Genomic DNA, 57,273 nt, shown 5'->3' with positions numbered 1-57,273 from the left:
AGGCCAAAGGCTCGTTGGCATCGAGGAACAGGCCCTCGGCGTTGGACACGAGCGTGAAGCCAGCCAGGCCCGTGGTCTTCTGGTAGGCGCTCGAGAAGCCGCCGTCGATGCACAGCACGCGTCCGCCGGCCTTCACCGGGTCCTCGCCGTCTTTCACCTTCACGGGCACATGGCCGCAGATGATGCGTGAGGTGGCCGGGTCCATGCCGAAGTCGCGGAAGATGCCGTCGACGACCGTGTCGTCATCGAGCAGCGAGTAGAAGGCGTTCTTCACTTCCTTGCGCGCCGCCTTGTCGGCGATGAGGTACAGCTCGAAGGTGGCCATCTTGCTTTTGGCGAACAGTGGCGAGCCGGGGCCCAGCCAGAGGTACCACAGCATATCGAGGCCGCGCTTCTTGGCCGCCTCGTCGGTTTCCAAAAACGCGTCGCGCACGCAGCGGTCCACCATGTCGTAAAGGCTCTTGCCGCAGTAGGTTTCGCCGAACAGCTCTACTTTGAGCAGGCTGCCGTCGGGGGCCAGAGGCACGCAGGCGTGCAGCATGAGGTTGCCGTTCTGAATTTTGTAAAGGCTGCCGCAATCGAGGAAGAAGCGCACATGGCGCTGTAGCCGCTCGCTGCCGAGGAAGGAATCGCACAGCGCGCCGATGACGCTCTCCTCAGCCGGCGTGAGCGCGTAGGGGTCGTCCCAGTTCACCGTGGGGAAGTAGGTGTCGAGCACCTCGTATTCCACGCCGTTTACGACCACAGTGCCGCGCTCGCGATCGATGAGATGCAGCAAATTGCGGTCTTCCAGGCCAAACGTGGGATTTTCGGCGATAAGGCGCGCCTCCACTTTGAACTGGATGACGGCCATGGCCTTCTGAATTTTCTCGGTGAGAGCCGTTTCCTCCGCAGAGAGGCCGGGGTTGCCCTTCAGGGCGAAAGCGGTGCAGGGATCATCGGCGTAGGCCTCGGCGGCGAAGGCGGCGAGGGGGCGCAGGTTGATGCCATAGGCGTCTTCTAGAATAGAGAGGTTGCCGTAGCGGGCGCAGATGCGCACCACGTTGGCCACGCTGCCCGGCTGGCCGAGAGCGGCGCCCATCCAGAGAATGTCGTGGTTGCCCCACTGCACGTCGACGTTGGGATATGCGAGCAGCTCGTCCATGATGCGCTGGGGCGCAGGGCCGCGGTCGTACACATCGCCCACGAGGTGCAACTGGCCTGCGGAGAGGCGCTGGATGAGCGTGGCGAGGGCTGCGATGAGCGCTACGCCCTGGCCCGTTTCGACCAGGCTCGCGACGATGGCCTCGCGATAGGCGCGCTTGGCCGGGGTGGTGCGGGCGCCTACGAGCTCTTCGGCGATGGCCAGCCCGTCGGGCAGCAGGGCGCGGATATCGTCAAGGGTGGCGCCGGCTGCGGCACGGCGCGCCACCTTGGCGACGCGGCCCGCGGCCTCGGCAAGCCACGACGCGGCGTCCTCGACGCCTTCCAAAGCGAAGGCGCAGTGCTCTTCCGGGTAACTAATCAAGGCGAGCAGGCGGGCCTTCTCGCCGTCGTTCAAATCGCCGCCGAAAGCCTCTTCGATGAGCGCGCGCACGGCGCCGGAGCCCCCGCGCAGCACATGGGAGAAGGCGTTGTACTCGCCGTGGATGTCCGAGGCGAACAGCTCTGTGGGCCGCGGCAGGGACAGGCGTCCCACAAGCTCCGCGATTTCCGCCGCCATATCCTCTGGTGTCGGGTAAAGCTCCGCAAGCATGTCCCGCATCGCCGTCTCCGTCATGAATCCTCCTACTGCCGAATGACTTCACGGCTCCCATTGTAAAGGCTTGCGCGGGCGCTGGCCTAGTACTTTTCCCAAAGGGCCAATTCCAAGTAGGAGGCGAGGCAGCACAGGCCGAAGCCGACGATGATGAGGGCGAACACCGCATTGGCCGCTTTCGGGCGCAGGCGCATGAAGCCCTCGCAGATGAGTGGGAAGACGATCCATACGTAGAGCATGGAAGCAAGGCCGATGAAGAAGTCGTTCACGAGCCATGCCTGGCCAAACACATTGCCGGGCAGTTGGGAGTTGTCCCAGAACGGGTACTCGCCGGTAACGGGGTCGGGCTGGTTCACGAGCCAGCCCATGACCAGCTCGAGCACCATGGCGATGAGGATAGCGGCCACGAAGCATTCCAGGAAGGCGCCCCAGAGCGTTTTGCGGCGCATGATGAAGCGCTCCTTCAGCGGTTCGATGAGCAGCGTCATGAACACCGCCCCGAACCCGTAGACCCAGTAGGGGTGGTACCACGGATCGCTCCACACGGCGTAGTCGTCCTCCACGATGCCGAACAAGTTGTCCATCAGCCAGCAATAGGGCATCTCCAGCCAGTGCCCGATGATGCAGCACAGGCAAAACGCCACGATGAGAGCCCGCCAAAATTCCCAGGTCTTCGGAGCGAAATAGCCGATTTGGTCGTGCTCGCTTACTTTGCGTATCCTCAAGAATGCCATGGCATGCTCTTTTCTCCGACGTCTTACGATGACAGGCTACTCCTGCGCGCGGCAGACGCGGGCGCGCGGCGCGGCTTATTCCTCAGTCTTTAACTCACCGTTGCTGCAATGTTGCCCAAGCGCGCACCGCCCCACGTCGCAGCGGTTTTTTGCTACACTGCGGAAAACGGCGAGAGAGGGGAGAGCCATGCGCGTCGTCTATCGCGAAGACCAGCTGCAGCGGGAGCACGAGGGGCTGTCGGAGGAGGCCGCCTTCGCCGACGGCACCGAAGGGCGCCGCTATTCTGCCGAGCCGGACGTGCTGCGCACCGATTTCCAGCGCGATCGCGACAAGATTCTGCACTCGAAGTCGTTTCGCCGGCTGTCCCATAAGACCCAGGTGTTTCTGGCCTCGGAGGGGGACCATTTCCGCACGCGGCTCACGCATACGCTGGAAGTGTCGCAGATCGCCCGCACCATTACGCGGGCCTTGGGGCTGAACGAGGACCTCACCGAAGCCATCTCCCTCGGCCACGATCTGGGACATACGCCCTTTGGGCACACGGGTGAGGCGGCGCTGGCCTCGTGCTTAGCGCGGCATAAGGGCATCGCGTCTGGCAGCGAAGAGGCGGCGGCGCTGTACCGTCACAACGAGCAGTCGGTGCGCGTGGTGGAGCGCATCGAAAACGGCGGCGCGGGACTGAACCTCACGGTGGAGGTGCGCGACGGCATTCTGAACCACACGGGGGATTTGCGGGCCGACACCTGCGAGGGCCGCATCGTGGCCACGGCCGACCGCATCGCTTATGTGAACCACGACATCGACGATGCCATCCGCGCAGGGCTTCTGCGCGAGGCCGACCTGCCGGAGGCGACGCGAAGGGTGCTTGGCAAGAACCACTCCGCCCGTATCGAGACCTTGGTAACCGACATGGTACGCACCTCGGCAAAGACGGGCGACATTGCCATGAGTCCCGAGGTGTGGGACGCCATGATGGAGTTGAGGGCGTTTCTGTTCGCGAACGTGTATACCTCGGAGCCAGTTATGGCCGAAGTGGAGAAGGCGACGCACCTTATCGGCGACTTGTTCGACTACTATGCCGACCACATTGAAGAAGTGCCTGAGGACTACCGCGCCATCTCAGAGGGCGATGATCTGCGCGCGGTAACTGACTACATCGCCGGCATGACCGACCGCTACGCCACCGCCACTTACCAGCGCCTCTTCATTCCCCATGCGCTTTCTTATTGAGTGGGTTCTGAAGTTCGCCCCTATCGCGTGCGACTCCTGCGTCTTCCATCTTTGAGACGGTAAAGCTCGTAGGGTCGGGTGATGGCGCCGAGGCGGCAGGCGCGGAAACACATGCCGCAGTGGCGGCAGCGCTCTTGGTCGATGGCGGGCATGGCTCGCGTGGTGACAAGGGCCCCGTGGGGGCAGATGCGCTGACAGGCACCGCAGCGGCAGCACAGCTTCTCATTGATGGCGTAATAGGTCTGTCGCACGGACACCCCCTCTTATTGACCTGCTGTCCAGTGTAGCAGGTTGCAGATAGCGCGGAAAGAAGGTCCGCTGACTCTTGTCAATAGTACCCGCTCGGCAACGGGGCGATGACGCATGGCACAGTATCGGCACAGCTTGGCGACTGTGACCTTTTTCATCATAGGATAGAAACGCATCGAAGGGGGCGCGTCTTGCGAGGGGTTCGGCTGGCCCGCTCGTTCGCCCAAGCCGCTCGGATGTGCGCCGAGGGGCTTAAAGCGGCGCGCCACGTGCGACCTAGGGAGGCCGAAAATGAAACGCTATTCACGTCGTCAGTTCATCACCGGTGGCGCGCTTGCCGCGCTCGGTGGCACCTTGGCCCTTACGGGCTGTGCCCCTATGACGCCTGAGGAGGCGGCCGAGAAGGAGCGCGCCGAAGCGGCCAAGCGCGACGCCAATTCCCAAGGCGAGGTCACGGCCATCGGCGAGGGCATGGGCAAGCACGGCAAGTTCAACGTGGAAGTATCCATGAAAGACGGTGCCATCGACCGCATCACCGTGCTCGATTCCCGTGAGACGCCGGGCATGGGAGATGTGGCCATGGACAAGATGACCAAGACCATCATCGACAATCAGACGCTGGATGTGGACACCATCTCCGGCGCGACGCTGTCCTCCATGGCGTTCCTCACCGCCGTGGGCAGCGCCCTTGACACGCTGGGCGAGGATTCCAACGAGTGGAAGCACCGCGAGCCGGCCGCCTGGGTAAGCGACGTGAAGCTGCCCGATGAGTGCGATGTGGTGGTCATCGGTGCTGGCGGCGCCGGCTTCGCTGCGGCCATCACGGCGGCCAACGAGGGCAAATCCGTGGTACTCATGGACAAGATGGGCGTGCTCGGCGGCGACACCTGCCTGTCCGGCGGCGAGATGGCCGTGCCGGGCAACTGGATCCAGGTGACCCAAGGTGTGGAGGACAGTCCCGAGAACCTCATCTCCGACATGCTCGTCGGTGGCGACAACAAGGGCGACCCGGAGTTGGTGGCCATCATCGCCAACGGCGCGCTCGATTCCGCCAACTGGCTGACCTACGAGGGCGGCATCTCCTGGAAGCACGACCTCATGCAGTTCGGCGGCCACAACATCAAGCGTTCCATCATCCCCATCACCCACTCCGGCTCGGAAATGACCACCAAGCTCACCAACCGCGTGAACGAGATCGACAACATCGTGCTCGTCGACAACACTAAGGCTGTGGAGCTCATCCAGGGTGCCGACGGCGCTATCACCGGCGTGAAGGCGCAGAATGCAGTTACGGGCGAGGAGGCCACGGTGAACTGCAAGGCCGTGGTGCTTGCCACCGGCGGCTTCGGGTCGAACATCGACATGCGCGTGAAGTACAACCCGGATATGGACGACAAGATCTTGTCCACCGACTCGGTGGCGGCCACCGGCGACGGCATCGTCATGGCCGAGGCCATCGGCGCCGACACCATCGATATGGAGTACATCCAGACTTACCCGGTGTGTGACCCCGAGACTGGCGCTTTGCTCTACGTGGGCGACGTGCGTCTGGAGAACTACGGCATCCTCGTGAACAAGGAAGGCGACCGCTTCGTCCAGGAGCTCGACCGCCGCGATGTGATTTCCAACGGCATCAAGGCTCAGACTGACGGTGTGGGCTTCTTGCTGTTCAACCAGAAGGCCGCCGATGCCACCGGCCTGGTCAAACAACATGCTGATGAGTACGAGAACAGCGAGTCCCGCGGGGTTATCGTGAAGGCCGACACGCTGGAAGAGGTGGCGAAGGCCCAGGGCGTTGACCCGACTGAGCTGCAGGCAACGGTGGATAAGTGGAACCAGTACTGCGCCGAGGGCAAGGATCCCGACTTCGGTTACAGCGCCGAGATGAACACCATCGAGGATGGCCCCTACTACCTCATGGCCTGCAAGCCCGCCGTGCACTACACCATGGGCGGTCTGCACATCACGCCCGAGGCCGAGGTGCTCACCGTTGATGAGACAGTTATCCCGGGTCTGTACGCTGCCGGCGAGGTGGCGGGCCACAAGATGGGCACGAACCGTCTGGGCTCCTGCTCCATGACCGACATCTACACCTTCGGCCGCATAGCCGGCAAGAACGCCGCCGATTACGCTGCATAGCAGGTGGTTTCAAAGCATGCGGAATAAGCGAGCCGCCCTCCCTTTGCGGGGGAGGGCGGCTTTTCGCGGTTTGGCATAGAAAAACGGAGCCAGAATCTGGCTCCGTTTCCAGGGAGGGCGGTTGTTTGTCGTAAGGCCTACTCGGTGGCACCGGCCAGGAGCTTGGCTACGTGGCGGCCCTCAACTGAGCTGCGACCGCAGGCCACGCCCACGATGTACTCGGGGTAGTTGCCCGAGAAGAAACTGCCCGACACGTCGCCGGCGGCGTACAGGCCCTCGATGACGTTCAGCTCGGGGTCGAGCACCTGGCAGTTCTCGTTGATACGCAGGCCGTCGATGGTGGTCAGCAGCGATCCGCCGAACCAGCAGCCATAGAAGGGCGCCTGACGGATGGCGGACAGACGATAGGCTTCCTTGCCGAAATCCTCGTCAACCTGATTGTCGAAGAATCCGTTGTAGCGCTCAACTTCGGCCAGGAAGTTCTCCTTATCGGCACCTTCGAAACCCAGCATGTCGGCGAGCTCCTCGATGGTGTCGGCCTTCATGAGGATGCCAGCGTCCTGAGACATAGCCGTGTACTCATCAAACGTCATGCCCATTTCAATATAGGGCACGGTGCGCGAGCAGCCGACGGTTTCGAAGCGCAGCATGTCGTCCATCATGTTGCTGTCGTATACCTGGCACCATACGCCGCCGGGCTGATAGTTGGCAGCAAAGCAGATGAAGTCATAGGGAGAGGACTCGTTGGCGAAGCGCTGGCCGCGGCGGTTCACCTTCATGAACGGCTGGCTGCCGATGTTCTCCTGGAAGATGTTGCCGGGTAGCACCGCGTCGTCGGCGTCGCTCACATAGCCAGCGTCAACGCCGGGGGCTACCGCGCCGCGGTCGAAAATCATGGGGGCGGCGTCGATGTCCTTGGAGGCACCGGCCCACAGGCCCGCGCGAATGCCGTCGCCGGTGCAGGTGGGGTTGAAGCTGGAAGCGGTGCAGCAAGCCACAGTTGAGGGCTGCAGGGCGCGCATCATGACGGGATTGGCTGCATATCCACCGGTGGCAAGCAGCGTGTTCTTCGCGTTAATCTGTTTGTAGCCGTCCTTGGTTTTGAAGATGGCGCCCGTGACGGTGCCGTCGCCGTGGAGAAGCTTCACCATCTCATGTTCGAACAGGATGTCATGGCCCTGACCAGAGAGACGCTCGGCGATAACGTCGTTGCGCATGGGCGGCACGTAGGATTCTTCCCACAGATGCTGCACGTAGGGCACATAGTAGTCGGTGCCGCCGGTGGCGTGCTGGGGCGGCATGTCCAGCATGACTTCTTTGCCCTGGTCTTTCATGACCTCGGTGACCCAGTCGACATATTCAGCACTCTGGTCGATCCACAGCTTGATGAGCTTCTGATTGCACTTACCCGAGGCGTAGCGCGTCAGCTCGTTCAGCAGCTTGGAGCCGTCGACGGTCACGTTGTTCTCCTTGGCGTAAGAAGTGTTCACGCCGCCGAGATACTCGCGGGTCTCGGGCACCTGGTTCGCCTTGTCGCAGACGATGAAGTCCATGCCCAAATCGCCCGCTGCACCGGCAGCGGCCAGACCAGCGGTGCCAGCTCCGATGATGAGAAAGTCGGTGTCGATGGTTTCGACGATGTCGCCTTCGGCAATTTCGGGCTCTTCTCCCAGCCAGGCCGGATTGCCGCTTTCAGCCGCGGGGCTGGTCTCGGAAAGGGAAGACTCGGACGGGGCCTTCGGAGCGCAGCCGGCAAGTCCCATGGCGCCTACGGCGGCCACGGCGCCGAGTCCGAGAAAGCCGCGGCGGTCGAGTTTAAGAGAAGTTTCGTTCATAGCGATGTCCCTCCTTGTGAGCTATCGTTCGCGCTTTGTGCGCAAGAGGGAGCATAGCGGGGCAAAAGAGCGCTTCACCATCCCCTGGGAGCGGCGATTCGCAATATCACCTCTCGTGGGTGATGCCCTAAACAGGGCTTTCTGGGCGTTTGAAAGCGGCAAGTTGCTATACTTCTTCTTGTGAATGGGGAGGAAAATCGTCGGATGGGAGCGAACGTGGGAGATGGTGTGGGGGTTCTGCTAAGCAGAATCGAGAGCGCCTTCAAGCTGCGGCATATCGGCATCGGCTTTGTATGGGCGTGGCTTTACTGCATCTACGACACGCCGACCCTTTTCGACACCTCGGGCATTTCAATCAACGCTGACGGCTCTTGGCTTGTGTCCGCCGTGACCGTCGCCGTGGCCTTTTTCGTCGGGGGCCTCGCTTCTCGACGCAGTTCGGTGAGGCCCCGTTCCTCTCTGCCGCTTCTTGCCTCGCTTGCTCTTTCCTTAGGCACGCTGCTCTCCCTGTTCGGTTCCGCTCTGGGGGATGCGGCCGTTGTGGGTGGAGGCGTGCTGACCGGCGTCGGCTACGCCCTTTTGAGCATCCTGTGGGCCATGGCGCTTGCGCCGGTCGATATAGAGGAGTTGGAGGCGGCCATACCGCTCTCCACGCTTGTGACGGTTCTCTGCGCCCTGGTCGTTCCCGCTCTGCAAACGGAGGTTGCGGCTGTGGTTGTCGCAGCGCTTCCGCTGATTTCGGGCCTGATGCTCATCGCTTGTTTCAGGCAGGACGGCGCGGCATCTGCCCCTGACGGCGATGCGACCGCGCAGCCTGCTTTCGGCTCAGAAGCGAGGAGCGCGGGCGTATCGGAGCGTCGGGCGAATCGAGCCTGGATGCCGTATCTGCTGAGGGTTTCGGCGCTCCTGTTCGTCATTTATCTGGTGATCGGGTGGGAGGCGGCAAACTTTTCTTCAAGCGAGGCCTTCAAGGTGCTGAATTACGACCTGACGTCGCTCGTCGCGAATTCCGCTGCTGTGCTTTTCGCCGTCCTTTTGGTGCTCTTCTCGAAGCGCGTGAGTTTCTCGGGGCTCTTTCGATGGGTCATGCCGTTTTTGATCGTGTCCCTCGTTCTGTTCCTTCTTCCGGGCTCCCTTGCACGCTTTGGAACCAACGTCATCAATTCGACCTGCGACACGCTGATTGAGGTGCTGCTGTTCCTGTTCGTTTTGTCCCTTGCGAAAACTCGCGGCGCCTCAGCGCCCCTTTGCCTGGGCTTGGCAAATGGGTTCGTGCAGGTCGGCGTGCTTGTCGGCAATCTTTTGGGAAGCGCCGGGGCGGGCATGGCGGATTCGGGCGATACGTCTTTTGCGGGGCTGCTGCTCATTGCCCTGGTGGCGTTGGCGATGATTGCCGTTCCGCAGAAGGATTCGGTGACAGAGGGCTCTTCACCGGTTGGCTCCTCGTTGACGATTGATTCCGTGGACGAGGCCATTGGACGTGCGTGCTTGCAGCTCCAAAGCCGTTTCGGCTTGTCCGATAGGGAGACTGAGATTGCGGCTTTGTTGGCCAAAGGGCGAACGCGTCCCTATATTCGCGAGCAGCTGTTTATTTCCACCAACACGGTGGCTACCCACATCAAGCACATCTATCAAAAGCTCGGCATCCATTCGAAAGAGGAGCTCATCGATATGGTAAACAAGGAAGTGTCCGCAAAATAGCGCCCTTGGCTGCTTCCATCCCAATCTGCACCGCTATCGTCTGTTTTGATGCATTTTTACTCGATTTACCCCACAAGCATGGGCGCGATGTAGAGCAGGGCGACGACGGCGACAGCGATGCCGACGACAATCTTCCAGATGCGGTACTCGCGATCCATGGAAGCGGCTTCGGCGGCATCGGGCAGCTCGTCGGCGCCGGGGAGCGCCTCGGCCACCGAGACGGGCGCCGGTTTGCCGTAGCGCGCCTGGCAGAGGTAGAACACCACCAGCCCGAGTACGCACCAGATGGCGCCCACCACCAAAGGCTCGGTGCCCAGCTGGCTCATCATGATGGCGTAGATGATGATGGAGACGGGCACGCCCACGGCCACACCGGGCACGCGGAATGGGCGCTTCAGATCGGGCATGCGGCGGCGCAGACCCAGGGCGGCCGCGATGCCGATGATGTAGTAGAACAAGTCGGCGAACAGCGACAGCGAGGCGATGAAGTCTAGGGTGGAGGTGGCCACGAGCAGAATGGAAAGGGCACCCAGGGCGATGATGGCCACATAGGGCGTGCGGAAGCGCGGGTGCACCTTCGCGAAAATCTTGGGCATGGCACCGTCGCGGGCCATGGTGAACAGGTAGCGCGGCGGCACGGCGATGGAGGCGTTCAGCGTGGAGAAGTCGCCGCCGAAGGCCACGCCCAGGGCCAGCAGTGCCAGCGGGAAGCCGAGGATGCCCGCCGAGATCATGGCATCAGCGTAGGGTGCAGCGGCATCGGCCAGGGCGGGGATGGCATCCACCGGCGTGATGCCCACAAGGAACCACTGGAAGGCGCCGTTGACGGCGAAGATGATGAAGGGCGCCAGCTTCAGCGCGCGGGGGATGTTGATGGAAGGGTAGCGAATTTCCTCGCCCATGCCGCAGCAGGTCTCGAAGCCGGCGAAGCACCACCAGATCATGGCCACGGCGGCGATGAAGCCGAAGGCGTCCATGGATCCCAGGAAGTCGGGCGCGGTCACGAAGGTGGGCAGGCTCACGTTGGGAATCATGGTGATAAACCAGATGGCCGCCACGCCCCAGAAGAAGAACATAAAGCCGTTCTGCAAGCGCCCGGTGGTTTTCACGCCGGCCACGTTGGTGACGATGAACAGCAGAAGGGCCAGGCAGGCGAGGGCCACATCGGGTAGAGGCAACTCGATGCCGAAGGCGAGGAAGATGGTCTTGAAGTAGTAGGCGAAGGCCAAGGCCTCGCCGCCGGTGACGGCCACAAGCGAGATGATGAAGTTCCATCCTGCAAGCATGCCTAAGGGGCGACCCAGGCCGAGGCCCGCATACTGGTAGGTGCCGCCGGCGTAGGGGAGCGCGGCGCCCATCTCGGCGTAGAGCAGGGCAGGGTAGATAGAGACGAGCATGGCCACGAGCGTGGCCACGATGACCGAGGGCCCCATGAGTCCCACGATGTTGCCACCGGTGGTGAACAATCCCACACCGATGACCGTTCCCACGGTGATGGTGACGGCCTCGCGCAGGCCGAACTGGCGCTTCAGGGTCGGTTGGGCAGTGGCGGGATCAAGCCCTTCGGGGCTCTCGTAGGGCGTGCTCATGGCGGCTCCTTCTTCATGGTGCTCGTGCGGCGCTTTGCCCGGATGCGCTGGGATGCGCGGCCAGGCAAAGCGGCACCGCCGGGTCGTCGGCAATGCGTCGACCACTATAGTACTCTACTGTAATAAAGTAAAGAAAAAAGGTGAGGATTTCAATTGTTAGCCGAAGAGCACCCGGAGAAAGTCGATGCGCTGCTGCAGTCCCTCGAATACGAAATCGGTGCGCCCGTACAGGGAGGGATTCTCGTCGAGGAAGTCAGCGGCCCATTCTGGGAATCCGGAAAGCTTGTCCAAATCGAGCCACGACGTATCGTTTACGAGGCGGAGCTGCTGTCTCGCATCTTCGTAAAACGGCCGCATATCGACAACGAAGGGCGTGTAGGCAAGCTCGCGGGTGAGCACGCGGCACCACAGGCTCGACCCCGTGTCGAACAGGGGTGCGGGACGGTACTCCAGCGTCTCCACATCGCGGATTAAGCCGAAGTTGCGCCAGTGGCGATCGGTGTTGGCCATAATGTCATCGCAGATAATCATCTTGCCAAGGGCCGTCTCGATGTCCTCAACACCAAGCGCGGCGCAGCATTCGACGTAATGGCGGTAGCTGTCCCGGTGGGAGGCGCGGGGCAGGACATCGTTCACGTAATAGGCGGGAATAAGCTCCTCGGTGGGGCCGACGAAATTCGGGCAGGAGCTGACATAGCCATTGCCCCATTCTTCAAGACGGTAGGGGACGTAGTCGCCTTCGCTTAAGATGCGTGAAAAAAGCTCAGTGGCTATGACCTCGTTGAAGGGCTCTTGCTCAAGCAAGGTGCCGCCTTTGAGCAGCGTGCGCACGCCATCGCGGCACACCCAGCGCTTGGAGAGCACGCCGTCGGAGGTGTTGTCAGGCGAGTCGAGGCCCACGTCGGCCATCCAATCCTCCACCTTCGCCTCTGCGAAGTCGTTCTCGAAGAAGTTGATGTCGTGCCAGTTGATGTCGCTGTCGTAGGGTTTGATCCAGTATTGGTCCGATAGCGAAAGGCCCATGCTTTTGAAGGGAAGGTCGTAGGTGTCGGCGATACCGAGCTCCGCGAGCTTCGCCTCAATGCCCTGGCGAGCTTTGGGAATGGTGCGATGGGCCCACCAATAGGACAAAGCGGCGCTGGAGGCCTTGGTGCCTCGGGGGGACATGACCGATAAGGGCGCGCGCTTCGCATCGATGATCTCATCAGCATCGAAGAACTCGCCGGTAGCGGCGTCGAACGCAAAAGCAAGCACCTCGTGGTTGCGACTCATGAGCATGAATCTTGCCGCACGAGCGCGTTTTGCCTTGGAGCTTGGGCGTCCGGGACCGGGATTGTTCTTTAAGCGCGCGGCGATGCTTCCCTCGTCGATCAGCCATATGCCGGCCAGCTGCTCCGCCGCCAGGGAGCCGTTTCCGATGAGCTGGCGAACTCGTTCCGTGCTGACTCCGAGCTTCTTGCTTGCCTCGGCAATAGTGATGCTGAACATGGGGCCTCCAAACCTTGGTTTCAGGCAAGGTTATCATGAAAAAACGAAATATGAAAAAACCTTTTCTGAAAACAATGTTTTAATTCTTGCAAATTACTGCGTACGCCGAAATCGAGCGATATAGGACCGGAATTCGTGCGTACGCAGTAATTACGCAGTTGGGAGGTTACGCAGTTGAGAGGTCGGCTTCAAGGCGTTTGCGGGCCTGGCTAACGTATCAACGGACGCCCTAAGGCTGCTCGATAACAGAAATGACGTCGCCGGGGGCGATAGAGCCGCCTTCGATGACTCTGCAGAAGACGCCCTCGCGGGGCATGATGCAATCGCCCATCTGATGATAGATGGCGCAATGGGCGTGACACTGCTTTCCAATCTGGGTCAGTTCCAGAACCGCATCGTTGCAAGCGAAGCGGGTGCCGATGGGAAGGCTCTTCAGGTCGAAGCCCTCCACGATGATGTTCTCGCCGAAGGCGCCGTTACTCACATCGGCACCGCGCTCTTTGAAGGCTTCTATTTGCTCGAAGGACAGCAGACTTACCTGACGGTGCCAGGGTGCGGCATGGGCGTCGCCCTCGATGCCCCATTCGGGCCTGAGCTCGATAACGTCCTGCTCGGTTTTCTGTATTCCCTTGATGTTGCTTGTGCATACGGCTTTGATCACGCCCATGATACACCTTTCTCGCGGTCGGCGGGCCGTGCGCCACTCTCGACCTGCCCGGTGCATGAGACACATTCCCCGACCGCTGCACGACGGAAGCGGGGAAGATTCAGCGCACATTGAAGTCTAGTAAATTGCTAGACTATTTACAAGATGCATGATTGCCCGATGATGATGTCTGAGGGTGATGGTGAGCTGGACGTTTGAATGTGAATTCCTTCTTTTCACTCACAATGAACGATTGGGCGGAAGCGCGGGTAAACCTATACTCGGACTATCAATGAGGCGCAAAGGACATAGAGGGTGGGCTATGAATCTGGATACAAGCTTTCGAGGGGGTCGTGTGCCGTCGCTCGGCATCGTGGGTGCAGGGCTGTGGATTGCTTGGATTACGCTCATCTACAGCACTGATCTGTCGCTAGGGGAGAGCGGGGCGTCGCAGCAGTCGACGGCAAGCGCCTTCGTTTACTCGACGCTCGCCTTAGGGGTGACGCTCATGGTCTTGAGCTTTGTTCCAGATTGGACGCGGCGTCATCTGCTCGCGCCAAGGCCCCTGGCCATCTCCTCTTGTATTGCCGCGGCCATGACGCTTGTTGTGCTCAACGGGTCTTCGGTACCTGCCTTGCCGATCGCGGCTTGCGCGGCCGCTACGGGTTGCATGACGGCGCTCGTGGCTCTTCGCCTCGCCATCGTTTTCTCCGAGGTGGAAAGCAGGAGCATGCTGATGGGCATGGGCGCGGCCTTGCTTCTTGGCGTGCTCGTCTACTCGTTTGCGACCATGCTCGTGCTGTGCGGTTTGGTAATTCCCGCTGCCGTGATTCTTGTGCTGCTCATTCCCTTGGCGGTGTTTACCCTGAACTTGGAAGATCCTGCTGCTGCGTTAGCGGAAGAATCTGCCTCCTTCGACCAGGCCACGCCGTCTTTGTCCGCGACGCTTGTGCGGCTCGCCGTATTTGCCGCCATGTCGCTTTTCCTGCTGAGTCTCACGCGGGGCTATTACCCCTCCCTCATTGAGCCGAGCGCCTTTGCGGTTTCGCGTTGCATCGTGGCTTTGGGGCTCGTGCTCGTCGGGCTGTTGGTAATCGTGGCGGCATGGGCCTCGCCGCGCGACGCGGCCTTCGGCACGCTCTGTTACTGGCTGCTCATCACCGCCGTGCTCGTCGTGCTCGTACTTGCTTTGGTGAATGTGGACGCGACGGTGATGGGCGATGTCTCCTCGGTGCTGTTCGGCGTTACCTGCATCTGCTTGTGGGCGCTTTTGTGTCGCATGTCGTTTCGTTCGGGGGTCGATGCCGTACGCGTTGTGGGGCTGGGCTTTGGCGCTGCGTGTCTGGGCACGACGGCTGGTGTGGGCGTTGGCGCGCTTATCTACGATATGGGCATGCCCGAGGGCCTGCTGTCCTTCGTCATGGCCGCGGCCATCATTCTCTGCGTCGCCGGCAGTCTTTTCCTCTTGCGTCGCGACGACATCGTCCGGCTCATGGAGCCCGCCGACAGTCGGTCGTCTTCTGCTGAGGAAGGACTTGACGCCGGAATCGGTATCGCGGAGGGGGAATCTCGGAATGGCGGGGCGCCGATCGAGGCTGCCACGGGGGCCGATGCCCTCGATGGTTACCAAGCCTCACTGCAACGGCTCTGCGCCATTATGGGCATCGATTACGGCCTGTCCTCTCGCGAGGTGGATGTGCTTGAGCTTCTGGTGCTCGGCAAGGACGCAAAGGCTATTGCCGATGCGCTGTTCATCTCTTTCAACACGGTTCGTTCGCACATTCGACGCATCTACGGCAAGCTTGACGTTCACTCGCGCCAAGAGCTTCTCGACTTGGTGCGAGAGCAAGCAGAATAGCGTTTTCCCAGGTAAAGCGCTGCACTCATTTTGAGTGAATTGCACGTGCGCTGTCTTTTCGCTCACGATGGACGATTTTTCCGACAGGGGAAATCCCTAAGATTCGCTTTGTCGACATGAGGTGGTCGAAAAGACGAGGAGGGGATGCGCAATGGCGATGGCGAAAACCGACGAGCAGCGCGTGCGCGATGTGATCGAGGGCAATCCCGCTTACCGCGAGCTGTACTGCTCGCTCGTCGCATTTTGCGCCAAGGAGCGCACGGTCGAAGAAGCGCAGAGCTTTTGCGAGGAGCGACGTATCTCCAAAGCGCAGATTCTCAGCGGCGCCGCCATGGTGGACGCCATGGTTCGCGCAGGAGCCCTTGCTCGCCGCACATTCGTCGACGGGGATCTCTACGAGGGCGCCCTTGAGGAACTTCAAGCCGATGAGGCGATTCCCGAAGACGCTCAGATCGCCGTGTTCGTCCAGGCGACAGAGGCAGGTGCCGAAGCCGCCTCGGCCGTGTCTGACGAGCGGTCCTTCGAGCGACTCGCCCAGGCCCACCCTTCGCGCGAGGACGCATTCCGCGCCGTGCTCGGGTGGTGCGCGGAGGAGCAGGGAAAGACCACGCGACAGCTGCAGGAGCTTCTCAAAGGGAACGACCTGCTGGAAACCGAGGCTGCCCGAGGTATCGATGGCCTCCATGCAAGCTATTTCACGGGCTCGCTCGAATCGGTCGGCGCGCTCGCGTGGAATGGAAAGGCGTGGATCGCGACGGAAAAGGGCCGGGCGCTCGTTGGGCGCTAGCGATCTGCGGAAGAATCGAGAGAGAGGAAAGAGGAGGAAAAGCCTATGAGCAATGCAACGCTGACGCGGCGCAATTTCCTCGCCGTGGCCGGTGCGGCTGCTGCAGCCTGTGCGGTTGCCGGCTGCTCCAACATGGAGCAGACCGACATGGCCGACACGGGGGCCGAGGAGGCGCCAGAGGAAGAGGCGGCAGAGATCGTCCATTCTTCCTGCCGTGCCTGCATCTCCAATTGCGGCGTGCTGGTGCATGTGAAGAACGGCCGCGTGGTAAAGATCGAGGGCGATCCTATTGATCCCATGTCCAAGGGCCGTGTGTGCCCGAAGGGCCTTGCGGGCATTCAGGCGCTGTACAACCCGAACCGCATGAAGTATCCCATGAAGCGTGTGGGCGAGCGTGGTGCCAACCAGTGGGAGCGCATCTCCTGGAAAGAAGCCATCGACACGATCGCCGATAACCTCATGGAGATTTACGAGAAAGACCCGATGAAGCTCGTCATCTCTACAGGCGGTGGCGGAAACCCGCAGTTCTTCGGCCTCCATCGCTTCCTGCAGGCCTTTGGCGGCGGCAACTTCTTCGAGCCGGGCTGCGCCCAGTGCTACCTGCCCCGCATGTGCACTCAGCCCATGCTGAACGGCTGCAACGACACATCTATCGCCGACTCTACCGTGGGCGAGATCTACTACGACGAGACGGTACCGACCTGCCTGGTCATGTGGGGTACCGATCCGTCTCAGAGCCACGTGCCCTCTGGCGGCCGCGCCGTGAACAACCTCCGCATGAAGGGCATGAAGACCGTGGTCGTCGACCCGCGCTTCACGCCCGATGCCGCCAAGGCCGATGTGTGGCTGCCGGTTCGCCCCGGCACCGATGTGGCCCTGACCAATGGCTGGGCGCGCTATATCATCGAGAACAAGCTCTACGACGAGGCTTGGTGCGTGAAGTGGACGAACCTGCCCTTCCTCATCAACGAGGAGACCATGCTGCTCTATCACGCCGACGAGCTCGGGCTGGGCGAGGCGACCGACTATGTGGTGTGGGATGCCAAGTCCAACTCCGCTAAGGCCATGCCCTGGCCTCAGGACGACGCGCTCGAGCCGGTGCTCGACGGCGAGTTCGAGGTGAACGGCAAGAAGAGCCGCACGGCCTTCCGCGCGGTATGGGAGAACTGCCAGGAGTGGACGCTGGAGAAAACCGCCGAGGTCACATGGTGCGAGGCGTCTGCCATTGAAGAGGCTGTGAAGATCTACGCCGAGGGTGCTCCGCACTCCGGCATCTCTATCGGTGTTGCCACCGACCAGTACGCGCAGTCGGCTCAGGTGCCCGAGGCCGTCACCATCATTGAGTCCCTCATGGGCAATGCGTGCCACCAGGGCAATACCATCCAGAGCCGCAAGAACCAGTCGTTGGGCACCTACTTCCTGTTCCCGTTCAACCTGTTCGGCCCCACGCCGCTCTCTCCTTCCGAGGAAGTGGTGAGCCGCCGTCTGGGCATCATCGAGCACAAGGGTCTGAACTATTGGATGGCCTCGCACATCCCCACCATCATGGAGGCCATGAACACCGGCGAGCCCTACCAGCCCGAGATGTGGATCGACCGCTCCGGCAACAAGCTGGCCATGGTGGGCGATGCGGCCACATTCAAAGAGGCCATGAACAAGATGAAGTTCATCGTCCACATGTACATGTATCCTACGACGACCTCTGTGGAATTGGCCGACCTCATTCTCCCCACGGCCGAATGGCTGGAGACCGCCTACGGTGCCGACCGCTGCAACGTGTGGCTCATCCGCCGCGACGTGGTGCACACCTTCGAGCACGTGGACGAGACGCTCATCTGGTCGTGGATCGTGTCCGCCCTGGCCGATCGCGGCCACAAGGAGGCCGCCATGGCCTTCGAGGCGGAGAACTGCGGCGCTGCGGGCCCGTATTGGAAGACCTACGACGAGTACAAGGGCTACCTGGCCGCTTTCATGAGCCAGTCCTTTGGCGAGCAGTGGAGCTGGGATGAGTGCTGCGAGAAGCTCCCCGCCGAGTTCATGCCCATGGCGGAGTGGATTACCTCCACATATGAGAGCTATGAGAAGGTCGACCCTGAGACAGGCCTGCCGGCGGGCTTCGCCACCAACTCCCATCGCATGGAGCCCTATGCCGAGGCCATGACCATCACCGGTCGCACGGGCGGTCCGCAGGGCGCGTCGTTCTGGGATATGTACCCGCTGCCCCCGGCGTCGGTCGACTACCTGCCGCTGCCCCAGTATGAGGAACCGGCGGAGTCTCCCATCACCGACACGGAGTTCCCCTACGTGCTCACCGAGGGCCGCGTGCCGATGTACCATCACGGTACGCTGCGCAACGTCCCCTGGATGCGCGAGCTGTATCCGGTGCCGCAGACCTGGGTGAACCCGGTCACGGCCGCAGAGATCGGCGTGGAAGAGGGCGACTGGTGCTTCGTGGAGAGCCGTCGCGGCAAGATTCAGGGTCGCATTCATGTGACCGAGGGCATTGCGCCCAAGGTCATCTATCAGGAGCGCTTCTGGAATCCGGAGCTTCTGGACTCCGATGATCCGAGCCGTGCTTGGAAGGCCATGAACGTCAACATGCTCACCAAGAACGACAAGCCCTACAACCCGGAGTTCGGCACGTACACTTTGCGCGGGTTCACTGTGAAGGTGACGAAGGCCGATAGCGCTCCGGAGGGCGTGTGGGTGAGCCCCACGGAGTTCACGCCGTGGCTGCCCGAGGTAACCGAGGAAACGGGAGGAGGTTATGCCGTCTATGACGCGTAACGCCATTGTCGTCGACCTGAACCGCTGCATCGGATGCTTCGGTTGCGAGGTCGCTTGCAAGCAAGAGAACGATGTCCCTCTGGGGCAGTACTGGGGCCGTGTGCAAGTGGTCGGGCCCATGGGAACCTTCCCGAACATCGAGCAGTACTGGCTGCCCACTCTGTGCCAGCAGTGCGAGAACGCCCCCTGCGTGGAGGTGTGCCCCACGGGTGCCTCCTATCGCGATGAGGAGACGGGCATCGTGCTGATCGAGCAGGAGAACTGCATCGGCTGCAAATCCTGCCTGTCGGCCTGCCCCTACGGAGTTCGCGCTTTCAACGAAGCCGAGTCTTTGGTGGGCAAGTGCACGCTGTGCAAGCCTCTTACGGATAAGGGCGATCTGCCCGCTTGCGTGAAGGCCTGCTGTGGCGAGGCCCGCTTCTACGGCGACTTGGACGATCCGGAAAGCGATGCGTCCAAGGCCATTGCCGCTTACGATGAGGCCGACCGCCATCAACTGGCCGATACGGGCAACGGTCCTTCAACCATCTACCTGCTATCGCCTAAGTACGCAACCTGGGTAAGCGATGACGCCGTCCAGGTGAGCAACGCCGAGTAACGTTCCGCTTTGGGCGGGCCGCGAGATTTCCTCCCCTCCATCTTGCGGCCCGTCCCTCTCTTTTCGGATGGGGGCTGTCCATGACGCAAAGGGAAACTATCGACTTCTTCGAAAACGCTCAGGCCTTCTACGGCCTTTTGAGCAGTGTGTTCTATCTTGAGCTTACCGAGGAGCAGATTGACGGACTCGCAGAAAGCGGGTTTTCCTATCCAGACGATGGGTCTGACATGGCTGATGCCTGTGCCGCCATGCGCCGTTACCTTGCTCGCCGAGGCGCTAGTGCCCGACAGGATCTTGCGGTCGAGTACGCCCGCATCTTCCTGGCAGCGGGTGTTTACGAGGGAGAGACGGCCGTGCCTTACGAAAGCGTATACACCTCGCCCGAGGGCATTCTCATGCAGGATTCCCGCGACGATGCCGTGCGCGTGTACCGTCGCCACGGTTTGGCAATTCCCCAAGACTTGAACGTTCCCGAAGATCATTTGGTCTTCGAACTCGAGTTCATGGCGCACTTGAGCGGCCGTATCGCCGAAGCGCTTAAGGCCGATGGGGACGCGCGGGGGCTCATGGAGGCTCAGGCGGCGTTCATCGACGGCCATCTGCTCAATTGGGTGCCGCGCCTTCTCGACCGTGTGCGAAAGTTCGCGAGGCTGCCCTTCTATCCGGCGATTACCCAGATTGCCTTGAGCTATATTCAAGAGAATCGCGCGCTGTTGGAAGAGGAGCTGTCATGACCTTCGCCTTGGTTTTGGCTCTGACGGTGCTTGCCTGCTTCTTGCTGAAGCGACCCATTCACGATCATCCCGCCGTGCTCTATGTATTCGCGATTGTCGTCGATGGGGTGTACCTGGCTGCCGAGCTTATCGGCGTGCCCTACGGGCTGTGGGTGCCGCTCTTCATGCTCGTGCAGAAGTGCATGTTGGCCCTAGCGCTGTTCACCGTGGTCATGTTCATCGGATGCTTTCCGCGCACATCGCGGGTGTCCTTTTGGCTGCGTCCGGTGCGCGCCGAGCTTTCCATTGCGGCCTGCTTGCTCTCCGCAGGGCATATGGCCTCGTATCTGGGAACCTATGTCGCAAGCTTGCTTGCGGGCAGCGCTCGGGGCAACGTGGCGATTGCCTTTGTCGTGGCCATGGCTCTGCTGGTGCTGATTCTCGTTCTGGGCGTGACTTCGCTGCATGCGGTCAAGCGTCGCATGAAGTCCGATACTTGGACCTGCGTCCAGAGATGGGCCTATCCGTTTTTCGCGCTTGCGTACGTGCACGTGGCGCTCATGCTCGCCCCTTCGGCCCTCGGCGGCGGCGCAAGCGCCCAGGAAAGCCTTGCCGTCTACACGGCCGTCTTCGGCGTCTACGCCGTCGCTCGCATTGCCCGCGCTTTGACAGACGCCCAGGTGAAGGGCATCGCAGAGTTGCATGAGGGCTCGCAAGATCCCGTGCCGTGCTTTGACGGCGAAGAAGCCCCGGCCGCTTTCTGAAGCTGGCGGGGCCTCTTCGCCGGTTGACGCGGCATGTGCCGCATTTCCTTCAGCCGTCTTACGGCAGGGCGATGTACTCCTCATCGGTGACGGGCTCGCACCATTCGTTGGAGCAACCGGTGCCCGGGGCCTCGAAGGCGACGTGGGCCATCCAGCTGTCCTTGGCGGCGCCGTGCCAGTGCTTCACGTTGGCGGGAATGTACACGACAGTGCCGGGAACAAGCTCACGAGCCTCTTCGCCCCACTCCTGGTACCAGCCGCGGCCGTCGGTGACGAGCAGAATCTGCCCGCCGCCGGTCTGAGCGTGGTGGATGTGCCAGTTGTTGCGGCAGCCGGGCTCGAAACTCACGTTGGCGATGAACTGGGTCTGGGCCGGGTCGGTGAGCGGGTTCAGGAAGGACTCGCCGACAAAGTACTGGGCGTAGGCCTCGTTGGCCTCGCCGATGCCGAACAGGGGATTGAAGTCAGCCATGGGAATTCCTTTCTTCGGGTGAGGACAGTTTACATCTGCTGGTCGAAGGGCGGCATCTCGTTGATGAAGGCCGGCGCCTCCTCGGGCACTGCGTAGTAGGGCGCCTGTGGGATAGCGTCGATGGCCGCCATTTCCTCGGCCGTCAGCTCGAAGTCGAGCACGGCGAGGTTCTCGCGCATGTGCTCGGGGTTCAACGTCTTGGGAAAGACCACGTTGCCCTCCTGGATGGCCCAGCGCAGGCACACCTGGGCCGGCGTGACGCCATGGGCCTTCGCAGCTTGGACGATGGCGGGAATCTCTAAAAGCTCGGTATCGCCGTGGCCGAGCGGATACCAACCCTCTAAAACGACACCCAAAGGCTCGAGCCACTCCTTCAGAGCATGTTGGTTGCAGCGCGGGTTCAACTCCACCTGCGCCACCTGGGGCGTGACGGTGGCAACGTCCATGACTTCTTGGAACTTATGCCGCGGGAAGTTGGAAAGCCCGATGGCGCGCACCTTGCCGGCGGCAAGTGCCTCTTCCAAGGACCGCCACGCCTCGGTATAGGCGCCGTAGGGCTGATGCAGCAGCATAAGATCGACGTAGTCCATGCCGAGGCGCTCCAGGGACACGTCGATGGCGCGCCGGCAGTCCTCGTAGCCGTAATCGCGGGGCCACAGCTTCGTTGTGATAAAGAACTCCTCGCGGGGAATGCCGCACGCGCGCACCGCCTCGCCCACGGCCACCTCGTTGTAGTAGCCGTTGGCGGTGTCGATGTGGCGGAATCCGCAGGCGATGGCCTGGGGCAGGTGTTCGCGCACCTCGGCTGAGGACATCTGGAAGACGCCGTAGCCCAAAGCGGGAATCTCGACGCCGTTGGAAAGCTTGAAGTTGATCATGGGAACTCCTCTCGGTCGGTTGCAAGGGAAATGGCGGGTGCTGCCTAGAACGAATGCTCCTTAAGCCATGCGGCCGCCTTCTCTACTGCGGCCGTGCCATCTTCGCCGTTGGGTAGCGTTACGGGGCAGGCGGGAAGATCGTCTGCGATATCGAGGTGGGCGCATTCGGCCAGGGCGTTCTTGAAGTAGTTGTTGTCGTCGGCGAAACCGGGGTTGGGCTGGATGACGCACATGGCCCAGGCCTGCAGAATGGCCGTTGCGGGAACGCCGTTCCACAGAATGCCGCGATAGGCTTGCATCTCGTCTGGGGTCATCGGCGCGCTCGCGCGGTAGATGGCCATGGCTTTCCACAGCGCCGCGCGCTCCTCATTCGAGAGCGGTTCGGCTTCGGCGCATGTGGCAAGGTTGTCGCGCATCTGCTCAAGGTCGCTCATACCCGAGAGAACGGCGATGACGTCCTCCATCTCCAGGCAAAAGCGCAGCGACCAGCTCGCGATGGACTTCTCTGGACGGATTGCCTTCAGCAGTCGCTCGGCTTCTTCAGGCAGCTTTGCCAGGCCGCCGCCCTTGACAGCTTCCATGATGACGACCTTCTTGCCGTGGCGACGCGCGCACTCGTAGCATTCGGCGGCTTGAACGAACTCGCTGTCCCAGTCGATGGGGTTGACGGCCAGTTGCACGAAGTCGATTTCGGGATGCTCGGTCAGCACACGATCAAGCAGAGCGGCCGAAGAGTGCAGTGAAATGCCCAGGTGCTTGATGCGCCCGGCGGTTTTCCAGGCCTTGGCGTGGTCGAAAAGATGCGTGGCCGGGATAACGCCGCCCTTGCCATCGATGCCGTCGTAGAGCACCGTCTGCACGTTGTGGAGCAGGTAGTAGTCGATGTAATCGGTGCCCAGGTTCTCAAGCTGCTGGGCGAAGATGCCCTCGATCTGGTCTTCGGCGACGTTCATGAAGGTGGGGAACTTGGTGGCAAGAGTGAAGCTTTCTCGCGGGTGACGCTCGACGAGGGAAGTCCGCACGGCCTTTTCGCTCTTGCCGTTGTGGTAGACGTAGCTCGTGTCGAAGTAGGTGTGGCCAGCTTCCAGAAAGGCGTCGACCATCTGGTTGAGCTGCGGGTAGTCGAAATCGGTGGGATCGTCGCTTCTCAAAGGAAGGCGCATAGTGCCGAAGCCGAGATTGTTCATGGAAAATTGCTCCTTAGACGAGGGTGGGCGAGAGTTTCCTGCTTTCAAGGGATATTCTGCTCGCGAAGACATGTGATGTACAATGCGCTTCAAACGAGTGACCATGCACAATACGCATAGCTTATACAGACGAGATGATATTGGCGCGCGCGAGGACGGTGGCAATGGATATCGAGCAGATACGGCAGCTGGTGACGGTGGCCGAGTGCGGGACGATGTCGGAGGCGGCATCGCGCCTTGCTCTGTCGCAGCCGGCGCTCAGCCGGTCGATCCAACGGCTCGAGGCCGAGCTGGGCGCGCCGCTGTTTAACCGGGGGAAGAATCGCGTAGCGCTCAACACCGCGGGCCGGGCGGCGGTGGAGCAGGGCCACGTTGTGCTGCGTGAGGCTCAGCGGCTGTTCGACGTGGTAGACGAGGCTGCTCGTCGTTCGCGGGCTTTGCGCGTGGGTACCTGCGCGCCGGCGCCGTTGTGGAACCTCACGGCTCGGATCATCGAGCGCTTCCCTGGAGACGTTCTCGAGTCGGAAACCCTTGACGAGCGGGAGATCGAGCAGCGGGTGCTGAACGGCTCCATCGACTTCGGCATCTCGCGAAAGCCGTTTCTTCTGCCGGTCGTTACCAACACGCTGCTCATGACCGAGACGCTTTCCATCGCCGTGCCGCCCGATCACCCGCTCGCTAGGCGGTCGTCGGTGCACTTCAGTGATATCGACGGCGTGGACTTCCTGCTTCTCGAGGACATCGGTGTCTGGCACGATTTTCACCGCCGCTACATGCCGCATTCCCACTTCTTCCTTCAGAAGGACCGAGAAGTCTACCTGCAGACGGCCGCCGCAAGTCCGCTGCCCATCTTTGTGACGGACATTCCCGTGATGCGCTATGCCTTTCCCGAGCGCGTGAGAGTGCCCATCGACGAGCCCGAGGCTACTGCCTCGTTCTATCTGCTTGCTCGGGAAGACGCTTCGCCCCGCGTCCGCGAGATCGTCGACTGGGTGGCCCGATCTTAAGAGGCTAAGGCGCGCTTGAGGGCGTCGGCGAATAGCTCCATGGCGGGGGAGGGGTTGGCAGCATAGACCATACCGTAGGGAATGCGGTAGGGCCACTGGACCGGTCTGGTCGTGAGCATGGGGTGCACGTCTTTCCAGATGGGAAAGCTGAGCATGAGGCAGTTGTCGCGGGAGCACTGGTTGAAGGTGTCCATGGCTGTGTGGGCCGAGCTGTCGACGATGCTCACCGAGGGATGATTGTCCGCGATGTCCTGACGTAGAGCCGCGAGTACGGCGTAGCCTTCGGCTCGGGGGATCATGAGAGTCTCACCCTCAATGTCTTCCCAGGTGAGCTCCTCTTTTTGGGCGAGCGGATGGGTCTTGGGCAGCGAGATTGTCAAAGGGATGGTGCTTAAAAGCAGCACGCTGCACTCCTCGTGCCATTTGGCCGAGTCGCACGGTGCTACGAAGCAGTCGATGTCGCGCCCGAGGCTCGCGCTGAGGTCGTCGATGCCCGTGTTGCCGTCGTCGAAGGGTAGGATCTGCGCGTCGATGACAGCGTCGTGGGCTTGGGAGGCCCACAGATCGGTCACGATGGTGCAGGGGCGCAGAAGCGAGGTGCCGATGCGCACGGTGTAGCTCTCGGCGCGGGCGGCCTCCCGGGTGAGCGTGCGCGCTTGGGCGGCCTCGGCGATGAGCCTTTGGGCCGCGTCGTAGAAGATGCGGCCGGGCTCGGTGAGGCGCACTCCCTGCTTCGTGCGCGTGAAGAGCTTCACGCCGAGCTCCGATTCCAAGCCGTCTATCTGTCGCTTTACCGACACCGGTGCCAAATAGAGCGCGGCGGCGGCCTTCGAGAGGCTGCCCAAATCGGCCACGCTGACAAACGTCTCCACTCTTCGGCTGAGCATAGCGGACCCCCCTCCGTGTATTAGCTTCAGGCTTATACGATGTTACGGGTTTGGCGGATTCCGCGCAAGTACTATGCGGAGAATAATGGCCGCAGAGCCCGGAAGCGCGCAGAGAGGCGCTCCGGGGCATGAGAGGAAAGAACCAGAGGAGGAGACATGGCACTTTTGAATCAGGCCTCTACGCGCCGCAGCTTCTTGAAGGCAAGCGCGGCCGCGGCTGCTGCCACCGCCGCGGCGGGTCTTGCGGGCTGTGCGCCGAAAGCCCAGACGGAGACGGCCGAGACCGGCGGCTCAGCGGCCGGCGCGGCCCATGTGGTGGAGTCCGACGCGGCCATTTTAGAGGGCAAGGGCGAGTGGCTGCCCATGCGTTGCAGCTGCAACTGCAACGGCACCTGCGTGAATATGGGCTATGTGGTGGATGGTGTCGTCGTTCGCCAGAAGACCGACGACAACGGCGACGGCTCCGATGAGCTCGGCTTCTTCCAGCAGCGCGGCTGCCCCAAGGGCCGTTCCGCCCGTCAGGAGCTCTACGGCGTCGATCGCCTGAAGTACCCCATGAAGCGCAAGAACTGGCAACCCGGTGGCGGCGATGCCGCCCATGGCGAGCTACGCGGGCGTGACGAGTGGGAGCGCATCAGCTGGGATGAGGCCCTCGATTTGGTTGCCGGCGAGCTCGAGCGCGTCTACCGCGACTATGGCCCCACCGCCGTGGTGGCCAACGCCTGGCGCTATTCCCGCGACGGCGCCAACTTCCTATACTCCCTCGGCGGCTGTGTGACCCTGGCCGATACCGAGTCCTTCGGCACCTACGCCTTCCGCCCCGAACTTCTGGGCATGAACGTCGTGTGGGGCGACCACGTGGATATTCAGCGTGCCAACGACCGCTACGATATGAAGAACGCCGACTACATCGTGCTCTATGGCAGCAACCCTGCCTGGAGCCAGATGTCCGGCGCTCCGTGGCTGTTTAAGCTGGCCGAAGAGGAGGGCGTGAAGTTCGTCACGGTCTCTCCCGAGCGCAGCATGACCAACGTCATGTACGGCGCCGAGTGGCTTCCCATGCGCCCCGGCACCGACACGGCTTTCCTGCTCGCCGTCATGTACGAGATGCTCCGTCTTGACGAAGAAGAGGGCGACATCGTCGATTGGGACTTCCTGAAGAAGTACACCGTCGGCTTCACCCTTGACAATATGCCCGCCGACGCCAAGCTCAACGAGTGCATCAGCGAGTACGTGAAAGGCGCCTACGATAACATCCCCAAGACGCCGGAGTGGGCCAGCGAGATCTGCGGCACCCCGGTCGAGCAGATCACTGAGTTCGCCCGCATGTGCGGCAAGAAGAACAACGTCATGCTGCTGCACAGCTACGCGCCCTCCCGCTGCAACGGTGCGGAGAACTTCCCCCAGGCCTTCCTCACTGTGGGCGCCATGGGCGGACACATGGGCAAGAGCGGCAACGCCTGCGCGGTGGCTTACTCCTTTGACATCGCCGACTCGGGTGACTGGCTCTTCCAGAGCCCGGACGTGCGCAGTCGCGGGTATTTGGCCAACCCCATCGAGAATGCCAACATCGAGGGCGCCAGCTTCTATGACGCCATTCTGAAGGGCTCCTACCTCTCCACCTGCCCGATTAATCACAATGGTCTCACCGATATCGGAGTCACCTTCCATGAGAAGAAGGAGATGCCGGTCAACGCGAAGATCATGTTCGCCTACAACAACAACTTCGTGCAGTCTCGCATGGATGCCAACAGCGCCATCAAGGCCATGCGCTCGGTGGACATGTGCGTGGCCATGGACATGAAGACGTCCATCACCGTGCAGTTCAGCGACATCATCCTGCCCATCTCCACGCCGCTGGAGGGTAACGACGATCCGGACTTCGGCCCTCTGTGCTGGCCGCCGCTGCGCACAGCCTACCGCAAGGACACCATGGTGTCGGCTTGGCCGCTCGTGAAGCCGGCGTTTGAGTCCCGCACTGACGAATGGGTGTTCCGCGAGCTTTTGACTCGCCTGGGCAAGAACCCCGATGAGGCGTTCAACGAGTCGAACAAGACCTTCTATTTCGACCACTTCGCCAACTCCGAGTACGTCTCCGAGGACGGCCAGACGTGGAACAAGATTCTGAAGTGGACCGAGGAGGACAACGCGAAGTACGGCGTGGACAACGAGACCCACGACGGCGAGATGACATTCGACGAGTTCATCCACGCGGGCAAGTTCCAGGTGAAGCGCTCCGAAGGCGACGGCTACACCTACATCGGCTACAAGGATTTCATCGATGATCCCGAGGGCCACCCGTTGCCCTCCAAGAGCGGCAAATGGGAGCTGTACTGCCAGCTGAAGGCCGACAACTACAACGTGCAGGGCATCAACCCTGAGCCCATTAAGCCCTATGCGAACTACATCGTGCCGGTGAACGGCTACGAGGAGTCCTTCACGGACTGGGCCGGCAAGGTCAAGGGCAACTACCCGCTGCAGGCCTACACCGCTCACTACATCCGCCGCGCCCACACGCGCTTCGACAACCTTCCCTGGTTGCAGGAGGCCTTTACGAATCCGGTGTTTATGAATGCCGAGGACGCGGCCGAGCGCGGCATTGCCGATGGCGACACGGTGCTGGTGAAAAGCCCCTACGGCAAGACCCTGCGCCAGGCGGCGCTGTGGAACTCCATGATGCCGGGCGTCATCTGCGTGCCCCACGGCCCTCACAGCGTTTTCGACGAGACTGACCCCGACGACATCATCGACCGCGGCGGCGCCGAGCAGATTCTCTACGGCCCGGTGCACAGCAACTACTTCCAGCAGCTCGATGGCTACAACACTCTTCTGGTGGAAGTGGAGAAGTATGACGGCGAGCCGCTGGTTCCCGACTGCGAGCGCGAGCCGTTCCTGTCCGGTGCCGGCGAGGCAGAATAGGAGACAATCATGAGCTTGGGATTCTATTTCGACGGCACCCGCTGCATGTCTTGCAAGGTGTGCCAGGTGTCCTGCAAGGATCGCTTCGATCTGCAGAAGCCGGGCCCGAAGCCCCGCCGTGTAACGCTGTTCGAGAAGGGGACCTTCCCGAACACGGCCATGAGCTTCCTCTCGGTGTCCTGCAACCACTGCGAGAGCCCGGCCTGCGCGGCCAACTGCCCGACCGGCGCCATGTACAAGGACGAGGACGGCACCGTGCAGCACGACGACGAGGCCTGCATCGGCTGCCAGACCTGCGTGAAGGCCTGCCCCTACGAGGCGCCGCAATACGTCGAGGATTGGAACATCGTCACCAAGTGCGATACCTGCCGCCCTCTGCGCGAAGCTGGCGAGCTGCCGGTGTGCGTGGCCTCCTGCCCACTGCGTGCTCTGGACTTTGGCGAGATGGACGACCTTCGCGCGAAGTACGGTGATGGCCTGGTCAGCGCGGCTCCCTTCATGCCTGCTGCCGATACCACGACGCCGAATCTTCTTATGAAGCTGCGCGAGACGTCGCTTGACGGAGACTTCCACGAGATCACGCTGTAAGTTGCCCTCCCTCCCTTGGGGCCCGCTCGTTTGGGCGGGCCCTTTTCGTAGAAAGGCCGCGCTATGAACGATGAGATGCGCACCGTAAACGAGCTTTTGGCCGCCCGCGCTGAGGCGTACCTGCTGTTCCATAAGTTGTTCGGCGGCGCGCCGACGCCAGAGCTATTTGATGAGCTTATGAGCGACGAGGCGCGTGGGGCTTTCGAGATATTGGGTAGCGAAAGCGCCCCGCTCAGCCAGGTGGCGCCCCTGCTCGCCACGTTGTCGGCGGGAGACCGCGACGCGCTTGTCGAGGGGGCTCGCGGCGAGTATACGCGCCTGCTCATCGGCCCCGGCCAACCCGAAGCGCTTCCTTGGGAGTCGCCCTATGTATCCAACGAGGCATGGTTTTTCCAGGAAAACACCCTTGTGGTGCGCCGTGCCTATGAAGAGGCGGGCCTGCGTGCCCGTATGCAGGGCCATACGCCCGACGACCATGTGGCCATCATGGTCGATTTCATGGCGGCGCTGGGGCGCCGCAGCGTAGAGGTCCTGCGTGAGGGGCGCCTTAATGACGCTGCCGAGCTGCTGCGCCGGCAGGAGCGCTTCTTGACCGAGCATATGCTGAACTGGTTGCCGCTGTTCGCTGAGAGCGCGCGCCGCTCCAAGACGGCGGTGCTCTACCCGCAGATGGCTGAGGCGCTCTCCGAGTTCGCCAAGGTGGACGCCGTGCTGCTTTCCGAGGTGGCCTATTGGGCGGAACAGACCGAACCTGAAAGCTCTTCTGAAGATGGGACGGTGGGCGAGACGGTCTTCGACGCTGCCTACAACCGTCTGCGTCCCTTGCGTCTCGTCGGCCTTGAGGACAGCGAGATCACGGCCCTGTAGACGCATCGACAGACGAGAAAAGAGGGCCGACGCCATGGCACCGGCTCTCTTGATTGTTCGGGCTTGGGGCCCTATTCCGTCGTTGTGAAGTTCTTCTGGTCGACGACCTGGCCTTTTTCCACCACGATAAGGTCGTAGTCTTTGCTGCCGTAGCCCAGATGCGCCGCATCGTCGATGATTTTGGTGCCGTGCTTGGAGTTGATGCGTTCCAGCAGATGGTCGCGCCCGGGATCGTCGGAGGCCAGTACGGCGTCGATGCAGGCCTGGTCGATGGCCACGGGATCCAGGCTGGCGAAGATGCCGATATCGGCCATGCAGGGGTCTTCGGCCACGGCGCAGCAGTCGCAGTCAACCGACAGATTGCAGGCCACGGACACGAAGGCCAGGTTGCTGCCGAAGTGGTTCACCACGGTCTCGGCGGCCTCGGCCATGGCCTCCAGGAAGTCGTCCTGCTCGGCCAGCTTCTCCCAGAACTCGCCCTGGTTGAGCGTGGCGCCGGCCGTGTGGATGTTCACCTTGCCCTTGTTCGAGGCGCATCCGATGGACAGCTGCTTCAGCGCGCCGCCGAATCCGCCCATGGGGTGCCCCTTGAAATGCGAGAGCACGAGCATGCTCGCGTAGTTGGCCATGTGCCCGCCCACGCGGTTCTCGGAAAGCACGCGGCCGTTCTCGATGGGAAAGATGATATCCTCGCACTCGGCGTCCATGATGTCCACGTCGAATAGCTCCGACCAGCCGTGCTCGGCCATGAGCTTCTCGTGCTTCTCGGTGGTGTCGCGGGCGCCGTCGTAGGCGGTGTTGCACTCGACGATGGTGCCGTCAACTTCTTCGATCATCGGCTTCATGAAGGCGGGACGCAGGTAGTTCTGGTTGCCCTTCTCTCCGGAGTGGACCTTGACGGCCACCTTTCCGGGCAGCTTCACGCCCAGCATCTCGTAGAGCAATACGACGTTTTCCGGCGTGATCTCACGGGTGAAGAACACTTTGGGCTTGGCCATGGCACATCCTTTCAACGGTAACGGTCCTACCATAAACCTTGGAGCTAACTACAAGTCAAAAGGCGGCCGCATCTGTTCCCGTTCGGTAGGGAAAAGCGTCGGCAAGGCCCCTCTACGGTATCTCTCTCAATTGCTCCTGGAGATTTCTGTGCGATAGTAGCGTCTTGTTCTTGTGTTGCCGTCGGGAGCCGCAAGGCCTTCTTCGACGAGTCCTTTAAGGTACTTCGCTGCGGTTTTTGAGGTGACGTGCACTGCGGTGGCGGCCTCGACAGCTGACAGAGAGCCTCGTTTTTCCAACAGCGCGAGTATGCTCAACCGGGTTTGCTCTTTTGGAGCCTTGGCGGCGCTGACTGCTTCTATGGATTTCGCTTTTCGGGGCACAAGCGTCCGGAAAATGTCCCCCTCGTCCAATACCGGATCGCCTCCCAAAAAGGGCTTCGAGTACTTTTCTAGGTTGCGCAGGCCGCTTCCCAGCTCTTCGGCGTAGCCAATCTGAACGAAGAAGTTCGCAATGATAGGGTTTTTGGGCATGGGATTGAAATCGGAAAGTGTCAGCCGTCCCTCGAAGAGAGCGCGGCTGGCATTTTCGGTCCTCAATCCAACCTCATCGATGATGAGCTTAGCGGGAAAGGGGCTCGTGAACTCGCGATGAATGAGAACATTCGAGACCACTTCTCGCACGACGATATCTCGTACGCTCACTCGAAGGCTGCCTTCAAGGTAAAAGGGGTCAGGAAGATGCTTTGCGCAGAACGCATGGAGCTGGTCGTAGGAATCAATGAGGTTGGTTCTCACGGTTTCTCTGTCGTCGTAGCGGTCCGGCTGATCGTGCCGATAGATGGCGTCCGTCTTATAGGCGGGGCACGCGGCTAGAACGACTTCGTCTTTTCCCAGGAGCAGCGCTGCTGCGCGATTGAGTCCTTCAGCGCCGGTTTCTATATCTCTCGTGTAGAGCTGGGCGCTTCGCAAAAGCTCAATGTCATTCATGTTCGTCCAAGGGTGGCCTGGCCTGCGACCTGCTGCCATCTTGCGGCAGCGGTCGATAAGCGAGGAATCGAGGTCCTCCATGCGCAGATGAGGAAAGATGTGCTGTTCGGTAAAAATGGCGTACTTCCTCAAGTAGAGAGCGGCAATTTGGGTGTCGCTCTTAAGCTCCACATCAGCGTCTGCCAACCGGTCCAGCACGTGGCCTTTTAGTCGAAAGACGCCCTGGGTGGGAGGCACCCAGACGCGCAACACGATTTTGCCATCGAATTCGATTTGCTCGAATTCGAGACTGGGCGGCATGTTGAAAAGATTGGGGTTGTACGTGCAGTTGATGAGATTCCGCTCAATTTCGAGCGTGCTGCCTGATGGTATGCCCAGGACTTCGCCCATAGCTGACACACCCAGGAAGATGCTGCCTCCGCTTCGGTTCGCGAACGAGCAGATTGTCTCCAGCGTATCATGGCTTGGTGTGCCGCCGCAACGTTTGAACTCTACCGTTGAGGATTCGCCTTGCTGGAGAATTGATTCAAATGTTGGACGATCCATTGTGGCCCCTTTCCTGTTTCTTTTCACAATAACGAAAAATAAGGGAATAAGGGAAAAAATAAGGGAACAAGGGGAAGGAGATATTGGCCGAATGAGCATAGTGGCATTGAGCAGTTGATTAGATAGAGAAGGAATCTAGACGGCGGATTCTCGCTTCCGGTGTCTTCTCTGAACGATGGATTCAACGATCTTGGCGGCGGCAAGGCCTGCTAGAAGGCCGACGATAAGGCCGGCGAGCACGTCGGTGGGATAGTGCACATAACAGTACAGACGCGTGAAGGCCATGAGCGCTGCGGCGATGCCCACGGCGATGACGAGCGGGCGCGGGCCTTTCGAAAACAGAAGGGCTCCGAAGGCGGCGAAAGCCGCGGTGGTGTGCCCCGAGGGAAACGACGAGCCGTGGGGTCGGGGGACGATCATGTCCACAAAGGGATTCACATCGCAGGGGCGCGGACGCATGAGCAGCGGCTTTATGATGCCGCTGGTGATTACAGCGCCGATCACGAGTGCGACAAGAACCGCGATGCCGAGCCTTCGCGTCTTGGGAATGAGGGCGAGCACCAATCCGAGCAGAATCCAGATCTGCCCGGCGTTGCTCGTGCTCGTGTAAGCGGCCACCACAGAATTGAGCCACGGCGTGTGCATGAGCTGAATGGCGTCAAGTACGGCAAGTTCGTTCAAGGCGTTCCTCCTCGAGAAATGATGAAGAGAGTATAGCAAGGCGGCGAAGGAATACGCTCAGCACCAAAACGGCCGCCCGAAGGCGGCCGTGGGAGGGAGGGGCGGTTTTGCTGGAGGCAGGCTACATGCCAGCAGCGGCGTTCATTCCGGCAATGTAGCCATAGGTCATAGCCAAGCCATGGGAGGTTCCCATATAGGTTACGGGATAGTCGAAGGCAAACCGGGATCCCTGGCTGTTTCCGCAGACGAACAAACCGGGCACTGGGCTTCCCTCCGCATTGAGCACTTGTGCTTCGCAGTTCGACTTCAGGCCATTCAGGGAAGAGAACACCGTCTCTGCCGCCATGCCGGCACCGTTAGCGGTGAACTCCTTCACATAGAACGGGGGAGTGGTGAGGGGAAAGAGGCGACGAGGGTCTTTCCCGAAGTCGACATCGAGGCCTTGTTCGGCTAGCTGGTTGTAACGCTCGACGGTGGCTTTAAGGGTTTCGGCGGGCACCCCGGTCTTCTCGGCGACTTCTTCCAATGTATTGCAGACGAAGTCGGATCCCGCTTCGACGTCGGCGCGCGTCTTCATGCCAGCACCTTCGCAGAAATTACCCCACGGCTGGTTGTCCATGCTGTCGACGATCTTCCAGTATCCTGCATGGCCGCCCTGGAAGGCGTGTACCTGCTCGGCATAGTTGTCGTCGAAAATCTGCCAGCAGTGACCATCGGGGCAGTGGCCCACAGCAGTACTCACCAGATTGGGCAGGACTGCCTCATTCATGAAGCGCTCTCCACGGTTGTTGAACAGCAGATAAGGGTCTTGGCCGAGACCGCCGCCGAAGCCATGAAGAATGAAGGCGTGGGGTATGTCATCGATAGCACCGCCGGCCCAGGCGCCCATGCAGATGCCAGAGCCGTTGGTGCTCAGCTCTCCTTTGGCATCCGTTTGGAACCAGACATTGTTGGGGAACAGTGCCACTTCCTTTGCATAGGTGTCGGCCATTTCCTGGTTGCTCAGATAGCCGCCCGTGGCGATGACAACGCCCTTGTTTGCATTGATCTTGGTTATGTTGCCGTCGATGTCCTCGACAAATACGCCCACCACACGGCCGCTATCGTCGGTAATCAGCTGACGTCCCCAGGTGGAGAACAGCTGGGTCATATTGCCGTCGGCGGCGAAGGTTTCCATAACGGCGTCCATCCAAGGATCCTGCTTGGGAAGGAGCTCGCAGGGGCCCTCCCACACGGGATACTTCTCGGTGCTGTTATCAATTTCGGGATTGCCTGGCCAGTTGTTGATAGTGATGGCGTAATAAGGCTTGCCGTCGGCATCGGTGGTGTTGCCCTCCAGGTCGGTAACTGTTTCGGTTTCCAGATCGAACTTAAGGCCAACGTTGTCGTTGTTCTCGCGCGGGTCGATGACAAGGTAGTCGGGCATGGCTGAGATCATCCAATCGAAGATGGCGCCCGACTCTGCGGCCCATCGCTGCCAGATCTTTCGATCGGCGCGCTGTCCGAAATTCACCATAAGGGCATCGATGATGTGGGTCACTTCCTCATCGGAGAACTCATGGCCCACAGACTTCTGGAACTCGCTATTGATAACGCCGAATTGGGCAGAGCGGTAGAGCGGTGTCTCGGCCTGCTCCACAGCGATGACTTTCGCGCCATCCTCCAAGGCTTTTCGTGCCGCACAGACGCCGGCAAGACCCTGGCCGATGACTACAACGTCGGCGCCAAGCTCGTCGGCCCATTCCGTGTAGGGCTCGGGCTTGATTAAGAATGATGGCGTACCCTCTGTGGCAACGTTGCCTGTGTCGGCGGTTTGGATTTTTGCCTCCGATCCGGAAGCACAGCCGGCGAGCCCCATGGCTCCTGCGGAAAGACCCGCGAAAACGGCGCCGCCCAAAAAGCTTCTGCGCGAAATGCTGCTCATAGTACCCTCCTATTTTGGCTTTTGCAGGTAGGGGCATCATAGGAGGGGCGAGGGTGCTGAAGGCTCTTTTGCCCTGATTGGCCTTCAGTGTGGCCTAACTGGGCAGCATGATTGAGACGCGGAACACACCTTCCGTCGCGTCGATAGCCATCCCGCCGCCATTCTTTTCGACGACATGGGCCATGCTTGACAGGCCGAAACCGTGGGAGCACTCATCGTGCTTTGTCGTGCCCAGGCTTTTAGGATCAATGGAATGTCTATCGCATAGGAGGCATGGATTAGCGAAGACGATAACCAAATGGCCGCCTCTTTGAGAAATCTTGACGTCGACATAAGGCTTGATGTCCGGTGGGAGCGACTCGCAAGCTTCGATGGCGTTATCGAGGGCATTGCCAAACAAGGAGCACAGGTCGATGCTCGGTATGCTCAGAGCGGAAAGATTGAACGGTGTCACGTGATAGTCGATAGAGCGACTGAGGGATAGCCTCCTTTTCTGATTGAGCACGGCGTCGACGGTGGGGTTGCCGGTGTAGTTGACAAAACGTAATCGCGAGACTTGTTCCTCGAGATCGGTGAGGTGACTAACTTTGGAATTCGGATCAACGGTCTCGAGTATGCATGCGATTTGGTTTCGCATGTCGTGCACAAGGCGACGCACCTCATCGTCTTTGGCGCGCTGCTCCAGCATGGACTCGTAGTAGTGCCTAGCATCAGATTCAAGCTTTTCAAGCTCGAAACGACGTTGCGCCTCATGGATCATGTAGAGGGGAAAGATGATCGCCGAAACACCGGAGATGGTCATGACGGCCATAAGCAGAAGCGGCATCCAATCTATTTCCAGATACGTTTCTTCGAAATTGGGAATCTGCCAAAGCGTGACGCAGAGGTAGACGCACAGCGGGGGGATGAGCCAGGCGAGTTGAGCGGGACGCAGGGTCGTGCCCCCGTCTGCCAAAACGTAATGCCTGACAAGAGCTACCACAGGAAGGGATAGCAGGCAGCAAATCGGCTCTATGAGCATATTGGGCCAGGAAAATGAGGCGACAAAGGTCTCAACATCGCCCACCGTTGCGTGAATGGCGGCAATAACAAGCGCCTGCATCATCTGCAAGCACAGGGCGCTTGCTGCCCCGAGCATACAGCTTATACCTAGGGGGCGTCGAAAGAGAAGGCAAGTAGTCTCCATGGCGAGAAGACAAACGCCGATGGCGGTGTCAATGTAGACCACCGGCTTTAGCGCAAAGGCGAGACAGTAATAGCAAGCAGCAAAACCAATAATCAGGACGGCGTTGAGAATCTTGCTTGAAAAACGCCAGGGGCCCGAACCTCCCCACAGAAGAAGGAGCGTACCGGGCAGGGCCTTAGCGACTGCGATGGTGAACGTGGACAGCTGGATAAGATCCATCATAAAACAGTTCCCATGTACGCTGCGAAAAATTCGAGAAAAGCGCGTCGTCGATGTTTGCTCAGCGGAATTCTTTCGCTCGATATGAGCTCGAGCTCGTTCGTCTCAACTTGTCGCACAGCGCTCATGTTCACGAGAAAGCCGCTATGGCACCGAAAGAATCTATAGCTGGGAAGCTGGTTTTCCCATTCGGAGATAGCTCCTCGCAGCAAAAAGCTGTCAGTGCGGGTCTTGATCTCAACACGTTTTTTAGGGGCGGTGGCTATGTACAAGATGTCTCGTATTCGAAGAACGCGCATCCCGTGCGGCAGGCGCACTACGACGGAGTCGGCCTCGGCGGTCGCTATCTCTTGTAGGAGGGGGGCGATTTCTCGATAGAACCGATCTTGGCCGACGGGCTTCAGAAGGTATCTACGGGCCTGTACGGAATACCCCTCCACAGCATATTCTTCATAGGCGGTTACTAGTACGATGGCGACTTCGCCGAATTGGCTCCGGGCGAACGCTGCCGTTTCTAGGCCGCTGGCGTGGGGCATATCGATATCAGTCAGCAAAAGGTCGAGCGTAGGTGGCGGGTCGAGCATGAAGGCCATTCCAGATGGATATTCGCGAAGTGAGAGACCAAGGCCCATATCGACAGCTAAATTCTGAAGAAGTTGGCGAATGCGGAACCGCGCGTTTTCGTCGTCGTCAACAATGGCGACGTCGATAACGGCGTCTTCGGGGCGGCTCTCTTTGTCCATGGTAACTACGGCCTCCGCACTGGATGATAAGACGATTGACGCTCGTGGAGCTGTAGTATAGCAAAGCAGGCATCGAGGACATCTCATCTGAGAGTTTTGCTGGGATATCTAGAGTCGGAGAGCGGGCAGCAACGCAATGCAAGCCATTGTCGGATAGCCTCTGCGACTAGTCGGTCAGGCGGTTTTCGATAAGGCTTTTGCAGATGCTGATGAAATCTCCCGGAGCGTGATCACGGGCATCTGTGCGGTACACGGCATAGACATGGTAAAGAGGAGCAGGATCAACGAAGCGCTTGGCCACAAGGAAGGTTGCCGGAGGGGCGGCGGACAAGTGAGAGGCAGTTTTGAAGAGCATCTCGTCAGGCTGAATGGTCGACGGGATGCGATCGAATTCGTCAATTTCTCGTACGCGATATCGCGGTTCGATGCCATGCTCTCGCATGGTTTCCATGGCGCCCTCGAAGGTGGTTTGTAAATAGGGATTTGAGGGGCAGATGAGATGACAGCTACTCAGGTCCTCCACGGCAATTGATTCGCGTTCGGCAAGAGGGTTGCAGGCGTGCACATACACCATAAGTGGCAAGTCGAGCAAGTGGACGCTGGAAAAACCTTCGGGCAGATTTGTTGGCCTGGTGAATACGAGTCCGATGTCGACTTTGCCCTCAATTACCGATTGCTCGATGCCCATAGTGTGATCTTGGAAAAGTCGGGGCATGGGTGAGTAGGGGAAGCGCTCGTGAAAAAGGGTCATGGCCTCGAAAATAACATCGGCAAATTTATTATTTGATGACATGACTAAGTTGACGAGAATGCCAGACCCGTTTTCGGCGGCTATGCGCCGACCTTGATCGACGGCTCTGTCGAGCTGATCGATGATGCCGTTTATAGCGTGACAGAAGCTCTGTCCTGCAGCGGTAAGCGCCATAGGGTTGCGGTTGAACAGCTTAAAGCCCAGCTCCTGCTCTAGGTAGGCGATATGGCGGGTGAGTGTGGGCTGTGAAACATGAAGGGCCTCTGCGGCGCGTACGAAATTCAACTGCTTGGCGAGGACGAGAAACTCGCGTGCATAATCTAGCATAATCCCCCGGACTCCCTGTTGCCTGACGCATCTACCTTGGGACGTGTTAAGTGCAGTCCCCGCGCCATCCCCGTATTCTAGCAATTTAGGTTGAAGGGTTGTATTCGAATGCTACATAGAAGTTCTCGCTATGCATTTTTTAAATTGCCTGGTGAAACACATCGACTTTGCTATGGCCGTCTGACTCTTGTAGCGGTCGGCAATTTGCAATGCGAATAGCTGCTCTAGCTTATGCGGAAACAGCATTTGCTATTCAGAAGCTGAAGGGGCGAATGCGCCATGGGCTGAATACTATGCAGCTAGAGCGAAGGCGTATAGGGAGGAGACTCGGCATGCACGAGATGGCACTTATGCGGCGAGTTGTTGATACGGTGCTCGATTACGCGACCGACGTGCAAGCTACCGAGGTGAAGACTGTCTACATGACCATTGGCTTCAATCGTGATGTGGTCGAGGCCTATATGGACTCCATGTTCGAGTGGTTGGCTCGCGGGACGATCGCGGAGAAGGCGGAGCTGGTTATCCACCGAGTTCCCTATACCGTGAAATGCAATCAATGCGGCCGTATTTTTCATCTGAACGTCTATGACGAGACCACGTGGATATGTCCGCAATGTCACGCCGAGCGCGATTATAAGTTGAATTCAGGTATGGAGTTTACCATCAACAATATTGAGGTAACTCTTCCAGAGACGGCTGATTCTTCTCTTCGCCTGATGGCACGCTAGCTAAGTTGGATGAGAACGAGAGGAGAGATTGCCGATGGCAGTGGAGGGAGTGTTTGCTCCTGGTGTTTCTGGGATGGGACCAGCTCTGACGCCCCTGGGAGCGAGCATCATCGACGAGAAGATGGCGCGCCGCGGCGGCGTCTTGGATGACCTAAAGCGACGCGGACTCAATCTTCGTGCATTGACCCATTGCTGCGAAAGCGGTTGCGCCCACGATTCTGATTCCTCCTGCGCTTCCCAATGCGGAGAAGCGAGAGCATCGGAGGGTAGTTGGGCAGATTCCGTTGAGACTTTGGACGAGGCCATGGAGCGTATTCGTCGCCTTGAGGGGCGCATCGAGCATCTTGAGCATCAACTCGCCGTGAGGCAGAACATGGTCGTGCTCTTGCGTGAAGCTTTGGCGGTCGAGCGCCGAAGTGCGGCAGAGTCTAGTGGCTCTGCTCAAATACGGTAACGACAGGAATTCCTGTTGTAGATACGAAATGAGAGAAGGAGAGATGATGGACAAGAAGATACTGGACGAGGCTTCGAAGATCAGTCGTCGCGGTTTCGTGACCGCTGGCGCGCTTGGTGCCCTGGGTCTGGCCGGCTGCGCCCCGTCAGAGTCCGAGGGGAACCTCGCTTCGACAGGGGAAGATGCTGCCGCTGAGCCCGCTGCGGGTGAGAAAACGGCCTGGAACGGCGTTGCCGATGAAGTCACGCGTGACATTACCGTCAAGGTTCCGGGCAAGCCCACGCCCGACGGAAATTACTACGTTACGTTCAACGGCGGTCCTCTTACCGCTGCCGAGCAGCATGCTCAGATCTCATCCTACGATTGGCGCAAAAACGAGCTTTCTGCGAGCCAGATTGCCGTAGACGCTCAGACTGTGACCGACGAAGAGGCCGAGGCCATTCTCATGAACGAGCCAGAGATAACGCAGGACTATGTGACGAGCGACGGTCGCACCATTCCCGCCGTCTACATCGCCCTTCGCAACCGCCTTCTGCGCGTCGGCCAAGGTGTCGGTTGCGAGGTTCACGACAATACCTGGGACTTCCTTATGCAGGAGTTCACAGAGGACGAGGCTGCGTTCTATCTGAAACTCCCCAACTTCGCGTACTTTACCGACACCGAGGCCGCCGAGGCCGAAGGTATGACTGTCGAGGAGGCCGGTGGCATTTGCGAGGAGCTGAGCTATCGGGGTTTGCTCAACCGGGTCACGCGACAGGGGACGAAGTACTATCACGTGCTTGCCTTCGCCCATGGCATGCTGGAGTTTATGATGGACCGCTACGAGGAAGACGGCTTCGTGGAGTCCGTTTTTGGCTTGTGCGGCGCCGATTACGGCTACCAGTCTCGCAACCAGGGTTCTCCCATGTACTTCCCCATTCCGGCGAACCAGGAAATTGTCGGCGATACCGAGATTCTTCCGAATCACGATTGGAACGAAATCATCGACCGCTATGACACGCTGTGCGTGGCTCCCTGTCAATGCCGTACCTTCACGCCCATTCGTGCGGGGGAAGGGCAGAAGCCGGGTGAATGGTGTGATCATCCCATGGAGACGTGCGTCGCTACCGGCGAGCAAGCTCAATACTATATTGAGAACGGCATCGGCCGCCAGGTCTCCAAAGAGGAGTGTCGTGAGATTTTGCAGCGTGGTGTAGACGCCGGCATGGTTATCGAAGTCATGTGCACCGCCGAGTGCGATGTTATCTGCCAGTGCCATGGCGACTGCTGCGCTATTCTACGAGGGTTCATCGCCCTTGACGGAGACGTGGAGAACCTTCACTATATGTCTCAATATGAGCTTCAGGTTGATTACGATCAGTGTATCAAGTGCGGTTCTTGCGCGGCTCGTTGTCCGTTGTTTACCATTGAGATGGCCGATGATGGTCCGCAGATCGGCAATATGTGCGTTCGTTGCGGTCAGTGCGCCACAGTGTGCCCTGTGGGAGCACGCAAGTTGTTCGCCCTCCCCGAGGAGGAGCGCTTCACGATGCCGAAGGATATGGTGGATGACTACCATATGAAGGCTCTCGAGCGAGCTAAGCGCGGCTATATCAACGATTTCGATCCTGCAAAACTGTAGCTATTGAGAAAAAGTCCTATGTGGCATTTGTCGTAAAAGCCCGCAGGAGTCTAGCATCCCCTCCCCTCAATCCCTAGGCTGTTGTGCGGTTTGGGCGCCCCCGGCATCAGCGCGGGGGCGCTCTTTCTCTTGCAAGCAGCGTTCCTTATGGCTCTGCATTCAAGCAACTGGACTGAGGTTTGAGGTGTCGCTTTTAGGGACGGGAAAGAAGATGGTTCCGAGAATGCGAAAGGGCGGATTCGGAAATCGATACAGGTGAGCGGTTTTCTGCATTGCGAAAGAGGGGCTGCGCCCGTTACTATGATTGACGACAAAAGAACGCGCGGTGCCGGAGCGCCCGCTTGATGCGAAGGAGTCCCCATGGATCAGACTCGTGTTATCGAAGTAAAGAAGAACATCCTGGCCGCCAACGACGACGCGGCCGACGCCTTCCGCGCGGAGCGCGCCGAGGAGGGCACCTTCTTCGTGGACGTCATGGCGAGCCCGGGCGCTGGCAAGACGACGATTTTGCTGGCCATTATCAAGGAGCTGCGCAGCCGCGGCGTGCAGGACTTGGGCGTTATCGAGGCCGACCTTGAGTCCGATGTGGATGCGCTCAAGATCAAGGAAGCCGGTGTGGAGTCGGTGGAACTCAACACTCGCGGCGTGTGCCACGTGGAAATGGGCATGGTCACCATGGCCTTCGAGGCTTTCGACGGCGACCGCTTCGACTACCTGTTCCTGGAAAACATCGGCAATCTCGTGTGCCCGGCCGATTTCGACACCGGCGCCCACACCCGCGTGATGCTGCTCTCTGTGCCCGAGGGCTGGGACAAGGTCATGAAGTACCCGCCCATGTTCGCTGCCGTAGACGCGCTCATCGTCACCAAGTGCGATTACCTGCCCTTAAACGAGGATTTCGACATGGATCGCTTGAAGGAGCAGGCGCGCTTGCTGAATCCCACGCTCGACATCTTCGTGACGAGCGCCCGCACCCATGAGGGCATCCCCGAGCTGTGCGATTGGCTTCAGGCCCAGCGCGCCGAGAAAGTCGCCCAATAGCGCGCGGCGGCCGACGAGGCCGCAGCGTTTTGCTTTGGGCCTGAAAGCTACTGCCGTTAGAGCTGGTAGGTGCGGTGGCAGAAGGCGGCGGCCAGCGGGCGATTGTGGGTAATGAACAGGTAGGCCAGCCCGCGCTCGTCTTGTAGTTTCTGTAGGAGCTGCACCATTGAGGCCTGTACGGTGGCGTCCAGAGCCGAGGTAGCTTCATCGCAGATGATGAGCTTCGGGTTGCCGACCAGAGCCCGGGCGATGGCCGCGCGCTGGCATTGGCCCCCGGATAGCTCGAAGGCGTGGCGACGCAGGCAGCTGGGGGCAAGCCCCACGGCATCTAGAGCCTCGCGGGCCCGGGCGCGGGCCTCGGTGCGAGATACGCCGGGAATATAGCGGGCCCCTTCGGCCACGGCGGTTTCTATGGTCATGGCATCGGCAAACGACGCTGCCGGATTCTGGAACACCATCTGCACGGCGCGCCAGGCTTCACGGGTCGCTTTGAGCGTGCGGGCGTTTGGGGGAAATGAGCGCACGGCGCCGTTAAAGAACACCTGACCGCAATCGGCAGGTTCCAGCCCGGCGACGATGCGCGCGAGGGTCGTCTTGCCCCGGCCGCTGCCACCGACAAGGCCAACGGTCTCCCCGGCGTCAACGGAAAGGGAGACAGACTGAAGCACGGGCGCGCCGTTGTAGGACTTGCTCAGGCGATCAACGGTGAGAAGCATCGACGACCTCCCAGTTCTCGGGCTCGGGCAGCAGAGCGGCGATGAGCCCTTTCGTGTAATCTTCGCGCGGGTGGGCCAGCACCTGGTCGCTGGGCCCGCTTTCCACCAGGCGACCCTTTTCCATAACGCCCACCGCATCGGCTACCTTGCCGGCGGCGGCCAGGTCGTGGGTCACCATGACCACGGCCACGTCGTGCTCGTCGGCCAGGTGGCGCAGCATGGAAAGCACCTGGTCTTGCGATTGATCGTCAAGGGCGCTCGTAGGCTCGTCGGTCAGCAAGACGGCGGGGCGCGCCACCATGGCGAAGGCGAGGGCGACGCGCTGGGCCATGCCGCCCGAAAGCTCCCACGGGTACTTGCGCAGCACCGTATCGGGGTCGTTAAAGCCCATGTGACGGAGCAGATGATGTTCGAACTGATCGGCGTCGCCCTCGATGCGTCCGCGATGGGCGGCGATGACTTCATCGAACTGGCTCTTGATGCGTGCCAGCGGGTCGAGGGAGGAGATGGGGTCTTGGAACAGAAAGCCGATCTGGCCTCCGCGCAGCGTGGCCATGGCCCGCTCGGGTAGGTGGGTGATGTCGCGGCCTTCCAGGAAAACAGCGCCCTCGCTCACGGCCCCTCCTGGACCCAGCAGATGAGTCACGGCTCGCAGAACAGTGCTCTTGCCTGCGCCGCTCTCGCCCGCAAGTGCCAGGATATGGCCCCGGCGCACCGAGAACGTGATGTCGCGCACGGCGAGATGCCCGCGGTAGGTAACGGAGAGGTGCTCGAGGGCAAGGGCGGTATCGGCGGTCTGCGTCACGGTGCTCCTAGGCGATATCGGTATCAGCGGTGATGAAGTAGTATTCCGACGGCGCCACGGCCAGGCCGGTTACGCCCACCGTCGAGATGATGGTGGTCTGGGAATTCGAGAAGAACACATAGGGAAGGTCGTCGAGCACGATTTGTGCGATTTGGCGAGCGATCTCGTCGCGCTCGTCCTCGCCGTAGGTGTCGCTCAGCTGGGCAACGAGTGTGTCCACGTCGCGGTTGGAGTAATGCCCGAAATTGTTCGAGGCGCCGGTGGCGAAGCTCATGGCGGCGAAATAGCCCTGGTTGCCCGTGGGGGCCATGGCGTAGCTGTCCAGGGTCATATCCGGGTTATCCCGGGCGAAGGTCTCGGCGTCTTCCAAGAAGTAGTCGGTGGGTACCAAAGAGAGCTTGATGCCCACTTGGGAGAGCCTCGACTGCAGATCGTCGGCCAGGCTCACAAAGCGCCCGTAGCGGGTGCACACGTAGAGGGTGAGCTCAACGGGCTGCCCGTCGGCCTCGCGCACGCCGTCGCCGTCGCTGTCGGTGATGCCGGCCGCATCCAGAAGGCGAGAGGCGTTCTCGATGCTGCACTGGTCGATGGCCACCTTAAGCCCCTCGGTGCCGCCGAAGGGCAACGTGGCGCTGTAGACGCCCCAGCTGGGCACCTGGGAGCCCCCGCAGATGACGCTGGCATAGCCGTCGCGGTCGATGCAAGAGGCGATGGCGGCGCGGATAGCGGCATGGGAGATAAGGTCGTGGTCCATGTTGAAGCGGATGAAGTCGGCGCGCGAGCTGGTCTTCTGCTCAACTTTGAAGCGCTCGTCGCCCTGAAGCGCGGCGAGCACCGAGGCATCGGGCATGGCGACGGCTTGAATCTCGCCATTCTGCAGCGCGAGGGCCGTGGCCGTGTCGTCGGCAAACGAGGTGAGGCGGATGGCGTTAAGCTTCGGTGTGCCGTTCCAGTAGTGCTCGTTGGGGGCGAGATCCACGTGGTCCTCGGCGACGAAGTCGACGGCGCGGTAGGGGCCGGTGGCCGGGGTGCCCGCAGCGTAGTCGATGCCGTCGCCGACATAGTAGACGCACAGAAGCGGATCGCACAGGATGTTCTCGAGGGCGGGGACGGGATTTTCCGTGGTAAGGGTCAGCTCGAGCCCATCGGCCTCGATGCGGGAGAGGGCCAGCGTCTCAGCGGCGCGCGGGTTCGTCTCGTAGGTGCGCTCCCAGCACCCCTTCACTGCCGACGCATCCAAAGGCTCGCCGTTGGAGAACTTCACGTCGTCCCGAAGCGTGATTTTCCACGTGTGCTCGTCGACGTTTTCCGCAGAGGCGGCGAGCCACGGCTCGGCGGTCAGGTCATCGGAGACGCGAAAGAGGTTTTCCACGATTCCGTAATACTGCAAATACCAGCTGTCCCAGTCCGAGGCCGGATCCAGCGACATGGCGTAGAAGTAGGTGGCCGATCCCGCGTGGAGCATTTTGGCCGTCGTAGCGCCATCGGTGCCATCGGCGGAGTTCGTAGCCGGCCCGCCGCAGCCGCAAAGACACAGGGTCAAGCTCAAAGCCGCGCATACGGCGGCTTTACCGAGCCGGAATCGGGGCGTGGGGGCAGAGCCTCTTCTCAGGGTTGTTCTCACGGGCGGTTCCTTTCCGAGAACGGGCTTTCTTGAGTGGTGCGCGCGTCAATGACGTCGCGCAGGGTGTCGCCGAGCAGGTTGAACACGACAACGGTTACGAGCAGGGCCGCTGCCGGCGCGAGAATGCACCAGGGTGCAAGGGAGAAGACGGGCTGAGCCTCGGCCATCAGAGCCCCCCACTCGTTGGTGGGGCGCTCGGGTCCCAGACCCAGAAACGAGAGCCCCGCCATGGTCAGCACCACGTCGCCGACAGAGAGCGTCGCCAGCACCGCAAGAGAGCCAGCAAGCTTGGGAGCAATGTAGCGCGCAACGATGGCGAGGGAGCCCGCGCCGCACAGCCGGGCGGCGTCGATGGCCTCCGAGGCGCGCAAAGACGCCGTCATATTGAGGGCCACCCGTGCAAGGACGGTCCAGTACACCGCCGCAATGGCCACCACCATGTTTCCCATGCCTGGGCCGAGAATGCCGGCGATGGCGACGGCGAGCACAAAGCTCGGGAACGCCTGGAACACGACGACGATTTTTCGCACGACGGCTTCAATGGCTCCGCCGGCAAAGGCAGCTGCGGCCCCAGCGAAGGCGCCGATGAGCAGCGAGAGGGCAACGACAGCAAGGGCCATGGCCAAAGACTCGCCGCCGCCGGCCAAGGTGCGGGCCAGCACGTCGCGACCGACGTTGTCGCCGCCGAGAACCAGATTGTTCTCACCGGGGGCGCTGAGGGCCCGTGATAGATCGGTGACGGAGGCGGCCTCCGAGAAGAGCGCGGTGCCGATCAGGGCAGCTGCGATGAGCGCGGCTGCGGCAAGGGCCCAGATTGCAAGGCGGGTGCGAGGGGAAGGAGCTCTCATCGCCGGCCCTCGCTTTCAGCGCTGCGCGGGTCGATGCAGCGGCACAAGGCGTCGATCAGGCCGTTCACGATAAGGTAGATGATGCCGAGGGTAAGCGCGTAGCCGACGATGACGGGGTAGTCGCGAGCCCCGATGGCCACGATGGAGAGGTATCCCACCCCCGGCCAGCTGAAGATGGACTCGACGATGGCGGTTCCGCCCAGAAGCGATCCGATGGAAATGCCTGTAAGCGACAGCAGGGGCACGGCCATGTTGCGCAGCACATGCCGCCAGATGATGCGGCTTTCGGGAATGCCCCGGGCTTGCAGGCCGGCCACGTAGGGCTGGGAAAGCTCGCCTATGGCCGCGGCGCGCACTTGGCGTATGTACCAGGCCGAAAGCGGGAGGGCGAGGGCCAGGGTGGGCATGACGAGCCCTGAGACATCGCGGCTGGCGATGACATTGAACAGGTGCAGCTGGCTTGCCAGCGTGAAGAGCAGAAGAAGCGCCACGAAGAACATGGGCAGGGCGTTGAACAGGAACGTGAGGCCTCGGATAAAGTAGTCGAGCGGGCTGTTGCGGTGCGTGGCGCACAGGATGCCGAGGGGCACGGCGATGATAAGCGTGAGGGCCATGGCGGTGGCGGTGAGCGCCAGCGTGTAGGGGAGGGCATCGAAAAGCATCGCGGTCACAGGCGCGCCGGTGCGGTAGGACTCGCCCAGATCTCCGCTAAGGGCCGCGCCCAGCCAGCCGAGGTACTGCAGGGGAATCGGCCGATCGATACCGAGCTCGGCGCGCTTGGCATCGATTTGCTCGGCGGTGGGCACAATGCCGTTATCGGTGAAGTAGCGCGTCGCCGAATCGGTCGGCGAGAGCACCGACAAGGCGAAGGCGAGCACGGTCACGCCGATGAGGACGGCCGCAGCGCCAAGGATTGATTTCAGGGCCTTCGCCATGGTGCTCGCTATTTCACCGCACCGACGAGAAACAGCGGGGAGGAGCCATAGTAGGCCTTGGAAAGGTGATCGCCGGAGGTCTTGGGGTTCGCGAGCGTGGCCGTCGGGTTCATGGGCGCTCCTTGAAGTCGTGAGTGTTACCAATGTTGATGACGTAACACATCATAGAAGACTCGGTGTTACGAATCAATAGGTAGTAATATCCCCACTCCGAATTCCCCGGCCAACGGCGAGAACGGCTTCTAGGAGTTCGTCCCTTCGATGGGAACGTAGAGGACTTCGATGTCGCTGCCCTCTCCGTCGAGGTTGAGGAACATGGGCATAATGAGGATGTCGCTGCGGATAGCCAGTCCGTGTTCTTCCAGGTATTCGAAAAGGTTGTCGAATGTCTCTTTCTGAATGGATTCTTCGCGGGTGACCATGCGGCGGAAGCGCAGGCAGCGGCCGAGCTCGAGACGTTTCACGTGCTCCTGGGCATAATCGGAAAGAAAGTGCTGCTCTTCAACGGAGAGCGTGTTGATGTAATCGGGGTCAACGGCCGGGCTGTCGTCTAGCAGGTTGTCACGGGAGATGATGCGGGCGCAGCTTGTGATGCTGAGCAGGTCGTAGTACTCGGCGAGCACCTTCTCGTTTTCCATGGAGACGGTGAAATCGCGTCCGTAAGATGCGTTCACGTAGAGTTGGTCGGGGATATGGACGATTTTGAAATCAACCTTACCGTCGGTCTCGAGAACGTCCAGCACACTTTCGATGCGCCGCTGGCGGTAGTCCAGCAAAATGCGCTCGCGTTCCAGCTTTTGGCGTTGCTCTTGCAGCGATTCACGGAATTCCGCCGTGTCCTGCTTGGCGTCGAGCATGGCAACGGCCTCGCTGATGCTGAATCCGTACTGCAGAAGAATGCGAAAGGCGTTCGAGCGAAAGGCGTCTTCGGGGGTGAACACGCGGTAGCCGTTCTCGGTACGATCGGAGAGCACGAGCCCGTGCTTCTCGTAGAACCGAATCTTCGATTGGGTCATGCCGGTCATGGCTGCGAATTGCTTCATCCGGTACATGGTCTTCCTCCCCAAGACGCGCAAAGGATGTGCTCTTATCGTATCTGGTTTCCATCGATGGCGCGAGAAGCGTCACCGACCTTCGAATAAAGACAAGGAAAAACCCCGGCCGACGCGAAGCCTGACCGGGGTTTCCGGAGGGCTCAATAATTTGAGCTGCTACAGGAACAGGGAATCCTCGTGGTATTCGGATCCTTCTGCCGAGTAGGTATGGCAATTGGAGCACCAGTTGCGGGTGACTTCCTGGCCCCTCTCGTGGCAGTTGTCGCAGGAGTTATAGCCGCCGTGGATGGAGGCGTGAGGGTTCCATTGTCCCAGGTCGGCGGTCTGCTCGGCATGGGCCTCATAGGAGCCGCCATGGCAGGCGAGGCAGGCCTCGTCTGACACATAGGGACCCGTAGGATCGGTAGGGTCGGCCTCGCTGGCCGCGGTCTGCTCGGTAGCGGCGCCGGTGCCGGCCATGTCGGTCTTGTCGGCATCGCCGGCCGGGGCGCAGCCCGCAGCGGCCAGGGCGGCCACGAGGGCGACGGTGGACAGCGCGATCAGCGCTTTCACGCTCAGGTTCTTCTTGCTCATTAGTTGCCTCCGTTCACCATGTGGTCAGCGGCCACATATCCGAAGGTGGCGGCGCGTCCCACGGACGTGCCAGGAATGTGGCGCGGATAGTTGCCCGAATAGAAGCTGCCCGAGGCGTTGCCCGTGGCGTAAAGGCCCTCGATGGGAGCGCCGGTGGTGTCGAGCACCTGGGCATTGCCGTTGATGGCCAAGCCGCCCACGGTAGCCAGGATGACGTTGCAGGTGAGCAGCGCATAGTACGTGCCGCCAGTGAAGGCTTGGTTGTTGCCCGTGTAGCGGTAGTACTCCGGATCGCGCTCGACCTTGTCGGCGAACAGCTGGTTGTACTCGTTGATGGTCGCTTCAAGCGCAGCGCCGTCGATGCCGGCTTTCTGGGCCACTTCGGCAATGGAGGCGCCGCGGAACAGGTGCCCCTTGGCCTCATCGCGGTCGAGCTGGCCGCGGGCCGCATCGCCGCCCTTCTCAAGAGAGCTGGCGATCATGGCCTCGTCGAAGATGCAGAAGCAGGTATGACCACGGCGAATCTGCAGGTTCATGGCGTTGCCGGCGTACTGGCGCGGATTGTTCTCATTGGTGAAGCGCTTGCCCTCTTCGGTGACCATAATGCCCCAGTTCATTGCGCCGGGGAAGTAGACGCGCTTCTCCACGAAGGTGGAGGGCGTGGCGTTCGAGAAGTTCATCACCGGCTGGGGTAGCGAGTCCATATCGGCGCCTACGGCCAGGCCCATCATATGGCCGTCGCCCGTGGTGCCCCAGGACGGGTTCCACCAGGAAGAAGACTCGTAATCTTCGGGGCGCACCCAGGCCTGCATCATCTCGGGGTTGGCATCGTAACCGCCCGTAGCGATGAGTACGCCCTTGCTGGCGTTGATGCGGATGTAGCCGTCGGCGGTCTTGGCAATGGCGCCGGCGACGCGGTTACCCTCCTTCACCAGCTGCACGGCCGGCGTGGAGTAGCGCACTTCCCAGTTCGGGTACATGGAGCCGGCCTTCAGCAGGTCCTCGCACACATGCAGACCGAACAGCCAAGTTTTGGAGATGCCCTCGGGCATGCGGAAGTTCACGTAGGAGTCGATGACAGGGAAGCCGTTGTAGTTGGGGGCCTGGTCGAACTTGTAAATCTGCCAACCGGTGCCCGTCTTGTCGAACATGGCCTGCCAGAAGTCGGCCACCTCGCCGGAGTGCTTCACGTAGGAAGTAATGACCTCCGGGTCGGCGCGCCAGTCGCTTGCGCGCAGAATCTCATCAATGAGTTGGGCGTCGTCGATCTTGATGCCCTGTTCTTTCTGGAACGTAGCCTGAGTGGCGCCGAAGCTTTCCCAGGCGCTTCGGCCCTCGGTCATCTTCTCGATCATGAGAACCTTCGCACCCTCTTCGGCAGCCTTGAGGCTCGCCATGATGCCGCCGATGCCGGCACCGATGATGAGCACCTCGGTGTCCTCGGTAGCGACAATCTCGTCATCGCCGATAGTGCGATCCTCGAATGCTACGGGGCCGTGGGGGCCGGGGCACTCCGCCTTGCGCATGGGCAGAAGCGATGCGTCGCTGCCCAATGCTGCGGAGTACGGGTTGCCCGCTGCTACGGCCTCGCCAGCAGCCTCGGCATCCTCGGCGAAGGCCACGCCCGCGCCGCCCAGGGCGAGTGCGCCGGCCACGCCCGTGACGCCAGCGCCCTTGAGGAAGTCGCGTCTCGTCAGCTTGGTCTTGCTCATGTTCCCTCCTTCTCGTTGGTTATGATTTTGCACAGGGCCTCCATGGGCCATGCACAAAATCGACACAACGCGAGGTTAAACCCTGAACATGGTTTAAGGTCAAGAGGATTTTGTCATCAAATTGTCAGATTTGTTACGCGTGATAAGTTGCGAGGTCAACTAGTGAATTTGCTTCCTGATGCTAGTACCCAGCGAGGGCGCACGTAGCGAGCAGGAGCCCGAGAAACGCGAAAATGAGAGCAGTGAACGGGCGAGGAGGCGAGCGGTTGAAAATTCGGTCAGGGCTCGGGGTCGCGCAGGTGTCTCAGGCGCGGGGGCGTTCGGCCAGCTCGGCCTCCCAGTCGAAGTCGGCGGGAGGACCCATGGGAGCATCATCGTCGCCGTTTTCGGGCCGGCCGTCCCATTGGTGTTGGTCCATGAGCACACGGCCTTCGTCGTCGAAGGCGACGCCCTCTGCGGCCAGCATCTTGCGCTGCTCGTCGGGGCCGCCGAAGGCAAAGCCGGTGGCCATACGCCCGTCCTTGAACACAACGCGGTGGCAGGGGGTGCACCCCGGATCGGTGCCGGGCTCTGGGTTCGCGTGGAGGGCGTACCCCACGTAGCGCGCGGCCCGCGGCGCGCCGATGAGCCGGCCCACCTGGCCGTAGGTGGCCACCTTCCCGCGCGGAATGCGCCGCACCACACCAAACACTCTGTTAGCAAAATCGCCCATGACGCTCCTTCGCGCCTGCCCGTTGTTTCTAGGGGCAACCATAGCAGAAAGAACGCGCGAGAAACAACAGCACGTTGGGTATTGATGAGCTATCTACTTAGGTATTATGATGATTCAGCTAGCTGCAAAGCATCAACGAACAGTAAGGAGTGGGAATGAAAAAGTCGAAGATTATCGCTGCGGTGGTTTGCGCGCTTGCCCTGTGCGTCGCTCTTGTGGGCTGCGCTGGCGGCGGCACGGAGGGCGGCAACAACGACGCGAACTTCCAGGGCGACTGGATGCTTTCCGGAGGCACGAACGACGGTCAGGAGCTCGATGCCGACAGCATCAAGGCGATGGAGGACATGGGGCTTTACGTGTACGTCCAGCTGAACGAGGGCGGCAGCGCCGTCATCAGCCTGTTCGGCACCAACATGGAGGGCACGTGGACGGCTAAGGACGCCTCGACGGTGACGCTCGAGTTCGAGGGCGACCAGTTTGACGCCACGCTGGAGAACGGCGAGCTGGTCATGTCGGTCGAGGGCAACTCTCTGCGCTTTGCCAAGGGCGCCATCCCGCCCGAGGCCACCGAGGTCCAGCGCGACGAGAACCAGCAGGCCGAGCCCGAGGCCTAGGCAACGGGTCTCGCTCACCGCGAATCGCTTGCCCGCGAGGCGTCCTTAAGGGGCGCCTCTTTTGTGCACGGTGTCCATATTGCTTCAAACCTTTGCACAAGATGATGAGGCGCGTTTCAAAAATAGGCACTTGTACAGCGCGTTTCCCTAGGCGCATCCGCTCAAAAGTGCTATATTGAAAAGCACCGATTTTTCGAAAGGGCGGGTGCCATGGAAGAATTGCTGAAAGCGAGTGCGACGCTGCTCAAAGAGAGCCCCCAGCCTTTCGGAATTGCCCATGTCACCATCGACGATGAGGGAAAACCCCTCGACATCGTTTACGACTACTACAACGCCTCCATGGCCGCCATGACCGGTTCGTCCCTCAGCGATTTGCTCGGCAAGGGCGTTTACGACCTATGGGGCGGCGATACCACTTGGCTCGATTATTTCTACCAGGCCGCCCATGAGGGCCGCACCATCGAATTCGAAACTGCCAACGAGATGCTCGAGGAATTCCAGCACGTGTGCGTGTTTCCCATTCAGGAGGGATATTGCGCCTTTACCATCGAGGACGTCTCCGATTGGATCAGCCCGGCGCACCTCTCCATGGAGCAGGCCGATTCGGGGCTGTTCTTCTACGACATGCGCACCAAGCGCGTGCTGCTGACACCTTCGGCCAAGGAAGTGTGCGGCATCGACATCACCTACACGAGCCTCGTCGATTTCGTGAGCGAGGCCTTCGGTGCTGAATGCGTGGAAAAGGTGCGCGCTCAGGCCCAGGCGTTTCGCAACCGCGCGGGCGGCATCTACTTCGAGGGCAGGCTATCAGACGGGCGCTGGTTGCGCTTCAGCCTGCACCATGCGAACGGAGGGCACCAGTTCTCCTACGGATTTCTGGAGGACATTACCCGCACCAAGGAGGCCGAGGAGCAAAGCTCGTATTACTTCGATATCGTCGACAGCCTATCGCGCGAGAACTTCGCGCTGTATCTGGTCGATTTGAAGGAAGACCGCGTCGAGCCCTATCGGCTGCGCGAGGGAGCGGCGGGCCGCGACGATGCGGTGCCGTTCTCGGAGGCGGAGTATTCCGAGACCATCGATCGCTATATCGCGACCTATGTGGTCGAGCAGGACCGCGAGCGCGTGTTCCGCGATATGTCCCGCGATGCGCTGCTTTCGCGCTTTGCCCAGGGCGCCAAAGAGGTGGCGCTCAACTACCAGCGAAAATACAATGGCGACGAACAGTATGTGGAGGCCCGCGCCATCCGGCTTGAGGGAGACGGAACGAAGGTTGTGCTGGCCGCCCGCAACGTCACCCAGGAGATGAACGAGCAATTGCGCCAGCGCAGTGCTCTGCAAAGCGCGCTGGAGCTGGCCGAGCATGCCAGCAGCGCGAAATCTACCTTCCTCACGAATATGTCCCACGATTTTCGTACGCCCATGAACTCCATTTCGGGCTTTGCGAACATCGCGCTGGACCATTTGGAAGACACCAGCCGGGTGCGCGACTGCCTGCATAAGATTATCTTGTCGAGCGACCACTTGCTGAACCTCGTGAACGACATATTGGATGTGAGCCGCATCGAAAGCGGCAAGCTGTCTTTGGCCGAGGACCCTATCAACGTGGTGGAGCTGGCCCGCGATGCCGAGAACATGTTCGCCGACAAGGCCGCTGCCCAAAGCCTCGATTTCACCCTTGACGTGGCGGTGACCCATCCTCACGTGCTGTCGGACACGCTGCGCTTGAGCCAGATTGTCGTGAACACCCTGGGCAACGCCATCAAGTTCACCCCGGCCGGCGGCATGGTGGCCATGAGCCTGCGCGAGAGCGATGAGGCCCGGCGGGGGTTCGGCTCTTATATCATCACGGTGCGCGACACCGGCTGCGGCATGACGCCGGAGTTCCTCAGCAAGGTTTTCGACCCCTTCGAGCGCGACGGCCTCGGTTATGCCAACAAGACCGAGGGCACGGGGCTCGGCATGACCATCACCAAGAGCCTGGTGGACCTTCTGGGCGGCACGATCGAAGTGGAAAGCGAGGTGGGCCGCGGCTCGGTGTTCACCATCGCGCTGCCGTTGCGTCTGGCTGAAGGGCCCGAGGCTGATGCGCCGGAGGGCAGAGTCGTTCCGGTCCAAGAGCGCGATTTCACGGGCTGTCGCGTGCTCGTGGTAGATGACGACGATTTGTCCCGCGAGATTCTCGTGGAAATCCTCAAGGGCTACGGCTTTGCGTCCGATGAGGCCCGCGACGGCGATGCGGCCGTGCAGAAGATTGCCTCGGTGGCACCGTTTTACTACGATGCCGTGCTCATGGACATGCGCATGCCCCGCATGGACGGCGACGAGGCGACCCGGGTCATTCGCGCGCTTGACCGCCCCGATGCGGCGAGCCTGCCCATCATCGCCGAGACGGCCGACGCCTTCGAGGAAGGCTACCGCCGCGCCCGCGATGCCGGCATGACGGCCCTTACCACCAAGCCGCTGAAGACCCAAGAGCTCATCGCGCTGCTTACCGAGCACATTCCCGAGAAGTAGCGGATACCGGGGTCGATTTCACTGGCAGGCAGTAGCGGTGCAGCAATCCCTCGTCTGTGCCGAAGTAGCGGGCGAAGGGGAAGATGTCCTCTACGAAAAGATCCCCCGCGACGGACAGTCCCTGTTCTCTCGCATGGGCCCATAGCTTCTGGATCATTAGGAAATCGAAGCCGTCCCCGTCTTCGTTGTAGCCAATGTCGCGGTAGATGACCAAGTGCGGTCCGCCGGCAATACTTTGTGCGCTTTCAAGGCTTTCCGGCGAGGCGGGCGATGCGGGCACGAATGCGCGCCGCTGCCAAGCGTACGGGTCGTCGAGCTCGTTGGGCGCAACAAGATAGCCGACATTGCGGAACAGGCGAGACGGCCAGCCTCTCTCGGCGATGGTCCGTTTGACGAAATGAACAATCCACTCCCATTGCTCGGCGGCTGAATAGGTCTCGCGGTCCAGCAGGGTGGGCTCGTCGCGGGGAATGGAAAACTCCAGGATGGGAAAAGGAGCGATGTCCTCCTGCAGCACAACGTCGCAAGGAGGGTGGGAGAGGAACAGATCGCAGTTGGCGCGCAGCGATTCGGCTGATTCGCGTGTTGCTGTCAGTTCGCGCTGCCTGTCTTCGATATCGGCAATCGCCGCGTCGATGCGCGTCCGCAGGTACTGGGCGTCTTTTTTCTCGCCGATCTCGCGAATCTCGTCGAGTGACAGGCCTATAGATTGCAGCGACGCCACCAAATCGAGTTGCGCAGATTGGGCAATGTTGAAGTACTGGTACCCTGAGATGCGATCAATGTAGGCGGGATCGATAAGGCCCTTTCCCTGATAGACCCGGAGCGCTTTTTTCGAAATACCGTTCGCTTCAGCCATGGCCCCGAATTTAAGCATTTTTTCTTGAGGCATAGTTCCTTCCTTTGGACTTTCGAACAGTAAACCGTGCCCCAAGGGAACAGTCAACAAAACAGCCGCTTCCCTCCAAAGAATCTTGACCGTTCCCCTAGGGCCCTGGTTACCGTTCTGCGACGTAATGTTTACATGGAAGGAGAGGGGAGCAGTGGTTTCCATGAAAAAGAACCGGAAATTGATCTGCGCGAGCGCCTGTGTGGCCCTGGTGGGTGCATTGGCGCTTGCAAGCTGTGCGCCTCAGCCGAAGGCATCGAATGATGCTGCCGAGGCTGCGCAGCCGATGGGTGAGGCCTCTGGTGGCGTGATGCTTCAAGCGAGTTACGACCCCGCCGGGCCCATCGTCCGGCAGCTGGAGGACGGGCGCTATGTGCAGCTTACGCCCACCGACCAACCGAGCTACGGCTCGGACGTGCGCACCAACATCGATGTGCTGAAGGCCGATGCGCGAGGTTGCGCGACCTGTCACTTGGATCTAGGTGCCACGCTGGAGAGCTTCGACCCCACCCACGCGGGGCTTATGGGCGGTCTCAATATGCCCATGGATGTGACCCAGTGCAAAGCCTGCCACCACGATATGTCATGGGTGGGCGTCTTGGGCCCGAAGGTTCATGCGCTTCACAACGTGGCTATGGATGGCTCGTCTGGTCCATCCTGCTTTACCTGCCACGAGGTTGACTCAGAGGGCAATATGCTGCTTTGGGAAGAAGTCAAACATGGCGCCATGGCCGGTATCACCGCCGTCGAGGATGTTCAAGGTGACTTCGTGTGGGACCAGGAAGGAATAAGCGACGGGCTGCCCAACATCAATTGGCTCAATAAAGACTATGATCAGATGCGCTGGGATCATTACGTGAACGGAGATCCCCTTGACCAGGAAATGTTCGATACGTGGCAGATTTCCATCACGGGCCTGGTGGGCGAGGAGAAAACCTGGACGTTGCCCGAGCTCATCGAACAGGCACCCTCTATCACCACGACACTGTGCCAGCAGTGCGAGCTGAACCCGCTTAATGGCAACTTGATAGGCCAGGCAGAGGTGAAGGGCATTCCCCTGGACTGGGTGATTGAGCAGGCAGGCGGCGTAACGGATGGCGCCGTGGGGCTGACTACCGTATCGCCTGACCGCGCCGCTTCTCAGTATTATGGCACGAACCTCACTGACCTCGAAGGTCATGATGCGCTCATTGTCTACGAGATGAATGGTGAGCCGCTATCCTGGATTGATGGTTACCCGGCCGCAATTTGGATTGGCGGTCAGGTCGCCTCGCGCATTTCGAAGAACTTCTCCGAGATCATCATCGATGACGTCGATTACTCTACCCAGGGCGTGGGCGGCGACGGCATGCTGCAGGGCTGGTACAAGCCCAACGTGGGTATTCTGAATACGGTGGAGGGGCAGGTTCTGCAGGCGGGCACGCCCTATACTTTTGAAGGCTGGGCCAATGCATGGGAGCTACCTATGGTAGCCATGGAATTTTCCATGGATGGCGGTGCCACGTGGACGCGCTTCGACACCCCCGATGCGACTTCGGATCGCTGGGTTCATTGGCAGTTCACGTGGACGCCTGAAGCCGATGCTGATTCTGCCTATGTGCTGATGGTGCGCGGTGTGGCTCGTAACGAAGATGGAACAACGACTATTTTCGGCAACCTGGATGCCTCGGTGAGCGAGGAGCGCCAGGAGGTTGAGCGTCGCACGGAAATACCGCTGGAGATGCTAGTGAACGCGCGCGCGGATATGAACTCGATCGAGGTGAGCGAATAATGAGCGAGAAAATGAGGAAGATTGCGGGAATTGGAGGTTCGGCACTGCTTTTGGCCTCCATGGGCGCGAGCGGCACGCTAGCTTTTGCCGACCAGGCTTCGTCTGAAGTTATGTCGACTGGGGCCGAGGAGTCGGTTGCGGTCGAGGGTGCCCGTGTCGCATGCCCCATTGTGCAGGGTGTATTTGCCTTCACGCAAAGCGAGGTAACGCCTCTGTCGGCTATTGTCAAAAACATGGGCGAGTCGGCCCGCTATTTGTGCGGATCTGCTTACGCAGGTGGAACTGCGGCGGAAAATGTCGAGGCGTGGGAGATCGCTGTGGGCGGCGCTGTGCGAAACGCCTATGTCGCGACGGCCGAGCAGATCATGGACGGAGAAGATGCTCAAACGGCCATTATGGGCTGTAGCTGCGCGGGCAATCCGGCAGATGGGGCTGCCAGCATCAACGCGGCAGTCACGGGTGTGAGCGTATCGCACCTCCTCGCTGCTGCCCGCCCCGCCGAGGACGCGAACACAGTGGTGTTCTCTTCGGCCGATGGCTACGAGGTCGCCTTGCCGTTACGCTATTTGGAGCAGCGTTATGCCCCTCTCGTGTTCGCGGTGAACGGATCGCCGCTCGATGAGTCCATGGGCGG

At 60.7% G+C, this 57,273-nt stretch carries 48 protein-coding genes (2 of these 48 only partly in view); 20 read left to right on the top strand and 28 right to left on the bottom strand.

The window, feature by feature from the left end; genetic code table 11:
- Positions 1-1,759 carry the 5' portion of a fructose-1,6-bisphosphatase gene (locus VJ923_RS02020; protein WP_326438008.1) on the bottom strand. The gene continues 146 nt to the left of window position 1, outside the view, so the window shows 1,759 of its 1,905 coding nt (coding positions 1-1,759); the start codon lies at positions 1,757-1,759; its stop codon lies off the left edge, out of view.
- A gap of 62 nt (positions 1,760-1,821) precedes the next feature.
- Positions 1,822-2,472 (bottom strand): putative ABC transporter permease, encoded by a 651-nt coding sequence (locus VJ923_RS02015; protein WP_326438006.1) that lies wholly within the window; start codon positions 2,470-2,472, stop codon positions 1,822-1,824.
- Positions 2,473-2,659: 187 nt separating this feature from the next.
- Between VJ923_RS02015 and VJ923_RS02010 the strand changes: the two genes are divergently transcribed.
- Positions 2,660-3,703: a deoxyguanosinetriphosphate triphosphohydrolase gene (locus tag VJ923_RS02010; protein ID WP_326438003.1), complete on the top strand. Its 1,044-nt coding sequence runs from the start codon at positions 2,660-2,662 to the stop codon at positions 3,701-3,703.
- Positions 3,704-3,723: 20 nt separating this feature from the next.
- Here VJ923_RS02010 and VJ923_RS02005 read toward each other — a convergent pair whose 3' ends face one another.
- On the bottom strand, positions 3,724-3,954 hold the full coding sequence (locus VJ923_RS02005; RefSeq protein ID WP_326438001.1) for a 4Fe-4S binding protein: 231 nt from the start codon (positions 3,952-3,954) through the stop codon (positions 3,724-3,726).
- 289 nt (positions 3,955-4,243) lie between these two features.
- Between VJ923_RS02005 and VJ923_RS02000 the strand changes: the two genes are divergently transcribed.
- Positions 4,244-6,091 (top strand): flavocytochrome c, encoded by a 1,848-nt coding sequence (locus VJ923_RS02000; RefSeq protein ID WP_326437999.1) that lies wholly within the window; start codon positions 4,244-4,246, stop codon positions 6,089-6,091.
- A gap of 137 nt (positions 6,092-6,228) precedes the next feature.
- Here the strand turns inward: VJ923_RS02000 and VJ923_RS01995 are convergent, their stop codons facing one another.
- Complete coding sequence (locus VJ923_RS01995; protein ID WP_326437997.1) at positions 6,229-7,926, bottom strand: FAD-binding protein; 1,698 nt, start codon at positions 7,924-7,926, stop codon at positions 6,229-6,231.
- A gap of 204 nt (positions 7,927-8,130) precedes the next feature.
- Here VJ923_RS01995 and VJ923_RS01990 point away from each other — a divergent pair, with 204 nt between their 5' ends.
- Positions 8,131-9,627, top strand: a complete 1,497-nt coding sequence (locus VJ923_RS01990; RefSeq protein ID WP_326437995.1) for a response regulator transcription factor — start codon at positions 8,131-8,133, stop codon at positions 9,625-9,627.
- A 65-nt stretch (positions 9,628-9,692) separates the two neighbouring features.
- On the opposite strand, the gene VJ923_RS01985 is transcribed toward VJ923_RS01990, so the two are convergent.
- The 3 genes from VJ923_RS01985 to VJ923_RS01975 form a co-directional block, all read right to left on the bottom strand.
- Entirely contained in the window at positions 9,693-11,216 is a 1,524-nt protein-coding gene (locus VJ923_RS01985; protein WP_326437993.1) for an APC family permease, read from the bottom strand.
- A gap of 156 nt (positions 11,217-11,372) precedes the next feature.
- Positions 11,373-12,704: a helix-turn-helix domain-containing protein gene (locus tag VJ923_RS01980; protein ID WP_326437991.1), complete on the bottom strand. Its 1,332-nt coding sequence runs from the start codon at positions 12,702-12,704 to the stop codon at positions 11,373-11,375.
- A 229-nt stretch (positions 12,705-12,933) separates the two neighbouring features.
- Complete coding sequence (locus VJ923_RS01975) at positions 12,934-13,371, bottom strand: MOSC domain-containing protein (RefSeq protein ID WP_326437989.1); 438 nt, start codon at positions 13,369-13,371, stop codon at positions 12,934-12,936.
- Between the two features lie 301 nt (positions 13,372-13,672).
- Between VJ923_RS01975 and VJ923_RS01970 the strand changes: the two genes are divergently transcribed.
- The 6 genes from VJ923_RS01970 to VJ923_RS01945 all read left to right on the top strand — a co-directional run bounded on the left by VJ923_RS01970 (position 13,673) and on the right by VJ923_RS01945 (position 20,857).
- A complete protein-coding gene (locus VJ923_RS01970) occupies positions 13,673-15,208 on the top strand; it encodes a response regulator transcription factor (RefSeq protein ID WP_326437987.1) in 1,536 nt (511 codons plus the stop codon).
- A gap of 151 nt (positions 15,209-15,359) precedes the next feature.
- Positions 15,360-15,995: a hypothetical protein gene (locus tag VJ923_RS01965; protein ID WP_326437985.1), complete on the top strand. Its 636-nt coding sequence runs from the start codon at positions 15,360-15,362 to the stop codon at positions 15,993-15,995.
- Between the two features lie 45 nt (positions 15,996-16,040).
- The gene (locus tag VJ923_RS01960; protein WP_326437983.1) at positions 16,041-18,782 is read left to right on the top strand and encodes a molybdopterin-containing oxidoreductase family protein; all 2,742 of its coding nucleotides are present in this window, start codon (positions 16,041-16,043) and stop codon (positions 18,780-18,782) included.
- Positions 18,772-19,380: a 4Fe-4S dicluster domain-containing protein gene (locus VJ923_RS01955; RefSeq protein ID WP_326437981.1), complete on the top strand. Its 609-nt coding sequence runs from the start codon at positions 18,772-18,774 to the stop codon at positions 19,378-19,380. The genes VJ923_RS01960 and VJ923_RS01955 overlap by 11 nt, the downstream gene beginning before the upstream one ends.
- Positions 19,381-19,460: 80 nt before the next feature.
- Complete coding sequence (locus VJ923_RS01950; protein WP_326437979.1) at positions 19,461-20,114, top strand: TorD/DmsD family molecular chaperone; 654 nt, start codon at positions 19,461-19,463, stop codon at positions 20,112-20,114.
- Positions 20,111-20,857 (top strand): hypothetical protein, encoded by a 747-nt coding sequence (locus tag VJ923_RS01945; protein WP_326437977.1) that lies wholly within the window; start codon positions 20,111-20,113, stop codon positions 20,855-20,857. Before VJ923_RS01950 ends, VJ923_RS01945 begins: the two co-directional genes overlap by 4 nt.
- Positions 20,858-20,915: 58 nt before the next feature.
- Here VJ923_RS01945 and VJ923_RS01940 read toward each other — a convergent pair whose 3' ends face one another.
- Genes VJ923_RS01940 through VJ923_RS01930 form a run of 3 tightly spaced genes read right to left on the bottom strand, consistent with a single transcriptional unit; the run spans position 20,916 to position 23,394 of the window.
- A complete protein-coding gene (locus VJ923_RS01940; RefSeq protein ID WP_326437975.1) occupies positions 20,916-21,329 on the bottom strand; it encodes a cupin domain-containing protein in 414 nt (137 codons plus the stop codon).
- A 29-nt stretch (positions 21,330-21,358) separates the two neighbouring features.
- Positions 21,359-22,207 (bottom strand): aldo/keto reductase, encoded by an 849-nt coding sequence (locus VJ923_RS01935; RefSeq protein ID WP_326437973.1) that lies wholly within the window; start codon positions 22,205-22,207, stop codon positions 21,359-21,361.
- 44 nt (positions 22,208-22,251) lie between these two features.
- Positions 22,252-23,394 (bottom strand): aldo/keto reductase, encoded by a 1,143-nt coding sequence (locus VJ923_RS01930; RefSeq protein ID WP_326437971.1) that lies wholly within the window; start codon positions 23,392-23,394, stop codon positions 22,252-22,254.
- A gap of 164 nt (positions 23,395-23,558) precedes the next feature.
- On the opposite strand from VJ923_RS01930, the gene VJ923_RS01925 reads away from it, so the two are divergent.
- The gene (locus VJ923_RS01925) at positions 23,559-24,401 is read left to right on the top strand and encodes a LysR family transcriptional regulator (RefSeq protein ID WP_326437969.1); all 843 of its coding nucleotides are present in this window, start codon (positions 23,559-23,561) and stop codon (positions 24,399-24,401) included.
- Here the strand turns inward: VJ923_RS01925 and VJ923_RS01920 are convergent.
- On the bottom strand, positions 24,398-25,288 hold the full coding sequence (locus tag VJ923_RS01920) for a LysR family transcriptional regulator (RefSeq protein ID WP_326437967.1): 891 nt from the start codon (positions 25,286-25,288) through the stop codon (positions 24,398-24,400). The genes VJ923_RS01925 and VJ923_RS01920 overlap by 4 nt on opposite strands.
- A 156-nt stretch (positions 25,289-25,444) precedes the next feature.
- On the opposite strand from VJ923_RS01920, the gene VJ923_RS01915 reads away from it, so the two are divergent.
- The 3 genes from VJ923_RS01915 to VJ923_RS01905 all read left to right on the top strand — a co-directional run bounded on the left by VJ923_RS01915 (position 25,445) and on the right by VJ923_RS01905 (position 29,662).
- The gene (locus tag VJ923_RS01915) at positions 25,445-28,207 is read left to right on the top strand and encodes a molybdopterin-containing oxidoreductase family protein (RefSeq protein ID WP_326437965.1); all 2,763 of its coding nucleotides are present in this window, start codon (positions 25,445-25,447) and stop codon (positions 28,205-28,207) included.
- 9 nt (positions 28,208-28,216) lie between these two features.
- A complete protein-coding gene (locus tag VJ923_RS01910; RefSeq protein ID WP_326437963.1) occupies positions 28,217-28,795 on the top strand; it encodes a 4Fe-4S dicluster domain-containing protein in 579 nt (192 codons plus the stop codon).
- Between the two features lie 63 nt (positions 28,796-28,858).
- Complete coding sequence (locus tag VJ923_RS01905; RefSeq protein WP_326437961.1) at positions 28,859-29,662, top strand: TorD/DmsD family molecular chaperone; 804 nt, start codon at positions 28,859-28,861, stop codon at positions 29,660-29,662.
- 71 nt (positions 29,663-29,733) lie between these two features.
- Here VJ923_RS01905 and VJ923_RS01900 read toward each other — a convergent pair whose 3' ends face one another.
- From VJ923_RS01900 to VJ923_RS01870, 7 genes are all read right to left on the bottom strand, one after another.
- Positions 29,734-30,660, bottom strand: a complete 927-nt coding sequence (locus VJ923_RS01900; protein WP_326437959.1) for a DUF362 domain-containing protein — start codon at positions 30,658-30,660, stop codon at positions 29,734-29,736.
- A gap of 126 nt (positions 30,661-30,786) precedes the next feature.
- Positions 30,787-32,193, bottom strand: coding sequence for an RNA-binding domain-containing protein (locus tag VJ923_RS01895; protein ID WP_326437957.1), 1,407 nt, complete (start codon positions 32,191-32,193; stop codon positions 30,787-30,789).
- Positions 32,194-32,328: 135 nt separating this feature from the next.
- Entirely contained in the window at positions 32,329-32,874 is a 546-nt protein-coding gene (locus VJ923_RS01890; protein WP_326437955.1) for a phosphatase PAP2 family protein, read from the bottom strand.
- Positions 32,875-32,995: 121 nt separating this feature from the next.
- On the bottom strand, positions 32,996-34,798 hold the full coding sequence (locus tag VJ923_RS01885; protein ID WP_326437953.1) for an FAD-dependent oxidoreductase: 1,803 nt from the start codon (positions 34,796-34,798) through the stop codon (positions 32,996-32,998).
- Between the two features lie 94 nt (positions 34,799-34,892).
- A complete protein-coding gene (locus VJ923_RS01880) occupies positions 34,893-36,206 on the bottom strand; it encodes a sensor histidine kinase (RefSeq protein WP_326437951.1) in 1,314 nt (437 codons plus the stop codon).
- Positions 36,203-36,946 (bottom strand): LytR/AlgR family response regulator transcription factor, encoded by a 744-nt coding sequence (locus VJ923_RS01875; protein ID WP_326437949.1) that lies wholly within the window; start codon positions 36,944-36,946, stop codon positions 36,203-36,205. Before VJ923_RS01875 ends, VJ923_RS01880 begins: the two co-directional genes overlap by 4 nt.
- Before the next feature lie 166 nt (positions 36,947-37,112).
- The gene (locus VJ923_RS01870) at positions 37,113-38,024 is read right to left on the bottom strand and encodes a LysR family transcriptional regulator (protein WP_326437947.1); all 912 of its coding nucleotides are present in this window, start codon (positions 38,022-38,024) and stop codon (positions 37,113-37,115) included.
- 332 nt (positions 38,025-38,356) lie between these two features.
- On the opposite strand from VJ923_RS01870, the gene VJ923_RS01865 reads away from it, so the two are divergent.
- From VJ923_RS01865 to hypB, 3 genes are all read left to right on the top strand, one after another.
- Complete coding sequence (locus VJ923_RS01865) at positions 38,357-38,752, top strand: hydrogenase maturation nickel metallochaperone HypA/HybF (RefSeq protein WP_326437945.1); 396 nt, start codon at positions 38,357-38,359, stop codon at positions 38,750-38,752.
- A gap of 500 nt (positions 38,753-39,252) precedes the next feature.
- Entirely contained in the window at positions 39,253-40,827 is a 1,575-nt protein-coding gene (locus tag VJ923_RS01860) for a 4Fe-4S binding protein (RefSeq protein ID WP_326437943.1), read from the top strand.
- Positions 40,828-41,187: 360 nt separating this feature from the next.
- A complete protein-coding gene (gene hypB / locus VJ923_RS01855; RefSeq protein WP_326437941.1) occupies positions 41,188-41,868 on the top strand; it encodes a hydrogenase nickel incorporation protein HypB in 681 nt (226 codons plus the stop codon).
- 56 nt (positions 41,869-41,924) lie between these two features.
- Here the strand turns inward: hypB and VJ923_RS01850 are convergent, their stop codons facing one another.
- The 9 genes from VJ923_RS01850 to VJ923_RS01810 all read right to left on the bottom strand — a co-directional run bounded on the left by VJ923_RS01850 (position 41,925) and on the right by VJ923_RS01810 (position 50,848).
- Positions 41,925-42,584, bottom strand: coding sequence for an ABC transporter ATP-binding protein (locus VJ923_RS01850; protein ID WP_326437939.1), 660 nt, complete (start codon positions 42,582-42,584; stop codon positions 41,925-41,927).
- Positions 42,568-43,389 carry an ABC transporter ATP-binding protein gene (locus VJ923_RS01845; protein ID WP_326437937.1) on the bottom strand — a complete coding sequence of 274 codons (822 nt, stop codon included), beginning with the start codon at positions 43,387-43,389 and terminating at the stop codon, positions 42,568-42,570. Before VJ923_RS01845 ends, VJ923_RS01850 begins: the two co-directional genes overlap by 17 nt.
- Positions 43,390-43,396: 7 nt before the next feature.
- Positions 43,397-45,013 (bottom strand): ABC transporter substrate-binding protein, encoded by a 1,617-nt coding sequence (locus VJ923_RS01840; protein WP_326437935.1) that lies wholly within the window; start codon positions 45,011-45,013, stop codon positions 43,397-43,399.
- The gene (locus tag VJ923_RS01835) at positions 45,010-45,861 is read right to left on the bottom strand and encodes an ABC transporter permease (protein WP_326437933.1); all 852 of its coding nucleotides are present in this window, start codon (positions 45,859-45,861) and stop codon (positions 45,010-45,012) included. The genes VJ923_RS01840 and VJ923_RS01835 overlap by 4 nt, the downstream gene beginning before the upstream one ends.
- The gene (locus tag VJ923_RS01830) at positions 45,858-46,796 is read right to left on the bottom strand and encodes an ABC transporter permease (RefSeq protein WP_326437931.1); all 939 of its coding nucleotides are present in this window, start codon (positions 46,794-46,796) and stop codon (positions 45,858-45,860) included. Before VJ923_RS01830 ends, VJ923_RS01835 begins: the two co-directional genes overlap by 4 nt.
- A 242-nt stretch (positions 46,797-47,038) precedes the next feature.
- Positions 47,039-47,839, bottom strand: coding sequence for a MerR family transcriptional regulator (locus tag VJ923_RS01825; RefSeq protein ID WP_326437929.1), 801 nt, complete (start codon positions 47,837-47,839; stop codon positions 47,039-47,041).
- 168 nt (positions 47,840-48,007) lie between these two features.
- Positions 48,008-48,424, bottom strand: a complete 417-nt coding sequence (locus VJ923_RS01820; RefSeq protein WP_326437927.1) for a cytochrome c3 family protein — start codon at positions 48,422-48,424, stop codon at positions 48,008-48,010.
- Complete coding sequence (locus VJ923_RS01815) at positions 48,424-50,136, bottom strand: FAD-dependent oxidoreductase (protein WP_326437926.1); 1,713 nt, start codon at positions 50,134-50,136, stop codon at positions 48,424-48,426. Before VJ923_RS01815 ends, VJ923_RS01820 begins: the two co-directional genes overlap by 1 nt.
- A gap of 304 nt (positions 50,137-50,440) precedes the next feature.
- Positions 50,441-50,848: an MGMT family protein gene (locus VJ923_RS01810; protein ID WP_326437924.1), complete on the bottom strand. Its 408-nt coding sequence runs from the start codon at positions 50,846-50,848 to the stop codon at positions 50,441-50,443.
- 155 nt (positions 50,849-51,003) lie between these two features.
- Here VJ923_RS01810 and VJ923_RS01805 point away from each other — a divergent pair, with 155 nt between their 5' ends.
- Together VJ923_RS01805 and VJ923_RS01800 are read left to right on the top strand one after the other, a co-directional pair.
- Positions 51,004-51,462 carry a hypothetical protein gene (locus VJ923_RS01805; RefSeq protein WP_326437922.1) on the top strand — a complete coding sequence of 153 codons (459 nt, stop codon included), beginning with the start codon at positions 51,004-51,006 and terminating at the stop codon, positions 51,460-51,462.
- 210 nt (positions 51,463-51,672) lie between these two features.
- Positions 51,673-53,979, top strand: coding sequence for a hybrid sensor histidine kinase/response regulator (locus VJ923_RS01800; RefSeq protein WP_326437920.1), 2,307 nt, complete (start codon positions 51,673-51,675; stop codon positions 53,977-53,979).
- On the opposite strand, the gene VJ923_RS01795 is transcribed toward VJ923_RS01800, so the two are convergent.
- Positions 53,954-54,871, bottom strand: coding sequence for a MerR family transcriptional regulator (locus tag VJ923_RS01795; RefSeq protein WP_326437918.1), 918 nt, complete (start codon positions 54,869-54,871; stop codon positions 53,954-53,956). The genes VJ923_RS01800 and VJ923_RS01795 overlap by 26 nt on opposite strands.
- 178 nt (positions 54,872-55,049) lie before the next feature.
- On the opposite strand from VJ923_RS01795, the gene VJ923_RS01790 reads away from it, so the two are divergent.
- Both VJ923_RS01790 and VJ923_RS01785 read left to right on the top strand, forming a co-directional pair.
- The gene (locus tag VJ923_RS01790; RefSeq protein WP_326437916.1) at positions 55,050-56,639 is read left to right on the top strand and encodes a molybdopterin-dependent oxidoreductase; all 1,590 of its coding nucleotides are present in this window, start codon (positions 55,050-55,052) and stop codon (positions 56,637-56,639) included.
- A protein-coding gene (locus VJ923_RS01785; RefSeq protein ID WP_326437914.1) for a molybdopterin-dependent oxidoreductase crosses the window boundary here: on the top strand, positions 56,639-57,273 show its 5' portion. Its footprint extends 181 nt past the window's final position; the window shows 635 of its 816 coding nt (coding positions 1-635); the start codon lies at positions 56,639-56,641; its stop codon lies off the right edge, out of view. Before VJ923_RS01790 ends, VJ923_RS01785 begins: the two co-directional genes overlap by 1 nt.

It is taken from the genome of Adlercreutzia shanghongiae, assembly GCF_035830635.1.
Classification (GTDB): domain Bacteria; phylum Actinomycetota; class Coriobacteriia; order Coriobacteriales; family Eggerthellaceae; genus Adlercreutzia; species Adlercreutzia shanghongiae.
Note: the sequence above shows the minus strand (reverse complement) of the source record. Positions and strands in the feature narration are given on the sequence as shown.

Excerpts from the sequence above, each read along its gene's own strand:
- VJ923_RS01985 (WP_326437993.1), bottom strand. The coding sequence starts at position 11,216 with ATGAGCACGCCCTACGAGAGCCCCGAAGGGCTTGATCCCGCCACTGCC.
- VJ923_RS01900 (WP_326437959.1), bottom strand. The coding sequence starts at position 30,660 with ATGGCCAAGCCCAAAGTGTTCTTCACCCGTGAGATCACGCCGGAAAAC.
- VJ923_RS01980 (WP_326437991.1), bottom strand. The coding sequence starts at position 12,704 with ATGTTCAGCATCACTATTGCCGAGGCAAGCAAGAAGCTCGGAGTCAGC.
- VJ923_RS01880 (WP_326437951.1), bottom strand. The coding sequence starts at position 36,206 with ATGATGGATCTTATCCAGCTGTCCACGTTCACCATCGCAGTCGCTAAG.
- VJ923_RS02000 (WP_326437999.1), top strand. The coding sequence starts at position 4,244 with ATGAAACGCTATTCACGTCGTCAGTTCATCACCGGTGGCGCGCTTGCC.
- VJ923_RS01960 (WP_326437983.1), top strand. The coding sequence starts at position 16,041 with ATGAGCAATGCAACGCTGACGCGGCGCAATTTCCTCGCCGTGGCCGGT.
- VJ923_RS01865 (WP_326437945.1), top strand. The coding sequence starts at position 38,357 with ATGCACGAGATGGCACTTATGCGGCGAGTTGTTGATACGGTGCTCGAT.
- hypB (WP_326437941.1), top strand. The coding sequence starts at position 41,188 with ATGGATCAGACTCGTGTTATCGAAGTAAAGAAGAACATCCTGGCCGCC.
- VJ923_RS01830 (WP_326437931.1), bottom strand. The coding sequence starts at position 46,796 with ATGGCGAAGGCCCTGAAATCAATCCTTGGCGCTGCGGCCGTCCTCATC.
- VJ923_RS01835 (WP_326437933.1), bottom strand. The coding sequence starts at position 45,861 with ATGAGAGCTCCTTCCCCTCGCACCCGCCTTGCAATCTGGGCCCTTGCC.
- VJ923_RS01975 (WP_326437989.1), bottom strand. The coding sequence starts at position 13,371 with ATGGGCGTGATCAAAGCCGTATGCACAAGCAACATCAAGGGAATACAG.
- VJ923_RS01930 (WP_326437971.1), bottom strand. The coding sequence starts at position 23,394 with ATGAACAATCTCGGCTTCGGCACTATGCGCCTTCCTTTGAGAAGCGAC.
- VJ923_RS01920 (WP_326437967.1), bottom strand. The coding sequence starts at position 25,288 with ATGCTCAGCCGAAGAGTGGAGACGTTTGTCAGCGTGGCCGATTTGGGC.
- VJ923_RS01970 (WP_326437987.1), top strand. The coding sequence starts at position 13,673 with ATGAATCTGGATACAAGCTTTCGAGGGGGTCGTGTGCCGTCGCTCGGC.
- VJ923_RS01995 (WP_326437997.1), bottom strand. The coding sequence starts at position 7,926 with ATGAACGAAACTTCTCTTAAACTCGACCGCCGCGGCTTTCTCGGACTC.
- VJ923_RS01935 (WP_326437973.1), bottom strand. The coding sequence starts at position 22,207 with ATGATCAACTTCAAGCTTTCCAACGGCGTCGAGATTCCCGCTTTGGGC.
- VJ923_RS01990 (WP_326437995.1), top strand. The coding sequence starts at position 8,131 with ATGGGAGCGAACGTGGGAGATGGTGTGGGGGTTCTGCTAAGCAGAATC.
- VJ923_RS01955 (WP_326437981.1), top strand. The coding sequence starts at position 18,772 with ATGACGCGTAACGCCATTGTCGTCGACCTGAACCGCTGCATCGGATGC.
- VJ923_RS01805 (WP_326437922.1), top strand. The coding sequence starts at position 51,004 with ATGAAAAAGTCGAAGATTATCGCTGCGGTGGTTTGCGCGCTTGCCCTG.
- VJ923_RS02010 (WP_326438003.1), top strand. The coding sequence starts at position 2,660 with ATGCGCGTCGTCTATCGCGAAGACCAGCTGCAGCGGGAGCACGAGGGG.
- VJ923_RS01825 (WP_326437929.1), bottom strand. The coding sequence starts at position 47,839 with ATGAAGCAATTCGCAGCCATGACCGGCATGACCCAATCGAAGATTCGG.
- VJ923_RS01965 (WP_326437985.1), top strand. The coding sequence starts at position 15,360 with ATGGCGATGGCGAAAACCGACGAGCAGCGCGTGCGCGATGTGATCGAG.
- VJ923_RS01860 (WP_326437943.1), top strand. The coding sequence starts at position 39,253 with ATGGACAAGAAGATACTGGACGAGGCTTCGAAGATCAGTCGTCGCGGT.
- VJ923_RS01795 (WP_326437918.1), bottom strand. The coding sequence starts at position 54,871 with ATGCCTCAAGAAAAAATGCTTAAATTCGGGGCCATGGCTGAAGCGAAC.
- VJ923_RS01910 (WP_326437963.1), top strand. The coding sequence starts at position 28,217 with ATGAGCTTGGGATTCTATTTCGACGGCACCCGCTGCATGTCTTGCAAG.
- VJ923_RS01810 (WP_326437924.1), bottom strand. The coding sequence starts at position 50,848 with ATGGGCGATTTTGCTAACAGAGTGTTTGGTGTGGTGCGGCGCATTCCG.
- VJ923_RS01925 (WP_326437969.1), top strand. The coding sequence starts at position 23,559 with ATGGATATCGAGCAGATACGGCAGCTGGTGACGGTGGCCGAGTGCGGG.
- VJ923_RS01915 (WP_326437965.1), top strand. The coding sequence starts at position 25,445 with ATGGCACTTTTGAATCAGGCCTCTACGCGCCGCAGCTTCTTGAAGGCA.
- VJ923_RS02015 (WP_326438006.1), bottom strand. The coding sequence starts at position 2,472 with ATGGCATTCTTGAGGATACGCAAAGTAAGCGAGCACGACCAAATCGGC.
- VJ923_RS01940 (WP_326437975.1), bottom strand. The coding sequence starts at position 21,329 with ATGGCTGACTTCAATCCCCTGTTCGGCATCGGCGAGGCCAACGAGGCC.
- VJ923_RS01945 (WP_326437977.1), top strand. The coding sequence starts at position 20,111 with ATGACCTTCGCCTTGGTTTTGGCTCTGACGGTGCTTGCCTGCTTCTTG.
- VJ923_RS01815 (WP_326437926.1), bottom strand. The coding sequence starts at position 50,136 with ATGAGCAAGACCAAGCTGACGAGACGCGACTTCCTCAAGGGCGCTGGC.
- VJ923_RS01875 (WP_326437949.1), bottom strand. The coding sequence starts at position 36,946 with ATGGACAAAGAGAGCCGCCCCGAAGACGCCGTTATCGACGTCGCCATT.
- VJ923_RS01895 (WP_326437957.1), bottom strand. The coding sequence starts at position 32,193 with ATGGATCGTCCAACATTTGAATCAATTCTCCAGCAAGGCGAATCCTCA.
- VJ923_RS01950 (WP_326437979.1), top strand. The coding sequence starts at position 19,461 with ATGACGCAAAGGGAAACTATCGACTTCTTCGAAAACGCTCAGGCCTTC.
- VJ923_RS01905 (WP_326437961.1), top strand. The coding sequence starts at position 28,859 with ATGAACGATGAGATGCGCACCGTAAACGAGCTTTTGGCCGCCCGCGCT.
- VJ923_RS01800 (WP_326437920.1), top strand. The coding sequence starts at position 51,673 with ATGGAAGAATTGCTGAAAGCGAGTGCGACGCTGCTCAAAGAGAGCCCC.
- VJ923_RS01820 (WP_326437927.1), bottom strand. The coding sequence starts at position 48,424 with ATGAGCAAGAAGAACCTGAGCGTGAAAGCGCTGATCGCGCTGTCCACC.
- VJ923_RS01850 (WP_326437939.1), bottom strand. The coding sequence starts at position 42,584 with ATGCTTCTCACCGTTGATCGCCTGAGCAAGTCCTACAACGGCGCGCCC.
- VJ923_RS01885 (WP_326437953.1), bottom strand. The coding sequence starts at position 34,798 with ATGAGCAGCATTTCGCGCAGAAGCTTTTTGGGCGGCGCCGTTTTCGCG.
- VJ923_RS01870 (WP_326437947.1), bottom strand. The coding sequence starts at position 38,024 with ATGCTAGATTATGCACGCGAGTTTCTCGTCCTCGCCAAGCAGTTGAAT.